Source organism: Chelatococcus asaccharovorans (genome assembly GCF_003201475.1).
In the GTDB taxonomy this organism is placed as follows: Bacteria; Pseudomonadota; Alphaproteobacteria; order Rhizobiales; family Beijerinckiaceae; genus Chelatococcus; species Chelatococcus asaccharovorans.
On the sequence record NZ_QJJK01000015.1, the window covers coordinates 57,433 to 113,645 of the forward strand.

Annotated in this window: 53 protein-coding genes and 1 pseudogene (1 of these 54 running past the window's edge); 30 read left to right on the top strand and 24 right to left on the bottom strand. The window is 64.0% G+C overall.

Annotation, left to right across the window (positions count from 1 at the left end):
• The first annotated feature begins 99 nt into the window (after positions 1–99).
• Both C7450_RS28245 and C7450_RS28250 read left to right on the top strand, forming a co-directional pair.
• A complete protein-coding gene (locus tag C7450_RS28245) occupies positions 100–1,101 on the top strand; it encodes a 4-hydroxyproline epimerase (RefSeq protein WP_110377837.1) in 1,002 nt (333 codons plus the stop codon).
• A gap of 81 nt (positions 1,102–1,182) precedes the next feature.
• Positions 1,183–1,860: a GntR family transcriptional regulator gene (locus C7450_RS28250; protein WP_110377838.1), complete on the top strand. Its 678-nt coding sequence runs from the start codon at positions 1,183–1,185 to the stop codon at positions 1,858–1,860.
• 11 nt (positions 1,861–1,871) lie between these two features.
• Here C7450_RS28250 and C7450_RS28255 read toward each other — a convergent pair whose 3' ends face one another.
• The 4 genes from C7450_RS28255 to C7450_RS28270 form a co-directional block, all read right to left on the bottom strand.
• Positions 1,872–2,369, bottom strand: coding sequence for a GAF domain-containing protein (locus C7450_RS28255; RefSeq protein WP_110377839.1), 498 nt, complete (start codon positions 2,367–2,369; stop codon positions 1,872–1,874).
• A 126-nt stretch (positions 2,370–2,495) separates the two neighbouring features.
• Positions 2,496–3,410 carry an allantoinase PuuE gene (gene puuE / locus C7450_RS28260; RefSeq protein WP_110377840.1) on the bottom strand — a complete coding sequence of 305 codons (915 nt, stop codon included), beginning with the start codon at positions 3,408–3,410 and terminating at the stop codon, positions 2,496–2,498.
• Entirely contained in the window at positions 3,403–4,662 is a 1,260-nt protein-coding gene (locus tag C7450_RS28265) for a Zn-dependent hydrolase (protein ID WP_110377841.1), read from the bottom strand. The genes puuE and C7450_RS28265 overlap by 8 nt, the downstream gene beginning before the upstream one ends.
• A gap of 6 nt (positions 4,663–4,668) precedes the next feature.
• The gene (locus C7450_RS28270; RefSeq protein ID WP_110377842.1) at positions 4,669–5,082 is read right to left on the bottom strand and encodes a DUF3830 family protein; all 414 of its coding nucleotides are present in this window, start codon (positions 5,080–5,082) and stop codon (positions 4,669–4,671) included.
• 194 nt (positions 5,083–5,276) lie between these two features.
• Here C7450_RS28270 and C7450_RS28275 point away from each other — a divergent pair, with 194 nt between their 5' ends.
• The 7 genes from C7450_RS28275 (at position 5,277) to C7450_RS28305 (ending at position 11,799) form a co-directional block, all read left to right on the top strand.
• Positions 5,277–6,479 (top strand): ABC transporter substrate-binding protein, encoded by a 1,203-nt coding sequence (locus tag C7450_RS28275; RefSeq protein ID WP_110377843.1) that lies wholly within the window; start codon positions 5,277–5,279, stop codon positions 6,477–6,479.
• A gap of 237 nt (positions 6,480–6,716) precedes the next feature.
• Positions 6,717–7,583: a branched-chain amino acid ABC transporter permease gene (locus C7450_RS28280; RefSeq protein ID WP_110377844.1), complete on the top strand. Its 867-nt coding sequence runs from the start codon at positions 6,717–6,719 to the stop codon at positions 7,581–7,583.
• Between the two features lie 4 nt (positions 7,584–7,587).
• Complete coding sequence (locus C7450_RS28285; protein ID WP_110377845.1) at positions 7,588–8,571, top strand: branched-chain amino acid ABC transporter permease; 984 nt, start codon at positions 7,588–7,590, stop codon at positions 8,569–8,571.
• Positions 8,568–9,347 (top strand): ABC transporter ATP-binding protein, encoded by a 780-nt coding sequence (locus C7450_RS28290; protein ID WP_110377846.1) that lies wholly within the window; start codon positions 8,568–8,570, stop codon positions 9,345–9,347. Before C7450_RS28285 ends, C7450_RS28290 begins: the two co-directional genes overlap by 4 nt.
• Positions 9,348–9,350: 3 nt before the next feature.
• Complete coding sequence (locus C7450_RS28295) at positions 9,351–10,073, top strand: ABC transporter ATP-binding protein (protein WP_110377847.1); 723 nt, start codon at positions 9,351–9,353, stop codon at positions 10,071–10,073.
• Entirely contained in the window at positions 10,074–10,799 is a 726-nt protein-coding gene (locus C7450_RS28300; RefSeq protein ID WP_110377848.1) for an aspartate/glutamate racemase family protein, read from the top strand.
• A 280-nt stretch (positions 10,800–11,079) separates the two neighbouring features.
• On the top strand, positions 11,080–11,799 hold the full coding sequence (locus C7450_RS28305) for a GntR family transcriptional regulator (protein WP_110377849.1): 720 nt from the start codon (positions 11,080–11,082) through the stop codon (positions 11,797–11,799).
• Between the two features lie 58 nt (positions 11,800–11,857).
• On the opposite strand, the gene C7450_RS28310 is transcribed toward C7450_RS28305, so the two are convergent.
• The 5 genes from C7450_RS28310 to C7450_RS28330 all read right to left on the bottom strand — a co-directional run bounded on the left by C7450_RS28310 (position 11,858) and on the right by C7450_RS28330 (position 16,727).
• Positions 11,858–12,622 carry an RraA family protein gene (locus tag C7450_RS28310; protein WP_110377850.1) on the bottom strand — a complete coding sequence of 255 codons (765 nt, stop codon included), beginning with the start codon at positions 12,620–12,622 and terminating at the stop codon, positions 11,858–11,860.
• Positions 12,623–12,647: 25 nt separating this feature from the next.
• Positions 12,648–13,838, bottom strand: coding sequence for an enolase C-terminal domain-like protein (locus C7450_RS28315; protein WP_110377851.1), 1,191 nt, complete (start codon positions 13,836–13,838; stop codon positions 12,648–12,650).
• Positions 13,839–13,916: 78 nt separating this feature from the next.
• Positions 13,917–14,819 (bottom strand): ABC transporter permease, encoded by a 903-nt coding sequence (locus C7450_RS28320; RefSeq protein ID WP_210206562.1) that lies wholly within the window; start codon positions 14,817–14,819, stop codon positions 13,917–13,919.
• Between the two features lie 225 nt (positions 14,820–15,044).
• On the bottom strand, positions 15,045–15,986 hold the full coding sequence (locus C7450_RS28325; RefSeq protein ID WP_110377852.1) for an ABC transporter permease: 942 nt from the start codon (positions 15,984–15,986) through the stop codon (positions 15,045–15,047).
• 3 nt (positions 15,987–15,989) lie between these two features.
• Entirely contained in the window at positions 15,990–16,727 is a 738-nt protein-coding gene (locus tag C7450_RS28330) for a FadR/GntR family transcriptional regulator (RefSeq protein WP_110377853.1), read from the bottom strand.
• Between the two features lie 276 nt (positions 16,728–17,003).
• On the opposite strand from C7450_RS28330, the gene C7450_RS28335 reads away from it, so the two are divergent.
• Together C7450_RS28335 and C7450_RS28340 are read left to right on the top strand one after the other, a co-directional pair.
• Positions 17,004–18,566: an ABC transporter substrate-binding protein gene (locus C7450_RS28335; RefSeq protein WP_110377854.1), complete on the top strand. Its 1,563-nt coding sequence runs from the start codon at positions 17,004–17,006 to the stop codon at positions 18,564–18,566.
• Between the two features lie 76 nt (positions 18,567–18,642).
• Complete coding sequence (locus C7450_RS28340; protein WP_110377855.1) at positions 18,643–19,341, top strand: RraA family protein; 699 nt, start codon at positions 18,643–18,645, stop codon at positions 19,339–19,341.
• 100 nt (positions 19,342–19,441) lie between these two features.
• On the opposite strand, the gene C7450_RS28345 is transcribed toward C7450_RS28340, so the two are convergent.
• Complete coding sequence (locus tag C7450_RS28345) at positions 19,442–20,146, bottom strand: glutathione S-transferase N-terminal domain-containing protein (protein WP_110377856.1); 705 nt, start codon at positions 20,144–20,146, stop codon at positions 19,442–19,444.
• A 220-nt stretch (positions 20,147–20,366) separates the two neighbouring features.
• On the opposite strand from C7450_RS28345, the gene C7450_RS28350 reads away from it, so the two are divergent.
• Positions 20,367–20,723, top strand: coding sequence for a DUF488 domain-containing protein (locus tag C7450_RS28350; RefSeq protein ID WP_110377857.1), 357 nt, complete (start codon positions 20,367–20,369; stop codon positions 20,721–20,723).
• Between the two features lie 118 nt (positions 20,724–20,841).
• Here the strand turns inward: C7450_RS28350 and C7450_RS28355 are convergent.
• Both C7450_RS28355 and C7450_RS28360 read right to left on the bottom strand, forming a co-directional pair.
• Positions 20,842–21,003 (bottom strand): annotated as a pseudogene (locus C7450_RS28355) (cupin domain-containing protein); the annotation flags it as partial.
• 30 nt (positions 21,004–21,033) lie between these two features.
• On the bottom strand, positions 21,034–21,519 hold the full coding sequence (locus C7450_RS28360) for an SRPBCC family protein (protein WP_110377858.1): 486 nt from the start codon (positions 21,517–21,519) through the stop codon (positions 21,034–21,036).
• A gap of 273 nt (positions 21,520–21,792) precedes the next feature.
• Between C7450_RS28360 and C7450_RS28365 the strand changes: the two genes are divergently transcribed.
• The gene (locus C7450_RS28365) at positions 21,793–22,464 is read left to right on the top strand and encodes an SDR family oxidoreductase (protein ID WP_110377859.1); all 672 of its coding nucleotides are present in this window, start codon (positions 21,793–21,795) and stop codon (positions 22,462–22,464) included.
• Between the two features lie 4 nt (positions 22,465–22,468).
• Positions 22,469–23,362, top strand: a complete 894-nt coding sequence (locus C7450_RS28370) for an SMP-30/gluconolactonase/LRE family protein (RefSeq protein ID WP_110377860.1) — start codon at positions 22,469–22,471, stop codon at positions 23,360–23,362.
• A gap of 2 nt (positions 23,363–23,364) precedes the next feature.
• Here the strand turns inward: C7450_RS28370 and C7450_RS28375 are convergent, their stop codons facing one another.
• The 4 genes from C7450_RS28375 to C7450_RS28390 all read right to left on the bottom strand — a co-directional run bounded on the left by C7450_RS28375 (position 23,365) and on the right by C7450_RS28390 (position 26,980).
• Positions 23,365–23,769 carry a carboxypeptidase-like regulatory domain-containing protein gene (locus C7450_RS28375; RefSeq protein WP_110377861.1) on the bottom strand — a complete coding sequence of 135 codons (405 nt, stop codon included), beginning with the start codon at positions 23,767–23,769 and terminating at the stop codon, positions 23,365–23,367.
• Between the two features lie 9 nt (positions 23,770–23,778).
• Positions 23,779–24,591, bottom strand: a complete 813-nt coding sequence (locus C7450_RS28380) for a carbohydrate ABC transporter permease (RefSeq protein WP_110377862.1) — start codon at positions 24,589–24,591, stop codon at positions 23,779–23,781.
• Positions 24,591–25,529, bottom strand: coding sequence for a carbohydrate ABC transporter permease (locus C7450_RS28385; protein ID WP_110377863.1), 939 nt, complete (start codon positions 25,527–25,529; stop codon positions 24,591–24,593). Before C7450_RS28385 ends, C7450_RS28380 begins: the two co-directional genes overlap by 1 nt.
• A 200-nt stretch (positions 25,530–25,729) precedes the next feature.
• On the bottom strand, positions 25,730–26,980 hold the full coding sequence (locus C7450_RS28390) for an ABC transporter substrate-binding protein (protein ID WP_110377864.1): 1,251 nt from the start codon (positions 26,978–26,980) through the stop codon (positions 25,730–25,732).
• 399 nt (positions 26,981–27,379) lie between these two features.
• On the opposite strand from C7450_RS28390, the gene araD reads away from it, so the two are divergent.
• Positions 27,380–29,122, top strand: coding sequence for an L-arabinonate dehydratase (gene araD, locus C7450_RS28395; RefSeq protein WP_110377865.1), 1,743 nt, complete (start codon positions 27,380–27,382; stop codon positions 29,120–29,122).
• 94 nt (positions 29,123–29,216) lie between these two features.
• Complete coding sequence (locus tag C7450_RS28400; protein ID WP_110377866.1) at positions 29,217–30,284, top strand: LacI family DNA-binding transcriptional regulator; 1,068 nt, start codon at positions 29,217–29,219, stop codon at positions 30,282–30,284.
• Positions 30,285–30,316: 32 nt separating this feature from the next.
• Here C7450_RS28400 and C7450_RS28405 read toward each other — a convergent pair whose 3' ends face one another.
• Positions 30,317–31,468, bottom strand: a complete 1,152-nt coding sequence (locus C7450_RS28405) for a mandelate racemase/muconate lactonizing enzyme family protein (RefSeq protein WP_245450174.1) — start codon at positions 31,466–31,468, stop codon at positions 30,317–30,319.
• A 115-nt stretch (positions 31,469–31,583) separates the two neighbouring features.
• Between C7450_RS28405 and C7450_RS28410 the strand changes: the two genes are divergently transcribed.
• The 5 genes from C7450_RS28410 to C7450_RS28430 all read left to right on the top strand — a co-directional run bounded on the left by C7450_RS28410 (position 31,584) and on the right by C7450_RS28430 (position 36,920).
• Positions 31,584–32,438, top strand: coding sequence for an IclR family transcriptional regulator (locus C7450_RS28410; RefSeq protein ID WP_170147489.1), 855 nt, complete (start codon positions 31,584–31,586; stop codon positions 32,436–32,438).
• A gap of 112 nt (positions 32,439–32,550) precedes the next feature.
• Positions 32,551–33,762, top strand: coding sequence for an amidohydrolase/deacetylase family metallohydrolase (locus C7450_RS28415; protein WP_210206563.1), 1,212 nt, complete (start codon positions 32,551–32,553; stop codon positions 33,760–33,762).
• A 142-nt stretch (positions 33,763–33,904) separates the two neighbouring features.
• On the top strand, positions 33,905–34,723 hold the full coding sequence (locus C7450_RS28420) for an HpcH/HpaI aldolase family protein (protein ID WP_170147490.1): 819 nt from the start codon (positions 33,905–33,907) through the stop codon (positions 34,721–34,723).
• A gap of 3 nt (positions 34,724–34,726) precedes the next feature.
• The gene (locus C7450_RS28425; protein ID WP_110377871.1) at positions 34,727–35,866 is read left to right on the top strand and encodes an ABC transporter ATP-binding protein; all 1,140 of its coding nucleotides are present in this window, start codon (positions 34,727–34,729) and stop codon (positions 35,864–35,866) included.
• Complete coding sequence (locus C7450_RS28430; protein WP_110377872.1) at positions 35,859–36,920, top strand: Gfo/Idh/MocA family protein; 1,062 nt, start codon at positions 35,859–35,861, stop codon at positions 36,918–36,920. The genes C7450_RS28425 and C7450_RS28430 overlap by 8 nt, the downstream gene beginning before the upstream one ends.
• A gap of 404 nt (positions 36,921–37,324) precedes the next feature.
• Here the strand turns inward: C7450_RS28430 and C7450_RS28435 are convergent, their stop codons facing one another.
• Both C7450_RS28435 and C7450_RS28440 read right to left on the bottom strand, forming a co-directional pair.
• Positions 37,325–38,266 (bottom strand): PfkB family carbohydrate kinase, encoded by a 942-nt coding sequence (locus C7450_RS28435; protein WP_110377873.1) that lies wholly within the window; start codon positions 38,264–38,266, stop codon positions 37,325–37,327.
• A gap of 167 nt (positions 38,267–38,433) precedes the next feature.
• On the bottom strand, positions 38,434–40,827 hold the full coding sequence (locus C7450_RS28440) for a transketolase (protein ID WP_110377874.1): 2,394 nt from the start codon (positions 40,825–40,827) through the stop codon (positions 38,434–38,436).
• A 133-nt stretch (positions 40,828–40,960) separates the two neighbouring features.
• Between C7450_RS28440 and C7450_RS28445 the strand changes: the two genes are divergently transcribed.
• Complete coding sequence (locus C7450_RS28445) at positions 40,961–41,425, top strand: Lrp/AsnC family transcriptional regulator (protein WP_110377875.1); 465 nt, start codon at positions 40,961–40,963, stop codon at positions 41,423–41,425.
• A 20-nt stretch (positions 41,426–41,445) separates the two neighbouring features.
• Here C7450_RS28445 and C7450_RS28450 read toward each other — a convergent pair whose 3' ends face one another.
• On the bottom strand, positions 41,446–42,282 hold the full coding sequence (locus C7450_RS28450) for an aldo/keto reductase (RefSeq protein WP_110377876.1): 837 nt from the start codon (positions 42,280–42,282) through the stop codon (positions 41,446–41,448).
• 839 nt (positions 42,283–43,121) lie between these two features.
• Between C7450_RS28450 and C7450_RS28455 the strand changes: the two genes are divergently transcribed.
• Positions 43,122–43,400, top strand: a complete 279-nt coding sequence (locus tag C7450_RS28455; protein WP_110377877.1) for a hypothetical protein — start codon at positions 43,122–43,124, stop codon at positions 43,398–43,400.
• Between the two features lie 74 nt (positions 43,401–43,474).
• On the opposite strand, the gene C7450_RS33725 is transcribed toward C7450_RS28455, so the two are convergent.
• Entirely contained in the window at positions 43,475–43,846 is a 372-nt protein-coding gene (locus C7450_RS33725) for a hypothetical protein (protein ID WP_146227576.1), read from the bottom strand.
• A 50-nt stretch (positions 43,847–43,896) separates the two neighbouring features.
• Here C7450_RS33725 and C7450_RS28465 point away from each other — a divergent pair, with 50 nt between their 5' ends.
• The 4 genes from C7450_RS28465 to C7450_RS28480 all read left to right on the top strand — a co-directional run bounded on the left by C7450_RS28465 (position 43,897) and on the right by C7450_RS28480 (position 49,363).
• Positions 43,897–44,484, top strand: coding sequence for a helix-turn-helix domain-containing protein (locus C7450_RS28465; protein WP_110377879.1), 588 nt, complete (start codon positions 43,897–43,899; stop codon positions 44,482–44,484).
• Between the two features lie 490 nt (positions 44,485–44,974).
• Complete coding sequence (locus tag C7450_RS28470; RefSeq protein ID WP_110377880.1) at positions 44,975–45,763, top strand: response regulator transcription factor; 789 nt, start codon at positions 44,975–44,977, stop codon at positions 45,761–45,763.
• A 46-nt stretch (positions 45,764–45,809) separates the two neighbouring features.
• Entirely contained in the window at positions 45,810–48,110 is a 2,301-nt protein-coding gene (locus tag C7450_RS28475) for a GumC family protein (RefSeq protein ID WP_110377881.1), read from the top strand.
• Positions 48,107–49,363 (top strand): polysaccharide biosynthesis/export family protein, encoded by a 1,257-nt coding sequence (locus C7450_RS28480; RefSeq protein ID WP_110377882.1) that lies wholly within the window; start codon positions 48,107–48,109, stop codon positions 49,361–49,363. Before C7450_RS28475 ends, C7450_RS28480 begins: the two co-directional genes overlap by 4 nt.
• Positions 49,364–49,538: 175 nt before the next feature.
• Here the strand turns inward: C7450_RS28480 and C7450_RS28485 are convergent, their stop codons facing one another.
• On the bottom strand, positions 49,539–50,621 hold the full coding sequence (locus C7450_RS28485; protein WP_110377883.1) for a GDP-L-fucose synthase family protein: 1,083 nt from the start codon (positions 50,619–50,621) through the stop codon (positions 49,539–49,541).
• Between the two features lie 460 nt (positions 50,622–51,081).
• Here C7450_RS28485 and C7450_RS28490 point away from each other — a divergent pair, with 460 nt between their 5' ends.
• Positions 51,082–52,131: a glycosyltransferase family A protein gene (locus C7450_RS28490; protein WP_110377884.1), complete on the top strand. Its 1,050-nt coding sequence runs from the start codon at positions 51,082–51,084 to the stop codon at positions 52,129–52,131.
• Here the strand turns inward: C7450_RS28490 and C7450_RS28495 are convergent.
• Both C7450_RS28495 and C7450_RS28500 read right to left on the bottom strand, forming a co-directional pair.
• Positions 52,088–52,942 carry a glycosyltransferase gene (locus C7450_RS28495; RefSeq protein WP_170147491.1) on the bottom strand — a complete coding sequence of 285 codons (855 nt, stop codon included), beginning with the start codon at positions 52,940–52,942 and terminating at the stop codon, positions 52,088–52,090. The genes C7450_RS28490 and C7450_RS28495 overlap by 44 nt on opposite strands.
• A complete protein-coding gene (locus tag C7450_RS28500) occupies positions 52,939–54,417 on the bottom strand; it encodes an oligosaccharide flippase family protein (RefSeq protein WP_110377886.1) in 1,479 nt (492 codons plus the stop codon). The genes C7450_RS28495 and C7450_RS28500 overlap by 4 nt, the downstream gene beginning before the upstream one ends.
• Positions 54,418–54,715: 298 nt before the next feature.
• Here C7450_RS28500 and C7450_RS28505 point away from each other — a divergent pair, with 298 nt between their 5' ends.
• Together C7450_RS28505 and C7450_RS28510 are read left to right on the top strand one after the other, a co-directional pair.
• Positions 54,716–55,849 (top strand): MraY family glycosyltransferase, encoded by a 1,134-nt coding sequence (locus C7450_RS28505; protein WP_110377887.1) that lies wholly within the window; start codon positions 54,716–54,718, stop codon positions 55,847–55,849.
• Positions 55,846–56,213, top strand: partial view of a glycosyltransferase family 4 protein gene (locus C7450_RS28510; protein WP_110377888.1) — the 5' end (the start) only. The gene runs 838 nt beyond the window's last position; the window shows 368 of its 1,206 coding nt (coding positions 1–368); its start codon is at positions 55,846–55,848; its stop codon lies off the right edge, out of view. Before C7450_RS28505 ends, C7450_RS28510 begins: the two co-directional genes overlap by 4 nt.

The window sequence follows — 56,213 nt, forward strand, 5'->3', positions numbered from 1 at the left end:
CCCTTCCCCGCGGGCCTTGCTGCCCTCGGCCGGGAATGACACCCTCCAAGGCTAATCCTAGTCTTCTAAGGGCATATTAGAACTAAACCGGAGGCCTTCATGGCGCGCCACAGCTTCTTCTGCATCGACGGTCATACCTGCGGCAATCCCGTGCGGCTCGTGTCGGGCGGCGGGCCGAACCTCAAGGGCGCGACGATGATCGAGAAGCGCGCCCATTTCCTGCGCGAGTACGACTGGATACGCACCGGCCTCATGTTCGAGCCGCGTGGGCACGACATGATGTCCGGCTCCATCCTCTACCCCCCGACGCGCGAGGACTGCGACGTCGCGATCCTCTTCATCGAGACGTCGGGATGCCTGCCGATGTGCGGGCATGGCACGATCGGCACGGTCACCATGGCGATCGAGCACGGGCTCGTCACGCCGCGAGAACCCGGCGTGCTGCGGCTCGATACGCCGGCCGGGCTGGTCGTGGCGGAGTATCGGCAGGAGGGCGCGCATGTCGAGGAGGTGCGGCTCACCAATGTGCCGGCCTTCCTGCATTCCCAGGGGCTCACGGCGGATTGCCCCGTTCTCGGCGAAATCACCGTCGATGTGGCGTATGGCGGCAATTTCTACGCGATCGTCGAGCCGCAGGCGCGCTATCGCGACATGGCGGATTTCACGGCCTTGGAGCTCGTCCAGATGAGCGGCGGGCTGCGCCGCTCGCTCAATGAGCGCTACAGCTTCACCCATCCCGAGAAGCCGGAAATCGGCGGCCTCAGCCACATCCTGTGGACGGGCGCGCCGACCCATCCTGAGGCGACCGCGCGCAATGCCGTGTTCTACGGCGACAAGGCGATCGACCGTTCGCCCTGCGGCACGGGCACCTCCGCGCGCATGGCGCATTGGGCGGCGACGGGACGGCTGCGGGAGGGGGAGGCGTTTGTCCATGAGAGCATCATCGGCTCGCTCTTCCATGGTCGCGTGGAACGCACGACGACGGTCGGCGGCAAGCCGGCGATCATTCCCTCCATCGCCGGATGGGCACGCACGACCGGCTACAACACCATCTTCATCGACGATCGGGACCCCTATGCCCATGGCTTTCAGGTCATCTGAAAGTCAGAAATGCGCTGGGCGGCGGCATGGACCATCGCGTGAGACAGAAGCGCCCATGGCTTCAATCCAGGTAATTCGCGTATGACGACCGGCTCCCCCCGCCCGGGCAAGGCCTTGCACCATCGCACGATGGCGCAGGGTGCGACCGATGAATTGCGCCGCCGCATCCTCGACGGCGAATTGCGCGCCGGCGAGCCATTGCGCCAGGCGGCGCTGGCGGAGGAGCTCGGTATCAGCCGCATTCCCTTGCGGGAAGCGCTGGTCCAGCTCGAGGCGGAAGGTCTCGTCCGGATCAATGCCCACAAGGGCGCGGTCGTGAGCGAACTGACGAGCGATGAGATCGACGAGTTGTTCGACCTGCGCGCGGCGATCGAGCCGATGCTGCTGAAGCGATCGGCGCCGAAGCTCACCCCGGAGGACTTTGCCCGCATGCGGGCTTTGCTCGACGAATACGACCGGGAGCTGGAAGACGCCAATGTGCGGCGCTGGGGCGAGCTCAACGCGAACTTCCATCGCCTGCTCTATCAGCACGCCGACAGGCCCCGGTCGATGACCCTTGCCTTCAACCTGCTGCAGGAATGCGATCGCCATACGCGGGTGCAACTCGCCCTGACAGGCGCCCGGGCCCGCGCGGAGGAGGAGCATCGCGAAATCCTGCGGCTCTGTGAAGAAGGGGAGTTCGCCGCCGCGGCGAAGCTCCTGAAGGCGCATATCCTGAACGTATCGGCGTCGCTCAACGCGTTGATCCGGCCGAAATAGCGGATCGTCTCCTACAGCCTGTCCGTGTCGCTGGCCGTGAGATAAATGGCGGCGAGCGCCTCGATGCCCGTTCGGTCGGCATCATCGAAACGGCCCGGGACGGGACTGTCGAGATCGATGACCCCGATGACCGTGCCGTTCTTGATCAACGGGACGACGAGTTCGGAGCGCGAGGCCGCGTCGCAGGCAATATGCCCGGGGAAGGCGTGGACGTCGTCAACGACGATGGACTGACGGCGCGCCACGGCGCTGCCGCAGACGCCGCGACCGACGGGAATGCGCACGCAGGCCGGCTTGCCCTGGAAGGGACCGAGCACGAGTTCGCCGCCCTTCAGCAGGTAGAACCCCGCCCAGTTGAGGCCCGGCATCATCTGGAAGAGAAGCGCCGATGTGTTGGCGGCATTGGCGATGGCATCCGTTTCGCCGGCGAGGAGCGCCTGCAGCTGCGCACCGAGCTCACGATAGAACGCAGCCTTGTCAGTGCTGTCCACCACGCGCGTCTCGAACATCGCTGCCTTCTCCCTCCGTTCGGCTCGTAGAGGAAGTGGCAGCACGGAGCGCCGGGCGCAAGGTCCAATCGTGGGGCCGCGCACAGTGGCGCCGGGATCGGACCTCGCTCCCCGCGACGGATTGCTCTATGCGCCCGGCGGGCGATGGGCGGCCCAGTGCCGGGCGATGTCGAGCCGGCGTGCCACCCACACACGCTCGTGGCCCTGGATGTAATCCAGGAAGCGGGCGAGGCCGGCAGCACGGCCGGGACGCCCGGCGACGCGACAATGCAGGCCGACCGACATCATCTTCGGGTGGGTCTCTCCTTCCGCATAGAGGACGTCGAAGCTGTCCTTGAGATAGCGGAAGAACGCCTCGCCCTCGGGAAAGCCCTGCGCGTTGATGAAGCGCATGTCGTTGGCATCGAGGGTATAGGGAATGATGAGATGCGCGCCCTGGGGCCCGGATTGCCAGTAGGGCAAGTCATCCGCGTAGGAATCGGAGGAATAGGCGAAGCCGCCTTCCTCCATCACCAGCTTCAGGCTGTTGACCGAGGTGCGCCCGGTGTACCAGCCGAGCGGGCGCTCGCCGGTCGCCTCCGTATGGATGCGGATGGCCTCATGCAACTGCGCGCGCTCCTCTGCCTCGGACATGTTCCGATATTCGATCCACTTCAGCGCGTGGCTGGCGATCTCCCAGCCGGATTCCTTCATGGCCGCGACCTGCTCGGGGCTGCGCATCAGCGCCGTCGCCACGCCGAAGACGGTCGCCGTCAGCCCGCGTTCGTCGAAGAGCCGGCGCAGGCGCCAGAAGCCGGCACGCGCGCCATATTCGAACATGCTCTCCACGTTCATGTGGCGCTGTCCCGGCCAGGGCTGGGCGCCGAGCACGTCCGTCAGGAAGGCCTCCGATGCCGGATCACCGTGCAGGATGGAGTTCTCGCCGCCCTCCTCATAGTTCACGACGAACTGGACGGCGACGCGCGCCTCCCCCGGCCATCGGACGGCCGGAGGCGTGCGGCCATAGCCGACGAGATCGCGGGGATAGGGAACGTCAGTCATGGTGGGAAACTCCGGCAAGGGCGAGGACGCTGTGCAAGAGGACATTCGCGCCGGCAGCGCAGTCTTTGAGTGTAGCACTCTCTGCTTCGTTGTGGCTGATGCCGTCCTTGCACGGCACGAAGATCATGGCGGTGGGCACGGCTGACGCGACGGCGCAGGCATCATGGCCGGCGCCCGACGTCATCTCCCGATAGGGCAACCCGCGTGCGGCTGCCGCCTGGGCGATCGTGGCTGCGACGTCCGGCGAGAAGGACAAAGGCTCCATGCTCCAGATCGGATCGAGCGTGACGGTGACGTCGCGCGCCGCGGCGATGCGCTCGGCCTCCGCGCGCATCTCGGCGCGCATGCGGCCGAAGTGATCCGGGTCCGGATGGCGGAACTCCAGGCTGAAGCGAACCTCGCCGGGTACGGTATTGCGGGACCCGGGGCTGACCTCAGCCATGCCGATGGTGCCGACCCCGTCCGGGGCATGGGCGCGGGCGATGCGCTCGGCCGCGAGCGCGAGCTCCGCGAAGGCCATCAGCGCATCGCGGCGCAGGGTCATCGGCGTGGTGCCGGCGTGGCTTTCGCGGCCGCTCACCATGCCGTTGTACCATTGCTGGCCCTTGGCGGCCGTGACCACCCCGATGGTCAGGTTCTCCGCCTCGAGAAGCGGACCCTGCTCGATATGCAGTTCCACCATGGCCGCAAAACGCCGGGCGCCGGGCACTTCCGTGCCGGCATAGCCGATGGCGGACAGGGCCTCGCCGACGGTGACACCTTCCGCATCGCGGCAGGCGAGTGCGGCCTCCAGCGCGACATGGCCGACATAGACTTCAGAGCCGAGTTCCCCGGGCGCGAAGCGCGCACCTTCCTCATTGGTCCAGTTGACGAGGCAGAGCGGCGCCTCCGTCGCGATGCCGGCCTCGTCCAGGGTCTCCAGAACCTCCAGACCCGCCAGCACTCCGAGGATGCCGTCGAACTTGCCGCCTGTCGGCTGGGTATCGAGATGCGATCCCATGGCGACTGCCGCGCGGCCAGGATCGCGGCCCGGCCGCTGGATATAGATGTTGCCGATCCGGTCGATGCCGACCTCATAGCCGGAGGCCTGCGCCCGCGCGACCAGCCAGTCGCGGACACGCCTGTCCTCCTCCGACAGGGTCAGGCGGCGCACACCACCCTTGAGGGTGCCACCGAACGCCGCTGTCGTCATGATATTCGACCAGAGCCGCTCGGCATTGATCGCGAGATTGGCTGTTGAGGCATCGGGCATGATCGGTCACAGACGCTCGAAGAGGATATCCTGGGCGCCTTCCCACAAGGTGCGCTTGCCAAGCGCCACGAGGTTCTCCTGCCCCTTGGTAATCGTCATGAAATGGTTGCCGGCGAGTTGCCCCATCTTGCTCGCGAAGCGCACGCCGCCATAGGCGAGCAGCATTTCCGTCTCGCTATAGCCGCCGGGATAGAAAATGAACTGGCCAGGCGCGGGATAACTTGTGGCATTCTCGAAGGTCAGCCCAAAATCCTGCTCGCCGAGGGGGATCCAGCAGCCTTCGCCGCTCCAGCGGACATGAATGATCCTCTCCTTATACGGCAGGAGGTTGCGAAAGATCTCACAAGTTTTGGGGGCTGCCTGTTCTTCGAGCACCGCCTCGAACGCGTAAGGTCCTGCAGTAATTTTGATTTTCGTCATCGATCCCTCAGACTGCCTCCAGCGGCATCAGTCGCTGTCAATTTACATCCAATAGTAAAGGCTATTGTATACGAGTTCCCCTTGCAATGTGAACAATCATCCGCTTTCATAGTAGCAGACTGGCGGCATCCGCGGGGGGCGTGACACATCAGCGCCCCGGACGAAAGCGGAGCGACAGAGGGGAGAACCGAACGATGATCACGAAGCGCACATCATTGAAGATCGTGGCTCTTGGAGCCGTCTCTGCCGCTGCATTGGCGATGGGCGGGCTGGCGCCCGCCTTTGCGCAGACCAAGGAGCTCAAGATCGGCTTTGTCGGGGTGACGAGTGGCCCGGCGGCGGCCTGGGGAACGTCCAACGTACGCTCCATGCAGACGCGCGCGGACTGGCTGAACGAGCAGGGTGGCGTCAAGATCGGCAATGACACCTATAAGATCACGGTCGTGACCTTCGACGATCAGAAGGATCCGCGGCGTGCCATCGCCGGCATGGAAAAGATGGCGCAGGAAGGTATTCGCTATGTCGTCGGCCCGAATGTCGATGACGGCGCGGCTGCGGTACGCCCTGTCGCTGAATCGAAGGGTATTATTTATTTCCCCTATGCCTTCCCGAAATCCTTGTATGAGAAGCCGGCGTCCAATGCCGTGCTCGGCATGGTGGCGAACTACCAGTCCGCGCCGGAGATCTACAAGTTTCTGAAGGAAAAGAAGGGCGTGAAGAAGATCGCCTTCGTCGCGGCCAACGAGTCCGACCCGCTGAGCCAGCGTGACGGCGGCGTCGCGGCGGCCAAGGCGCTTGGTCTCGAAGTCGTGGCGGCCAACGACACCTATCAGAACGATACGCGCGATTTCACGCCCGTGCTGACGCCGATCGTCCGCCTGAAGCCCGACCTTCTCGTCCTGTCGGGTGTCGCGCCGGGGAACGCGCCGCTCCTGATCCGCGCGGCCCGTGAGCTCGGCTACCAGGGATTGATCTCCGCGGAAACGGCACAGGACGCCACCGTGCTGCAGGAGGGGGCCGGGGCGCTCGCCAACGGCTTCATCTCGGTCGGCGGTGCCTCGACGCCGGAAATCCGCTCCAAGACCATGGATGAATTCATCCAGCGCTACACGAAGAAATTCGGCGAATACAACGACGAATCCAACACCAAGGTCTATGCACTCGATTACATCATCGAGACACTGAAGGCCAATCCGGCGGCCATCGACAATGTCGAGGAATACAAGAAGACGATGGATACCTTCACTGCGCCCAACCCCTATGTGAAGGAAGGCCATCCCCTGAAATATGTCGGTACGACGTCCTTCGGCCAGAAACGTCAGGTCTCCGTGCCGATGGTGGTCACGGAATTCAAGGACGGGAAATTCGAGACCCTGTTCGTCGGCTCGGTCGACTAGTGGAGCGAATTTGACATTTGAGTCCCGCCTGACATCAAGCTCCAGATCAAATGTCAAATTCAAAAGCTCCACTAGAACCAATCGCTTGTTAGTGGTTCTCTTGACTCCGACATTTGCTCCGAGGCCGGTATCAGGCGGATGCAAATGTCGGAGCAGAACCACTAGCGCGGCGCCGTCACTGTATCTGCGGGACCTGGGGGATATCCTCAGGTCCTGCGCGCCTCGGGGATACGCCGTATGGAACAGGTTGTCGTCAACGGGCTCTATCTCGGTGCCCAATACGCGCTGATTGCGCTGGGTCTGACCCTTATCTTCGCATTGATGAATGTTTTGAACTTCGCCCATGGGCAGATGTATGTGCTCGGCGGGTTCGTCACCTATACGATCTACGGGCAGATGAAGCTGCCGTTTGTGCTCGCCTTGGTCTGTTCCGGGCTGACATTGGCCGTCGTCGGCGCCTTCTGCGAGAAATTCCTGTTCCGCCCCGTGATCCGCCGCAGCAAACGCGACGAGAGCACCATGTTGCTCGCGGCGGCCATCGCCTTTCTGCTCGATGCGGTGATTCTTCTTCTCTTCGGCGAGAAACAGCGCGGTGTGCCCAAGATCATCAACGGTGTCTTCCTGTCGGATACGATCGTCATGCCCTATGACCGTATCGTCGTGGGCGTCGTTGCCATCGTGATGATCGCGACCTTCGTGCTCTACATGCAATACAGCAAGACGGGCAGGGCCATGCGCGCGCTCGCGCAGGACCGCGTGGCGGCGCAGCTGATGGGCGTGAACGTCGAGCGCTACTCGATGATCGGCTTCGCGCTGGGCGCCATGCTCGCGGGGGTCGTCGGCGGCTTGCTCGTGACGATCACGGGCATCAGTTCGGGCATCGGCGGACCGATCTCCATCAAGGCCTTCATGATGGTGATGATCGGCGGGGCCGGCGTTGTCGGCGGCGCCATCGCCGGCGGTTTCATCCTCGGCATGATGGAATCCGTGGGCCTGACGGTGCTGCGTGAGTTCGGCGATATCACCTATCTCGTCATCTTCGTATGTCTGATGGTATTTCTCAGTATTCGCCCGAACGGGCTCATGGGCAAGCCGTGGGGTTGATGACATGATGAAAGCACGGAATGCCATCGCCCTTGCCGCTTCGCTTGTTTTACTTCTGGTGGCTATCCCGTTCGGGATCCAGGCGTCAGGACGGGCGGATCTTTATTATACGCTGACATCGGTCGCCTTGCTCAGCATCATCAGCGCCGGTGTCTGGCTCACCTTCTATATCGGCCGCATCAATATCGGCCAGGGCGCCTACGCGCTCATGGGGGGCTATGTGTCGGCCGTGCTGGTGACGCGCTACGGCTTTTCCTTCTGGTTGACGCTGCCGCTGGCGGGGCTCTTCTGCGCCGCTGCAAGCGTCTTGATCGGCTTGCCGATCTTGCGGCTCCGCGGCGTCTATTTCGCCATGGTGACGCTCGTCCTCACGGAAGTCGCCCGGCTCTTGGCGCTCGCCTTGCCCATCACCAACGGCGCCAAGGGCATTGTCAGCATCCCGCTGCCCGGTGCCGTGCGCATCTTCGGGCTGACGCTGATCCCGGATTTCGCGACGCTGGAGAACCCCAGGCTCGCCTTCTATATCATGGCGGTTATCGCCATGGTGCTGTGCTTCGTGGGGATGTACCGGCTCGTCAATTCGCGCATCGGCCATCTCTGCCAGTCGCTGCAGCAGAACGAGGAGCTGGCGTCGTCGATCGGTGTCGATATCGCGCGGCTTAGGGTCATCGCCTACGCGATATCCTCCTTCCTCGGTGGGTTCGGCGGGGCGATCTTCGCATCGATTACCCAATCCATCTATCCCTCCAGCTTCACGGTCGCGGATTCGGTCAACTTCATGCTGAATTGTTTCCTCGGCGGTCTCAGCTACGTCTTTGGTCCCATACTCGGAACCTTCGTGCTCTATTTCGGCTGGGATATTCTCTACAGCTTCGGCGATTTCCAGCTGTTGATCTTCTCGATCATCCTGATCGCCTTGATGCTCGTCCTGCCGAATGGCCTCTTCAGCCTGCGCCTCTCGCGCAGCCGCGGGGAGGTGACGCAATGAGCGATATCCTTGCGGTATCGTCCCTCACCAAGCGCTATGGTGGGCTTGTGGCGGTCAAGGACGTGTCCTTCTCCGTGCGGGAGAAGGAGATCCTGTCGGTCATCGGCCCCAACGGGGCCGGCAAGTCGACGCTGTTCAAGCTCATTTCGTCCTTCGTCACGCCGACCTCCGGCGAGGTGCGCTTCCGGGGAGAGCGCATCTCGGGCCTCGCGCCACATCAGGCGGCGCGCAAGGGCGTGGTGCGCACCTTCCAGGAAACGACGATCTTCAAAGCGATGACGGTGCGGGACAATGTCATCGCCGCCCATCACCTGCGTTCGCGGGCGAGCCTTGCCGGCTTCTTCTTCGGCACGCGCCTGGCCCGACAGGACGAGGAGGAGTTCGGTCGCTCGGCGGACGAAATCCTGACCTTTCTCGGGTTGTCGGCCATGCGCAGCGAGATCGCCAGCAACCTGCCCCATGGGCATCTGCGGGCGCTCGGCATCGCGATCGGCCTTGCGACCAATCCGGCTGTCATCCTGCTCGACGAGCCGTTCGCGGGCATGAACCATGAAGAGACGCAGCGCGCCGTCGAAATCGTTCGCGGGGTGCGCGAGCGCGGCGTCACCGTGCTCCTCGTCGAACACGACATGCCGGCCGTCATGACGATATCGGATCGGATCGTGGTTCTCAATTTCGGCCAGAAGATCGCCGAGGGGACGCCGCAGGAGATCAAGGACAATCCCGCGGTCATCGAAGCCTATCTCGGTGTCGAAGATGAATCGATTGGACTTTGACCGATGGGTAATCTTCTGAGCCTCAAGGACGTGCAGCTCTATTACGACCACGTCTATGCCTTGAAAGGCGTGTCGATCGACGTCAACGAGGGCGAGACGGTCGCGTTGATCGGCGCGAATGGTGCCGGCAAGTCGTCCATCCTGCGCGCGATCACCGGTTTGAAGGGAATCCGGTCCGGCTCCATCCGCTACGACGGCCAGAGCATCGACAAGGCCGGGCCGGATGTGATCGTGCGGATGGGGATCTCGATGGTGCCTGAAGGGCGGCGCGTGTTCCCGCTGATGAGCGTGCGCGACAACCTCCTGATGGGTGCCTTCACGCGAACCGACAAGGCCGAGATCCGGCAATCGCTGGAGATGGTGCTCGCCCGTTTTCCGCGGCTCAAGGAACGCTATACCCAGGCGGCCGGAACCATGAGCGGTGGCGAGCAGCAGATGCTGGTCATCGGCCGCGCGCTGATGGCCCGTCCGCGCTTGCTGCTGCTGGATGAGCCCTCGCTCGGCATCGCGCCGAAGCTCGTGCAGGACATCGCCCGCTCGATCGTGGCGATCAATCGGGAGGACAAGGTCAGCGTACTCCTGGTGGAGCAGAACTCACGCATGGCGCTCCGCATCTCGCAGCGGGCCTATGCCATCGCGACCGGCAAGGTGGCGCTGAGCGGGAACTCGGCTGAACTCCTCGAGGACAGCCGGGTGAAGGATTTGTATCTCGGTGGAGAAGTTTAAGTGCGTATTCTGGTGGTCAATCCCAATACAACGGCTTCCATGACAGACAAGATCGCGGCCGCATGCATGCGTGTCGCCGCTCCGGGTACGGAGATCGTCGCGGTCAATCCTCTCGATGGGCCGCCGAGCATCGAGGGCTATTTCGATGAGGTCTTTGCCGTTCCAGGGTTGATCGCGGAGATGCGCAAGGCGCCTGACATGGATGCCTATGTCATAGCCTGTTTCGACGACACGGGTCTCGATGCCGCACGCTGCATCACCGATGCGCCCGTTATCGGGATCGGCGAGGCCGCCTTTCATATGGCGAGTCTCGTCGCAGGGCGCTTTGGCGTCGTCACGACGCTCGCGCGCTCCGTGCCGGCGATCGAGCATAATCTTGGCAAATACGGATTGGCGACACGCTGCGCCCGCGTGCGCGCCTCTGAGGTCCCTGTGCTGGAGCTCGAACGCCCGGGGTCGCAAGCCTATCACGCGATCTCCGCGGAAATTGCGCGTGCCATTGCCGACGATCATGCGGAGGCTATCGTATTGGGATGCGCCGGCATGACGGATCTCGCTGATCGCCTGTCGTCTGAGCACGGCTTGCCGGTGCTCGACGGCGTGGCCTGCGCGGTGAAACTTACGGAGGGGCTCGTCAGCCTGGGGGCCAGGACCTCCAAGCTGGGGGGGTATGCGTCACCGCGCAGCAAATCCTTCGCGGGCCTGTTCGCGCCGGCATCTCCGTGAGCTTCGGTATCGAGGAGGCGAGGCGAGACGGCCTGTCAGCGTGACAGGCGATCAAATCCGCGACCGTACTGAGAATTGACGCCGCACAGGCGGCTGTGGCAATGGGTGCAGCTTGTGGAAAGCGCTATTCCTATCGGAATATGTGGCTTGCCCGGACCAGTATCGTGAACGCATGCGAGGATGGGGAGAGATACGCGCGCGTTGAACGTCCGATCCGGGGAGGCACCGGAAGGTTGTGTATGTGTGTGCAACCGAACGGCGGGTTTCCGGAACTTGGTCCATGGATCACACGCGTGAGACGTCGTTGAAACAAGACAGCGAGCGCACCGCCGGCTGGCATCCCATCTACGATAGCCTGCGCGAGGCGATTATCAGCCACCGTCTGTCGCCCGGTACAAAGCTGCCGGAGGATGAGCTTGCGTCGATCTATTCGGTCAGCCGCACGATCGTGCGGGCGGCCCTTCAGGCCCTGGCGCATGATCGTCTGGTGCAGTTGAAGCCCAACCGCGGGGCCTTCATCGCCGAGCCTTCCAAGAAGGAGGCGCGCGAGGTCTTCGAGGCGCGCGCGCTGATCGAGCCGAAGGTCGCGGGCCTGGCCGCCGCGGCCGCCAAGCCCGCCGATATCGTGCGCCTGCGCCACCATCTCGAGCTGGAGCATGAGGCGCTGCATGCCGGACGGGACGCGGATGCCATCGCCCTGTCTGCGCGTTTCCATGTCGATATCGCGGAAATCGCCGATCATTCGATCCTGACCGGCTTCGTGCGGGATCTCGTGTCGCGGTCGTCCCTCATTATCGCGCTCTACTGGCGTCGCCGGGATACGACCTGCGAGCGCCATGCGCATCAAGCTTTGTGCGATGCCCTCGCCAAGGGCGCGGAGAGCGACGCGGCGGCCCTCATGAAGAGCCACATCGTCGATCTGCTCTCGGGGCTGGATCTCGCCCGCGAGAAAAAGGAGGCGTCCCGGCTGGCCGACGTTCTCACTGCCGACAAGCCTTGAGGCCTCCCCGGCGCAGGCGCAAGCCCGCGTCGGAGATATCGTCACAGCAACCAGACGATCAGAAATAGCCGCCCTTGTCGGTGATCGACTGGATGCTCTCGCCGTCGGCGACCCAGCCGAAGATCTTCTTCTCATTGGTCAGGACTTCCTCGGCGCGCAGCAGAATGGCGACCGCGAGTTTGCGCGGCACGACGATGACGCCGTCGATGTCGCCGACAACGATATCGCCAGGCCTGATCCAGGCCGTGCCGATCCGGATGGGGATCTGGTAATGGGAGATCAGGCAGCGGCCAAGGGAGCCATTCGGGCTGCGATAGCGATAGTAAATCGGAAAATCCTTCTCGAGGATCTGGTGGGTGTCGCGAATGCCGCCGTCTATGACCGCCGCCCGGATGCCCTTGCCGATGGCGGTCGCCGTCATCACGCCGCCCCAGGCGGTCGCCTCGAGATCGCCGGATGTATCCCAGACCACGAAGCTGCCGGCGGCCATCGCATCCAGCATGCCGGTGCGGAAGGTCAATTCGCCGGAAACCCTGGTGCTCGGCGCGCTTTTGACGGTGAAGGCAAAGCCGGCCACGGTCTTCTCCGGCCGCAGGGGCACCAGCGCGCCCGGCAGCGCCTGGTCCATCAGGCAATGCTCGCGCAAGACGTCGCTGATCGCGCCCGTATAGAGCTGCTCATAGCGCGCCAGCAGCTCGTCGTCAGGGATCGAGAGCGGCGGGATGTCGACGACTTCACGCTCGTGGATCAGGCGCTCCAGGTTCATCATGGCGGCCTCGCGCTGGAGGGCACCGGTATCGGCTTTGACCGCTGAGGTCGACATTGTGGGTCTCTCCTTGTGGAATGTCTTACAGGCCGCCGACAACCGGGTACCAATCCGGCCGGTAAGGGTCCTGATGGAAGCGGGCGTAGTAATCGCCCTTCTCTTCGTAGAAAGCGGCGTAGTGGCGCATCTTGTCTTCATCGAGCGTCACGCCGAGGCCCGGCCCCGTGGGCACGCGGATCGCGCCGCCTTCGTAACGCATCAACCCACCTTCGATGATATCGTCGGTGAGATAGTGATAATGGGCATCGCCTGCGAAGCTCATTTCCGGGATCGTCGCGGCGGTATGCAGCATGGCGGCCAGTTCAATGCCGAATTCGGCCCCGGAATGCATGGCGACACCGAGACCAAACGTGCGGCAGACCGCGGCGAGATCTTTCACGCCGCGCGGCCCCTCCCAATAGTGAATATCCGTCAGGACGATATCGACGGCGCCCAGGCGAATGGCCGGGCCGAGATCATCGAACTTGGCCGGATACATGTTCGTGGCGATGGGAATGCGCACCGCCTTGCGCACCGCCGCGTTGCCTTCAAGCCCCCATGACGGGTCCTCCAGATATTCCAGCCCGACGGCCTCCAGCCGCTGGCCGATGCGGATGGCGGTCGGCACGGACCAGACGCCGTTGGGATCGATGCGCAGGCCGAAGTCCGGGCCCATGCGCTCGCGGCAGAGTTCGACGGCGCGCGCCTCGACCTCCGGCGCCAGGACACCCGCCTTGAGCTTCATGGCGGTGACGCCGAGCGTCTCGTGGAGCTCCTGGCAGAGATCCGCCATGTCTTCCGGGTGCTCGTCATGGCCGCCGCCGGGGCGATCGTAGCGCCAGAAGAGATAGGCGATCATGGCGATGCGATCGCGCACCGGCCCGCCCAAGAGGTCGCAGAGCGGCCGTCCCAGCGCCTTGCCCTGGATGTCGAGGCAGGCCATCTCGATCGCGGCGTAGAGCCGCGCGTTGGAGAGATAGTAGATCGCCCGCAGCGTCTTCAGCTTGATCACTTCGAGATGGAACGGATCCATGCCGATGATGCGCGGCTTCAGCTTCATCAGGGCGCCACGCTGGTCACCGCCGCCGACTTCCCCGAGGCCGACGATCCCCTCATCGGTGATGAGCTCCAGCACCGTGCGCATGAGATAGCCGGGATGAACACCCGTGTTATGGCGCAGTTGCGCGTTGAGCGGGATCGCCACGCAGCGCACCTTCATGTCGATGATCTTCATGGAATTGGAAACCTCAAGAATTGGGCCGCCGTCCGACACCAGCCGCGCGGCGGCCGCTGAGCCCGCTGGCTGGCCCGCCTATTCGCGGCGCCCGCCGAGCCGGGCGTCGAGTGCGTCGCGGACGGCGTCGCCGAGAAAGTTGAACGCAAGTACGGTGATGAAGATGGCGAGGCCGGGAAAGAAACTCATCCACCAGGACTGGTAGAACTGGATGCCCGTTGCGACCATGTAGCCCCAGCTGGGGGTCGGCGGCTGCACGCCGAGGCCGAGGAAGGAGAGCGCGCTTTCCGTGATCAGCGCCTGCGAGGCGGAGAGCGAGCCGTAGACAATGACGTTGCCCGACACGTTCGGCCAGACATGGCGCAGGAGGATGCGCAGGTTGCTGACACCGACGGATTCAGCGGCCTTGATATAGTCGATCTCGCGCATGGCGAGGACTTCGCTGCGCACCAGCCGCGCAAAGCCGGGGGTCTTGGTGATGGCGATCGCCAGCATGGCGTTCATGAGATCGGGGCCGAGCACGGCGACGATCGCAAGGGCCAGGACGAGCAGCGGAAAGGCGAGGAAGGCATCCATGATACGCATGATGAGCGCGTCCCAGGCACCGCCGAGCCAGCCGGAAATGAGGCCGAGCAGAGAGCCGGCGGCCAGCGCGATGCCGACAGCCAGCACGACGACCTCGAGCGATACGGACGCGCCATAGAGGACGCGCGAGAGCACGTCGCGGCCGATCTCGTCAGTACCGAACCAATGGGCCGCGCTGGGCGGCTCCATGAACGCATCCGGATTGATGTCGAGGGGCGAATAAGGCGAGATCCACGGCGCCAATAGCCCGAGGGTTGCGATGACGACCAGTACAGTGACGCCAAACGCCCCCTGCCACGATGTGAGGACGCGCCTGAGAAAGATCGCGCTGGGCGACCGCGATGGGCGCGCGCGCTGCGCGGAGGGGATATCGGCCATGGCGCTCACATGGGTCACGTTGGCACCTCTGTTTGCTGCATCTTCGCGGATGCCCGAAGCATGTCCGCTTCCTCCGGCATCGCGGAAACGCAAGATCCGCCGGGTAGCGAGCCGTTCCAGGCGAACCGCTGCGCGCGGTTCCTGATAGTCCACGAGGGCCGGCGGAAGGCCGGGAGCGTTCCTGAGGCGACCGCGCCTCGAAAATCGCGCTCCGGCACAATGTCTGGCCGTGACGTGAAGGCTCTATACCTGAACTCTGGGGTCTAGGATGCGATAGATGAAGTCAGTGAAGAGATTGACGGCGAAAACCGCGACGACGATGAACAGGATGGCACCCTGTATGACAGGAAAGTCCCGCTGGAAGATGCCATCGACCAGCATGCGGCCGAGACCCGGCAGCGCGAAGACGGTCTCTGTCACCACCGCGCCGCCAAGCAGGGCACCGATCTGCAGGCCGATGACCGTGATGACCGGGATCAGCGCGTTGCGCAGGCCGTGCCTGAGGACCACGATGAGTTCGCTGAGGCCTTTGGCGCGCGCCGTGCGGATATAGTCGAGTGAGAGGATCTGCAGCATCGAGGCGCGTGTTTGCCGCATGACGAGCGCCGCAAACGCCGTGCCGATGGTCAGGGCCGGCAGGATCATGAGCCTCAGATTCTGGGCTGGATCTTCGGTGAACCGGGCATAGCCGGAGGCCGGTAACCAGCCGAGCTTGAGGGAGAACAGCATGATCAGAAGTATCCCCATCCAGAAATAGGGAATAGCCACAGATGACATGGCCAGGAAACTCGTCATGACGTCGATGACGGTGCCGCGAAAGCGCGCGGCGACGATCCCGGCTGGCACGCCGATGGCGACAGCGATGAGGATGGACAGGAAAGCCAGTTCGAGCGTCACGGGTATACGCGCGCTGAGCATCGCACCCACATCCTCACGGGTGCGCAACGAGCGGCCGAAGTCGCCCTGGACGACGCGGCCGAGCCATGTTGCGTAGCGCACGGGGGCGGGCTGATCGAGCCCATATTCCACGCGCACCGCGGCGCGCTGGTCCGCCGTTGCCTGCTCGCCGAGAATGGTCACGGTCGGGTCGCCGGGCAGGAGGTTCGTCAATGCGAAGACGATCACCGTGACGAAAAAGGCCACCGGCAACATCTGTACCAGCTTGCGTGAGAAATAGCTGACCATGGCTCAGAACCGGTCAAGACGGCGGTGATCGCGCGCGATCTCGGCGACCACGGCGTCGGTGAAGGCGAAATGCGTGATCATGGCGGCGCGGGCCGCCGCAGGATCCTTCGCTTTCAGGGCGTCGACGATAACCTTGTGACGGGCATAGGTCGCTTCCGGGTCGCGCAGGTCGCGCTGCAGGCCGAGCGCCCGCTGCGTGAAGCGGATCGTGTCGCCGAGCGCTTCCATGAAATGCTCAAACAGCGTGTTGTCGGAACACCGGGCCAGAGCGACGTGAAAAGCAAAATCAGCCTGAAGCCATTGCTCGAGGCTCCCGTTTATATTGCGCTTCATCTTGTCGAGTGCGATTTCGACCTGCTCGATCTGGAACGGCGTTGCCCGCTCTGCCGCGAGCGCCGCGATTTCCGTTTCGACGGCACGCCGAAGCTCGATCGCCTCGCGCAGTCCATTGTCGATAGTGCGCACGGCCAGCCGCAGGAACTGGTCCAGCGGCGCAACGGTCAGCCCCTGGATGGTCGTCGGCTTGCCTTGCTGGATCTGGACGATGCCGAGCGCGGCGAGCCGTCCCAATGCCTCCCGCACGACGGGCTTCGAGACATTGAGCTGGCGCGCAAGATCGGCCTCGGAGGGCAGGGAGTCGCCTGGGCGAAACACTTTCTGGCTCACCCGGTCGATGACGAACTGGGTGACCGTTTCGGTCAGGCGCTGCTTGTCGCTTGTTGTCGTGGGCGTTTCCAACATGCCTAACAGATATCTTATTAGTGAGACGTGGTCAATCGCGGACCTATCTGATAGGTCGAAAATCCTGCCGCGATGTCGCGGCTCCTGTCGGGCTTTTCAAGTTATTGTTTAATAATATAAAATGACAGATCCGGGGCTTTCTCGCCCTGTCCGAGACGAATGATGTCGGGCAGAAAGTGGTGCCAGAAGCCTATTGCGCGGTGGAAAACATATCTGATATGTAGGTCCCAATGAGGCGTCGCGGATGCCGCGCGCGCCCGTTGGAGGAGACCTTTCATGTCCATCATTTCTCGTCGCGGATTGCTGATCGGCGCCTCGGGCGCGGGACTGGTTGCGGGCTTATCCGGCTTTCCGGCCTTTGCGCAGGGCGCTCCTGTTCGCGGAGGCACCATCACGGCTTCCATGGACCTCCAGCCCAAGAGCCTCGACCCCATCATGGGGGACGCGCCGACCTCGGATCGTTATGCATTGATCCAGCTCTTTGAGGGTCTGCTCAAATTCGACGAACGGGGTAACCTGCAGCCGTCGCTGGCCACGAGTTGGGAGTGGTCGGGCGACAAGAAGTCGATCGTATTCAAGCTACGCCCCGATGTCGTTTTTCACGACGGAGAGCCTTTCAATGCAGATGCCGTCGTCGCGAATATTTCCCGCGTCATAGCGCCAGGCTCGACCGCACCACGCACACCCGATTTTGCCGATATCGCGGGGGCCGAGGCGATCGATCCCACGACGGTTCGCGTCAATCTCAAGAAGGCTTCCGGTGCAGCCCTTGCATCTCTGGCTGTTGAAGCGGGCATGATGTGCTCGCCTGCAGCCTTGAAGAGGCTCGGACAGGACTTCGGCCGCCAACCGGTCGGCACCGGACCCTACAAATTTGCGGAATGGGTCGGCGGCAGCCATATGCGCTTCGTGCGCAACGAACGCTACTGGCGGGACGGCGCCGACGGAAAGAAGCTTCCCTATTCCGATGCAGTGGTGCTGCGCATCATACCGACGACGGCCGTCAAGATGGTCGAGGTCAAGTCGGGCGGCGTACAACTCGTCGATGGCGTCACACCGCGTGATTTCGAGGAAGTGCAGGCCAATCCGGAGCTAAAGCTTGTTGCGGTGCCGCCTGGAATAGCCCAGTGGATGACCTTCAACGTCACCAAGGGAATATTTACAAATCCGGCGCTGCGGGCCGCCGTCAACCATGGCGTCGACCGCAATGTCTTGATGAAGGGAATCACCCGTGGCTTCGGCGCCGTGACCCCGACCTGGGTGCCGCCGACGGACTGGGCTTTCGACGCGAGCGTTCCCGCCCCGACCCTCAACCCCGCCAAGGTCCAGGAGCTTCTCAAGGAGGGCGGGCAGCCGAACGGCTTCAACGCCAAGCTGTCGATCATTCAGCGTGATCCCGATACCCAGGTGGCGCAGATCGTCCAGGCACAGCTCAAGCCGTTCAAGATCAACCTCGAGATCGAGATCCTTGAGCGCCAGGCGTGGGTGCCGAAGGTGCTGGATCACCAGCACGAGATCGCCATCGGCCGCGTGAATGTGCCGCGTGCCGATCCCGACCAGGTCTTCGGGCCGTTCTTCGGCCGCGCGGCGGCCCAGAACTGGTCCGGCATCAATGACGAGGACGTCTTCAGGCTGGTCGACCAGGGGCGCGAGGAGACCGATCAGGCCAAGCGCAAAGCCATCTACAAGGAGTTGCAGACGGTCCTGAACGCCAACAATTACTATTCCTGGCTGTTTTTCCGGGAAGCGCGCCATGTTGCACGCAAGCAACTTCAGAATATTGTCCTGGACTCCGGCGGGGCCTGGCAACTGGCCGAAGCGTGGATTGCCAAGGGCTGATTGGATCACCAAAAGTTGATCCCAATATATCGAAGATGACGTCGAGCAGTTCAACGGTCAGAGACGAGTGATATCGATGACGTTTAATGTGTTGCCCGGTGCGCCGGATATGCTCGATATCATCGAGCGCTACAAGCGACTTTATACAGGGCTCGTCTATGACATCATGGATGAGATGGGCCTGCCCAATCAGTCGCTTGCCACGGATATCAGGCCGCTCCGGGATGACATGGTCATCGCCGGACCGGCGTTCACCGTGCAGGGTATTTCCGACCCGACCGGTGATCCCGGGCTTCGCGAACGTCGCATCAAGATGTTCGGTGATATGCGCCATCCCTGCATCGATGTCCGCGATTGCGGCTTCGATGCCAGGGTCGCGCATTATGGGGAGATGAATGCGGTGCTCGGTCGCGCGAAGGGCGTGGTCGGGGCCGTCATCGACGGCGGCATTCGCGACAGCGGGCTGATCCTCAAGATGGATTTCCCCTGTTTTCGCCGCTACCACTCGCCGGTCGAGGCGGTCGCCCGCTGGAGCTACTATCGGTGGCAGCAGCCGATCACGCTGCGCGGCAATCTGAGCGCGACCGTCACCGTCAACCCGGGTGACTTCATGTTCGGCGATATCGACGGAGTGCTCGTTGTTCCCAAGGAGCGGACCGTCGATGTGCTGCGGCTCGCGGAGGAGCATGCCGCGACGGAGACCCGTGCCCGCGCCGACTTCGCCGATCCGGCGAATGATGCCGAGGAGGTCTACGGGCGCTACAAGAAGCTGTGAGCCCTCCCGGGATCATTCAAAAGCGAGAATCCCGGATGGCGACATCCGGGATTCCGGCCGTTATGCCAGCGCGGCACGTGAGCCTTTCGCACCTGCGATCTCAAGGACGCGGCGGAATCTCCAGACCGCGCTGGACCGCCGGCCGGGCCAGGCCACGCTCAAGCCATTGCGGGACGTTCTTGAGGCTCGCGTAATCGACGAGCTCGCCTGCGCCGTAGAAGCCGATGAGATTGCGCACCCAGCCGAGAAGCGAGATATCGGCAATGGTGTAGTCGCTTCCCATGATCCACTCACGGCCGGCGAGACGGGTCTCCAGGACGCCGAGCAAGCGCTTCGATTCCGCGCGATAGCGCTCGAGCGGACGCTTATCCTCGATTTCGCGGCCGGCAAATTTGTGGAAATAGCCGAGCTGGCCGAACATCGGCCCGACCGCGGCCATCTGGAAGAAAACCCACTGGATGGTTTCGTAGCGTGCGGCCGCTTCCGCCGGCAGAAAGCGGCCGGTCTTTTCCGCGAGATAGAGAAGAATAGCGCCGGATTCGAACAATCCGAGCGGCTTGCCGCCCGGCCCGTCGGGATCGATGATCGCCGGGATCTTGCCGTTCGGATTGAGCGACAGGAATTCGGGCGTCCATGTCTCGTTCTGGCCGATATTGATGGTATGCGGCTCATAGGGCAGTCCCGTTTCCTCCAGCATGATCGAGACCTTGACGCCATTGGGCGTCGGCAGGGAATAGAGCTGGATGCGATCGGGATGCTGCGCAGGCCAGCGCGCGGTGATGGGGAACGTCGACAGGTCGGGCATGAAGCGGTTCCTCGGTGCCAAATGAGAGGACAAGCGCCGCGTGGCGGCGTAATCCTCGAAGGTGATTCTCGTCCGGCAGTTTTGCGCCGCAGGATGGCGCGAGCAACCGTGCTGGAGACATGCCGCTGTTGTCCGTTATGCTTGGGGTAGAAGCCACCGCAGGCTTAGATGGAAGCGACCGCGCCGAAATGCCAAAGGACCAAAGTATCAGGGGGGTGCAATGACCGCTATCATGACCAAGAGAATTTATGATGCGCCGGCCGCCTCCGACGGCGCGCGGGTGCTCGTGGATCGCTTATGGCCACGCGGTGTCCGCCGCGATGCGGCTGATCTGACCGGATGGTTTCGTGATATCGCGCCAAGCAACGCGCTGCGCGCGGTATTCCATCACAAGCCAGAACTCTGGGACGCGTTCTGCGAGCGCTATGCTCAGGAACTCGATGCGCATCCCGAGGCTTTGAAACCCTTGGAGGACCTCATTGCGAAAGGGCCTGTCACGCTGCTCTATGCCGCGCGGGAGACAACTTACAACAATGCGGTCGCCTTGAAGAGCTATCTCGAAAAGCGGCTGGGCTGAGCCCGGACGACGGCCCCATTGCCGACGATGCGGCGGGGAATGCAAGGCCGATTGGCACCGACATCCACGGCCATGCGTTCACCATGCGCCATGGACCACGCGGACGAGACGGGGCCGGTCAGCCGACGATCACGTCGATCTTACGGACGGTCTTCACCGTCCTCCACGTGCCGGCGAAGCCCGGCTTCATCACGAAGCTGTCGCCGGCACGAGAGGCGAGGGGCTCCTTGCCGTCTTCGGCGATCTCGATGGCCCCTTCGAGAATAGGGCAGAATTCATAGGCCCGGCAGGCGAATGCGGCAGGCCCGCCTCATAGCCGCGCGGCAACCTCTTCCAGCTGGTCCGTGCAGCGGCCCCAGCCTTCGTGGAAACCCATGCCTTCATGGGTTTCGCGATCTTCGGCCGTCCAGTGGCGGACACGCGCTGTATAGCGCGTCTTGCCCGGATCGTTCGCCTCGTCCTCGAAGGTCAGGATGATCGTGATGAAGGGCTTCTCGGAAGGAACCCAAGCTTCGCTGTAAGCATCCGTCAGGACGAGCCGTTCGTTCTCGACGACTTCAAGATAGATGCCGCGATTGGGATAATCTTCGCCGTCCGGGCTGCGCATGACGATGAAATTCGATCCGCCGGGACGGACGTCGAGTTCGGCTTCGCTGACGCTCCACGGGCGAGGCGCGAACCACTGCTTCAGAAGCGCGGGATCGGTCCAGGCACGAAACACAGCGTGGCGGGGGGCCGCGATCGTCCGCGTCAGGGATAGTTCATGTGCAGCGGGTGTCGTTGCTGTCGGTGTCATGGGGCTGTTTCCTCGCAAGATCTACAGTTGTCCGTGGCAGACTGCACGTTGCGTTTCATACTGTAAACGCTATCATCGATTCGGCATCCAGCACCCGTCACGCTATTTGCGTCGCGATGCTGCGATTTTCGAATTTTCTTATAGGCCCCATACGGGCACTTTCTTTTCCTGGCAGAGTTCTGGTCTCACCTCCATCTGAGCTGGCCACGCAACTGAAACAGGCGGCACCAACGGGCCAGGTGCAACACGTTCTCACAGCTTCTGGGTCTTCCTATGGCAATGATCGTCATCACAGGCTGCGACACCGGCCTAGGCCTCGAATTCGCAAGGCAATATGCGGCGGACGGACATCGTGTCCATGCCACCTGTCTTGATCTGCGCAATGCGGACGAGGCGCGGGCGATCCCCGGTGACATCACGGTATCGAAGCTCGACGTCACCGATCACGCGGCAATCGAAGCCTTCGCAGAAGGGCTCGCCGGCGCTCCCGTCGACATCCTTTTGAACAATGCGGGCATTGGCCGGCCGCATCCGCCATTCGGACAGACGGACTATGCGAACTGGCGGCGGATCCTCGAGACGAACCTGATCGGTCCCATGAAACTGGCGGAATGCCTCGTCGAAAATGTGGCAGCCAGCGAACTCAAGACCATGGCCTTCGTATCGAGCCGCATGGGATCGATTGCGCTCAACAACTCCGGAGGCTCCTATGCCTATCGGTCAAGCAAAGCCGGGCTCAACATGGTGGTCAAGTCACTTGCGGTAGACCTCGCGCCGCGCCATGTCAGCGTGATCGCGCTGCATCCGGGCTGGGCTGCGACCGAACCCGGCGGGCGCGTCCCCGTCGCCGAGAGCGTAGCGGGCATGCGTGGCGTGTTGCATCGCGCCGGCCGGCACCACACGGGGATCTTCCAGACCTATCACGACCAGCCGCTGCCGTGGTAAAATTATGAATTGCACACCCGATATCGAAGTCGTCGTCGATAACCGCAACCAGCTTGGCGAATGTCCGTGTTGGCATCCGGAGGAGCAGGCGCTCTATTGGGTGGATGCCTTGCGTCCGGCCTTGCACAGGATGGGTGCGGATGGCGAGATCGCCTCCTGGCAGATGCCGGCGGTGATCGGCTCCTTCGGCTTCCGCGACAAGGGCGGCATTGTCGCGGCTCTGCAGACCGGCTTCGCGCTGGTCGAGCTCGTGGACGACCGCGGCACGAGCTTCGTGAAGCGCCTTATGGATCCCGAGCCGGAGCGCCCCCTGAACATCCTCAATGACGGCAAATGCGACAGGCGCGGGCGCTTCTGGTGCGGCTCGCGCGATGCTGATCTCGCCCATCCCACCGGCTCGCTCTATCGCCTGGATGACAGCGCGCATGTCACCTTGATGGATCGCGGCTTCATCGTCTCCAATGGCATCGCCTTTTCGCCGGACGATCGCACCCTATACTTTGCGGACAGCCGTGCTGAGTCTGTCTTTGCCTATGATTTCGACCTTGATGCCGGCGCGATTTCCAATCGCCGCCTGTTTTTCTCGACCCGCGACATCCCCGGCCGCTGTGACGGCGCAACGGTCGACAGCGAAGGTTTCTACTGGTGCGCGCTCGTCCATGGCGGGCAGATTGCGCGGGTGGATCCGAAGGGCCGCTTCGACCGCCTTATCGATGTCCCCGTGAAGCATCCGACCATGTGCACGTTTGGCGGACCTGCGCTTGATATTCTCTACGTGACGAGCGCGGCATCGATGGTTCCCGAAGCCGAACGCGCGAGCGTCGACCATGCCGGCGCGGTCTTTGCGCTGCACGGCCTCGGTGTTCGCGGCCTCCCCGAGCCGAAATTCGCCGGTTGATTTCAAGCGCCGCCGGACAGCACGAACGGCTCTTGAATGCGCGTGTCCTGGGATTGGAAGAACAGCCGGATCGGCCGGCGCTGGGATGAGCCCACGCCCGGCTTCGTCGCGCTGACCTGGATATGGTGCGAAGGATTGTCGGTAAAGGTGAAGCGACCGTCCGGGCCGCTTGTCGTGCGGCCCTTTTCGCTGAAGGTCGTGAAATTGAAGGTCCACAGCGTCACGTCGGCGCCAGCGACGGGATTGCCGGCGGCATCCACGACGGTGCCTTCCACCAGACCGCTGTTATGTGTGTTCGCGTAGAGGTCCCACGCACCGGCGATGAGCAGGATGATGAGCGGCGTCATCACGAAGCGGTTGACGAGCCATTTGCGCCAGGGGGGGCTTTGATAATCTTCATCGTCCACGATGCGGCCTCATCCTTTGGTGGCGCCAGATGTGAGCCCCTGGATGAACTCCTTCTGCGCCAGGAGGAAAAGCAGGATGCCGGGTGCGAGAACCATGACGCAGAACGCGTAAAGCGCGCCGGTGGTGTCCTCCTGGTAGGACAGGAAGCGCGAGAGCCCAAGCGGCAGGGTCTGCATGTCGGCCGATCGCGTCATGATCAACGGCCAGAGGAAGTTGTTCCATGACCAGATGAACGACAGAATGATATTGGTCGCCATGGCGGATTTGGCAAGCGGCATCATCACTTTCCAGATGATCCGCCACTCGGACAGGCCGTCGATCTTTGCCGCATCGATCAAGGACTTCGGCACTGCATCGAAACTCGCCTTGAAAACGAAAATGCAGATGATCGTCGAGAACTGCGGCAAGGCGAGGCCGAGATAGGAATCGAGCAGGCCGAGCTTGCCGGTGATGAGATAGGCCGGAATGATGGTGGCCTGGAACGGCACCATCATGCAGGACAGAAACAGCATCAGCACGAGGTTCTTGCCGCGGAAGCCACGCGTCAGCGCATAGCCGGCCATCGCATTGAAGATGACATTGGCGGCGATCGTCAGGACGGAGACGATGACGCTGTTGAGGAAATAACGCGCGAAGGGAATCGCATACCAGACATCCACATAATAGAAGAGATGCGGATTGCGCGGGATGATGTTCGGCGGGTAGGTGAAGATGTTCTCGCCCGACACGGATGTCTTGAGCACCCAGTAGAACGGCACGAGCATGATGAAGCTCGCGACGAGCAGGATGAGATGGATCGGCCAGCGCGGGTAGTGACGCATCAGTCCCTCTCCACGGCGCCGGCGTTGCCGCCCGAGAAACGGTTGGCCGCCCAGGCTATTGTGATCAACATGATGAAGAACACCACGGTGACGGCCGCGGCATAGTCGAAGCGCGTCTGCACGAAGCCGAGCTTGTAGATATAGGTCACGAGAATTTCCGTCGCGCGGCCCGGCCCGCCGCCGGTCATCACATAGACCAGATCGAAGCTCGTGACGGAATTGAGCATACCGATGACGAAGCACAGGAAGATCGAGGGTTTCAGCAGCGGCAGGGTGATGCGCAGGAAACGGCGAAAGGCATTGGCGCCGTCGATCTCCGCCGCCTCGTAGAGATTGCCCGGGATATTCTGAAGTCCCGTCAGCAGAATGATCATGTAGAACCCCAGCATCTGCCAGATATTGGCTGCGATGACCGAAGGCAGCGCCCAGGTGAAGGAATTGAGAAACTGGATCGGCGAATCGACGAGATGAAGGGAGCGCGCGACATAGTTGATCAGCCCGACGCGTTCGTCGAACATCCATCGCCAGATGATCGCAACGGCGACCGTCATCAGCGGATAGGAGAGGAAGATCGCGGTTCTATAGACGTCCCGGCCGCGGATGTCGGCATTGACGAGAAGCGCCAGCGCCAGGGCGATCGCGATCCCGATAGGCGCCGACCCGATGATGTAGAGCGTGTTCCAGAGCGATTGCCAGAACACCTCGTCCGTCAGCATCTCGTCGTAATTGTCGAAGCCGATCCAGACGGCCGGGCGCAAGGGCGACCAGGCCTGAAAGGACAGAATGACGTTCCAGGCGAGCGGGAGAATGCGATAAAGCAGAAAAATCAATAACGACGGGGCGAGAAAGCACCAGATCAGCACCGCCTGCCGCGTCGTCTTTCGGGCTATGAAGGAAGAGCGGTGACGTCGTCCCGCTTCGACAGTCGCCGTAACCATTATATCCTTCCGCGCATCGGCGCATTTTCGAGCGAAGGGAAAACCGGTTCGCGTGCAGAAAATGCGCGAAAACAATGACCTGAAGCATGTCCGGTGAACCGGAGTTCACGGGGACATGCTCTCGGTTACTCCGGCAGAACGCCTCAGCGTGTGGCTCCCCCAGGCCGGCAAGGGAGCCGCGCCGTGGGGCGCGCCACCTTTCAAGAGCGCCGCATGACGCGCGTGACGGCGCGCTCGGCATCGGCCAGGGCCGTCTTCGAATCCTTGCGGCCGAGCACCGCATTCTGGATTTCCGGCCAGAACGCATCCTTGACCTGCGCATCATTGGGCAGAGGCCAGTTGCCGGTCATCTTGTCCGTATGCTCGATCTGCGTCTGCAGGACGGCGTGGGCCAGCGGGTCCTCGGTCTTCATCTTGGCGAGGACCGTATTGTCCGCCTCGACGTTGCCGGTGAGAATGCGCCGGCTCAGGGCGAATTTCGTCGCCCATTTGTTGCCCGTCATATGCTTGATGAGGGCCCAGGCGACTTCCGGGTTCTTCGAGGACTTCGAGATGACGAAAGCGTGGTTGGTCGGGGTGGACCAGTTGCCCGGCGCCTGCGTTGCACCGAGCGTGTCCGGGTTGACCCAGGGGCCCTGGCCCTTGACAAAGAAATACGAGGCCGAATGCGCCTGGAGCATGCCGACATTGCCCGAGGCAAAGGCGCCGTTCGGTTCCACCCAGCGCCCTGTCCAGGCGATCTTGTTAATGCCGCCCGAGGCGGTCGCCTTGGCGAGCTTGTCGAGCACCGCGGCGGTTTCGGGCGTATTGAAGGCGGGTGTGCGCATGTCCGGCTTCAGGAGCTCCACGCCGTTCATCCGCATCAGCGGCCAGTAGAGCCAGTCGAAATTGAGGGTCAGGAAGCCGGTCTTCTCGCCCTTCGCCATGGCCTGCGAGAAATTGATGATCTCATCGAAGGATTTGGGCGGTCCGGACAAACCCGCTTCCTTGAACATTGTCTTGTTGTAATAGAGCAGCGTCTTGGCGACATAGAACGGAATGGCGAACTGCTTTTTATCATAGACGAACCCCGAGAGATAATCGGGGTTGTAGAGCTTCGCGACGGCGGGCTCCTTCTCGAGCATGGGCGACATATCGAGCAGCGCGCCGTTGGCCGCCCATTCCACCCAGATCATGCCCTGCAGGTCGATGATATCGGGCGCGGTTCCCGCGACCAGCTGCGTCTGGTAGAACGCCGGTAATTCCGGCCCCTTCTTGTCCAGCCATTCGATCTCGACGCCCGGATTATCCTTGGTGAAATCGGCGAACAGTTCTTTGAAGTAGGCTTCCTGGTCCGCGATATTCCAGGTCAGCATACTGATTTTCTTGTTGGACTGGGCTCTGAGATAGGCGGGAGCGGCGAGTACGCCCGCCATCGCCAGTCCGCCCTTGATCACTGTCCTGCGGTCCATTCCATCCTCCCTCGTGCTTCTTCGCTGTCCGCCACCCGCGCCGGCGTCATGCACCTTCACAGCGCGCGATGCCGTCTGGCCTCCCGGCGCGATGCAGACGATTCATGCATTCCACGGCATATGCCGGAACTTCCTTCCATCCCCTCGCAAGAGTGCGCGGCTCATTGTTATGGATTGCCAACGCCCATTCTTGAGATGATGATAGCGCTTGCAGAGATGCGGTCAAGCGGTCAGCTGGCACGCGCCGAGGAGATGCAGGAAAATTATTATTCTCAGAAAGTTAGATGATATTGAGGACGAAGGCGCGCGCCTCTGGCGGGCGTCTTGCAAGCGATTTCATCTGGTGCAACTCCCGGCCGGATTGCGGCGGGGGCAGGCGCTGATGTGCGGAGTGAACAGATGAGCGAAAATGAGCGTCCGCCGCGGCGCGAACCCGGTGAGTTGCGCAGCGCCCGCTGGTATTCCGCGGGCGGCATGCGCGCCTTCGCCCATCGCCAGCGCATGCAGCAGATGGGCTTCCGGCGCGATGAGTTCATGGGGCGTCCCGTCATCGCCATCGTCAATACCTGGAGCGACCTCAGTCCCTGCCACGCGCATCTGCGTGAGCGCGCCGAAGCCGTGAAGCGGGGCATCCTGCGGGCTGGCGGCTTTCCGGTCGAACTGCCGGCCATGTCGCTCGGCGAGGTGATGGTGAAGCCGACGACCATGCTCTATCGCAATTTTCTGGCGATGGAGGTGGAGGAGCTCCTGCGCCAGCACCCCATCGACGGGGCGGTGCTGCTCGGCGGGTGCGACAAGACCACCCCCGGCCTCGTCATGGGCGCCATCAGCATGAATATCCCGGCGATCTACTGCCCGGCGGGGCCGATGCTGAACGGGCGCTGGCGCGGCACCAAGGTCGGCGCGGGCACGCACACCCGCAAGTATTGGGACGACTATCGCGCCGGCCACCTCAGCGAGGCTGAGATGGTCGAGATCGAAGGCATTTCGACGCGCTCGCCCGGCACCTGCAATACGATGGGCACGGCATCCACCATGACCTCGATCGCCGACGCCCTCGGCTTGATGCTGCCGGGTGCATCGAGCATTCCGGCGATGGATGCCGCGCATCCGCGCATGGCGTCGGCCTGCGGCGAACGTATCGTCGAGATGGTGTGGAGCGACGTGAAACCGCTCGATATTCTCACGGCGGGGTCGGTGCGCAACGCGCTGCACGTCGATGCGGCGCTGGGCGGCTCGACGAACGCGGCCGTGCATCTCGTCGCGATCGCCCGGCGCGCGGGGCTTGCCATCTCGCTCGAGGATTTCGATGAGGCAGCCCGCCAGACGCCGGTTCTGGCCAATATCTTCCCGGCGGGCGATGCCCTGATGGAGGACTTCTTCTTCGCCGGCGGGCTCACAGGCCTGATGTCGCGGATCGCGGACCGGCTCGATCTCGACGCCATGACGGTTGCCGGCCTTTCCTGGCGCGAGGTTCTGGCGAAGGCGCGGGTGGATGACGACACCGTCATTCGTCCGCTCGACAGGCCGGTCGTGGATCGGCCTGCGATCGCCGTGCTGCGCGGCAATCTCGCGCCGGACGGCGCGGTCATCAAACCGTCGGCGGCGAGCGACCATCTGCTCACCCATCGCGGCCGCGCGGTGGTCTTCGACAGCCACGCTGAACTCAATGCCCGCATCGACGATCCGGATCTTGCCATCGACGAGACCAGCGTGCTCGTCCTGCGCGGGGCGGGCCCGGTCGGCGCGCCGGGCATGCCGGAATGGGGAGCGCTGCCCTTGCCGAAGCGCCTGCTCGACCGCGGCATCCGCGACCTGGTGCGCATTTCCGACGCGCGCATGAGCGGGACGCATTATGGCACCTGCGTGCTCCATGTCGCGCCGGAGTCCCACGTGGGCGGGCCGCTCGCCCTGGTGCAGACGGGTGACGAGATCCTGCTCGACGTGCCCAACCGCCGGCTCGAGTTGCTCGTCAGCGACGAGGAGCTTGCCCGGCGGCGGGCCGGCTGGCAGCCACCGCCACAACGGTTCAGCCGCGGTTATGGGGTGATTGTGGAAAGGCACATCACGCAGGCCGACAAGGGCTGCGATTTCGATTTTCTCGAGGCCGGGGCGGCTATACCTGAGCCGGAGATTTTCTGATCCCGGCGCGATTCGCTGCGAAGGCGTGTCGGTGCCCGGTAGGTCGCGTGGCAAATCTGGATCCGAATGTCCGGATCCGAAGAAGTGGGAGAGCATGGCCAAGGTCCCGCCGGACGATCTGCTGCAGACTGTCCTTCGTTCCGCGCCCCGCGAGCGGCTCGGCACGACGCGTTCCCGCATGGAGGATGTCGCGCGGCTCGCGGGCGTCTCGACCGCGACGGTCTCGCGTGCGCTGCGCCAGCCCGACAGGGTTTCGCCTGCCGTCCGGGCGCGGGTGGACGAGGCCGTCGAGCGCCTGTCGTATCGGCGCAATCTCATGGCCGGTGCCCTGGCAAGCGCCCGCAGCATGACCATCGGCGTCATCATCCCCTCGATGATCAACTCGTTCTTCTCGGCCACCGTCGAGGCCATGGAAGAGGGGTTGGAGGGGAGCGGCTATCAACTGCTGATCGGCAACAGTCGCCATTCCATGGAGATCGAAGAACGGCTCGTTGCCTCCGTGATGGCGTGGTCTCCCGCCGCGATCGTGCTCACAGGCCGCCGCCACAGCCGCGAGACCATCAGGATGGCGCTCGACGCCGATATTCCGATCGTCGAGATGTGGGAACTCTCCGATCACCCCATCGACACCATCGTCGGCTTTTCGCAGCGCGCCGCGGGCAGGATCGTGGTGCGCCATTTCGCCGAGCGCGGCGCACGCAAGCTCGGCTTCATCGGTGCGATGCTCGATCGCGACTATCGTGCCGTGGATCGCTATGCGGGCTTTGTCGAGGCCGCTGCCGAGGCGGGCTTTGCGCCGCCGGTCGAATATCGCTTCGAGAAAAGGGCAAGTGCGATCGGCGGCAGCGAGGCGCTCAGGGCCCTGATGGCGCAGCACCCGGATGTGGACGCGGTGTTCTGCACCAACGACATTCTCGCGTTGGGGGGATTGTTCGAGGCGCAGCGCCAGGGTTGGTCCGTGCCTGGCCGCCTGCGGATCTGCGGCTTCGGCGATCTCGAATTTGCCGCGGCAAGCGAGCCCGCGCTCACCACGGTGCGCCCGCCGCGCGGCGCGATCGGCACGAAAGTCGCTGAGGTTCTGCTGTCCCGCCTGGGGGGAAAACCCGCGGGGCAGACCATCTTCGATCTCGGTTTCGAGCTCGTCGCGCGTGGCTCGACCTGACGCGCCTTCGCCTCGCTTACCGGGGAGCGAAGTTAGCCTTCGTTGAGTTGCGCCAGCGCCTCCACATCTGGACGGAGGCCAAGACCCGGGGCATCGCCCAGTAGAACGCACCCATCGGCAAGCGGCATCAGCCCTGCGATGAGCCTGTCGCGCCAGGGGTTCGGATTGGTGTCGATTTCGAGGAGCCCGTCCCCCCCGGCCGCGGCGAGAAGATGCGCCGATGCCAGAAGCCCGACGCCGCCGCCGAGATAATGCGGACAATAGGTGAGGCCGGCCGCGCGCGCCCTGCGGGCCACATCGAGGCAGCCGGAGAGCCCGCCCCATTTTGCCGCGTCGGGTTGAATGAAACGCAGGGCGCGGCTGTCGATCGCGGCTGCGAATTCGGCTGTCGCGTTCATGTTCTCGCCGGCCGCGAGGGGAATGGGGGTGGCCTCGGCCACCGCCTGCCATTCCGCCTCCGGCCTGTCGGCGGCAAGCGGTTCTTCCAGCCAGGCCAGGTCATAGGCCGCGAAGGCCCGGCCGAGCCGGATCGCCTCCGCGCACGCCCAGCCCTGGTTGGCGTCGATCATCAATGTCGCCCCGTCGCCGATCGCCATGCGGATCGCGTCGAGCGCGCGGCGATCGACCGCCTCGCCGAAACCGACCTTGAGCTTGAAGGCGCGATGGCCCCGCGCCTGCTCGGCCGCTGCAATCGCCGCAGGCTGTTCGGGACCGATGCCGCTGGCATAGGCGCGTACCTGCCGTGCGCAAGGGCCCTCGAGCCCGTAGGCCTCCCGGAGAAAGGCGTGCAGCGGCAAGCCTGCCCGGCGGGCGCCAAGATCATGGCAGGCCATGTCGAAGCCCGCTGCAACCTGGCGCAGCGGTCCCCACTCGCCGGATTGGAGCGCCAGGATGTGCAGGGCCTGCATCAGCCGCGCGAATATCGTGCTGACCGGAAGGGGAGACAGCCGCTGGAGCAGCGGCCCCACCGTTGCCAAGGCCAGCCGCGCGCGGTGCTCGGCGCCAACGGACGGAAAGTTGCACCAGACCTCGCCAAGGCCGCGATGGCCCTCGCGATCGCGGACCTCGATAAATACGGCCGGCCGGTCGGTCATGATGCCGAAGGAGGTGCGCACCGGCGTCTCGATCGGCGCCCGCAGGGCGATGGCCTTGATCTCCGTGATGGCGACGATATCCACACTCACCCTGTAGCCCTTCGTCCAATTGCGAGCTGTTGATTCATGGAGGTGTTGCGATAGATGAAATTCTGTTTCAGAATATGGCAATATAAAACAAATGTGGCCCTCGGAGCCAGTGGTCTTGACCAACCTCATTCCTGAAAGCGATGCATTGGAGCGCATGGGCTCGGCCGACAGCGCAGGGCCGGATGCGGCAGGGGCTCCCTCCTCCGTGCGCGTGATCGACCGGACCATGAGTATCTTACGGGTGCTCGCCGATAGCGCGGATTCAATGACCTTGACGGAACTCAGCCAGCGGGTCGATCTTCACAAGTCGACGGTGTTGCGTTTTCTCAAGACGTTGGAGAAGGGTGGCTTCGTCGCCAGCGGCCAGAACGGCAAGGGCTGGCGGCCGGGTCCCGTCTTCCTGGACATCCGGTCGCGCAGCATAGCCAGGCATGATCTGGCGGGGCTGGCGCGCCCGTTGATGGAAGAGGCATGCAGCCAGACCGGCGAGACCATCCAGCTCGCCATTCTTCCCGACACGAGCATCGTCTATCTCGCGAAGGTCGAGCCACTCGATCCACCGCTCAGGATCAACACGCAGATCGGCGCGCGTAGGCCGATCCATTGCACGGCCCTTGGCAAGGCAATCGCGGCTTATCGCGATCCGGCCGAAGTGGACGCCATTCTCAAGGAGGCGGGCATGCCGGCCTTCACCGCCCGGACGCTCACCAGCGCCGAGGCCTTGCATCAGGCCCTCGCCAAGGTCCGCGCCGACGGCTTTGCGGTGGACGATCGCGAATACAACGATCTCGTGTCCTGTGTGGCGGCGCCGATCCGCAATGGCGAGGGCACAGTGGTCGCCGCGCTCAGCATTTCCAGTCTCGGGCAAACGGCAAGTGCCCCGCGCTTTCCCGAATTGATCGCCGTCGCGCGGGATACGGCGGCGCGCATCGGTGAATTGCTGGGATGGCATAGCCAGACGCCGCGGTGATGATAAGCTTTGCGAAGGCTGAGCGCCCGCCGTGCGCTTGGACTGCGCGCGATAGCCTCCGCCGCAGCGGGCATGGGACGCTTTGCTCCGGCAAATGATCGGGAGAGATGGTGTGGTCGAGACTTCCAGCGCAGGTATGCCGCGTCAAGCCGAGGGAGAGGGGCGGTTCGACCGTGTCCTCAAGGGCGGGCGCGTCATCGATCCGCGCAACGGCATCGATGCCGTCATGGACATCGGTATCCGGGACGGCCGGATCGCCGCGGTTGCGGCGGGGCTTGAGGCCGGCTCTGCCCCGGTCGACGATATGGCGGGCCATATCGTGGCGCCGGGGCTGATCGATATCCACACGCATGTCTACCACAAGGCGACGTCGCTGAGCGTGGATCCTGACCCGGTGGCGCGGCGCTCTGCGGTGACAACACTGGTCGACGCCGGCAGCGCGGGCGCGGGCAACCTCGACGGTCTCAAGGATTTCGTCGCCGCGCGCTCGGCCTTCAACCTGCTCGCCTATGTCAATATTTCCTTCCCCGGCATCTTCGCCTTCGACAAGGCCTTCTCGGTTGGCGAGGCCACGGTGCGCGACCTCCTCAATGTCGAGCGCTGCGTGGAAGCCGTGGAGGCCCATCGGGATTTCGTCGTCGGCATCAAGGTGCGCATCGGCGACAAGACGTCGGGCGATGTCGGCCTTGAGGCGCTCGACCGGGCGATCGCCGCCGCCGAGCGCACGGGGCTGCCGGTGATGACGCATATCGGCGGGCCACCGCCATCCTACGAGGACGTCCTCGCGCGCATGCGGCCGGGGGACATCCTCACCCATTGCTTCCGCCCTGCGCCTAACGCGCCGGTGGATGGGGAGAGGCTCGTGCTCCCCGCACTGCGTGAGGCGCGCGAACGCGGTGTGCTGTTCGACATCGGCCATGGGATGGGCGCTTTCGGCTTCGACAGCGCCGAGGCGGCGCTTGCCGACGGCTTCCCGCCCGACATGATTTCCAGCGATGTCCACGTCATGTCCATCAAAGGACCGGCTTATGATCTTCTGCACACCATGAGCAAATTGATGTGCTGTGGGGTCGGCGTCACCGATGCCATTGCCATGGTGACCGATGCGCCGGCCAAAGCCACGAACCGTGAGCACATCGGCCATCTCGGCGTGGGCGCCGCCGCCGACATCAGCGTGCTGGATCTCGTGGAGGTCGCCGTGCCCTTCGTCGATGTCATCGGCCATCGGCGTGAGGGCATGCGACTGCTGAAGCCTCACGCCCTCTATGTGGCGGGCAAGCCGGAAGCGGTTGCGGCGCGGCCCTTCGAGCCGGATGGGACGTGAACGGTCGTTAAGTAAAAGTTTCATCAGTTGGCACTCTGTGCCTACTGGTGGAATTTTAGTTGCAAATCGGAAGGGGGATCGTATCGTCTGACGCGAGCGCGTCATGGTGCGCCATGGGAATGATTGCAGGGAGAATAGGCTGATGTCGGTTGCCGGTGCGCTGGAGTCTGATGCGTTTCCCGCCAATCCCTTCCGCAACGCGCTCTCGCGTGGCGGCCCGCTGATCGGCGTATGGTCCATGCTGAATTCCGTCGATGCGACGGAGGCGCTCTGCTGGGCGGGCTATGACTGGATCCTCATCGACGGCGAGCATGCACCGGTGTCGCTCCACGACGCGATGACCCATTGCCGGACGGTGGCCGGCACGCCGACGATCCCGATCGTCCGGCTCCTGTGGAACGATCCGCTCCTGCTCAAGAGCCATCTCGACGCCGGCATCGGTACGATCATGCTGCCCTATGTGCAGAGCGCCGACGAGGCGCGCCAGGCCGTCAAGGCCATGCGCTACCCGCCGCGCGGCGCGCGCGGCATCGCCGCCATGCACCGCGGCAGCCGCTATTCGCGCATCAAGGACTATGCGAAACGCGCCGACGAGACGCTGTTCCTCATCGTCCAGATCGAGACGAAAGAGGCGCTGGACAATTGCGAGGCGATCGCGGCCGTGGACGGCGTCGATGCCGTGTTCTTCGGGCCGGGCGATCTCGCGGCGAGCATGGGCCTGACCGGCCAGGCCTCGCATCCCGATGTCACAGCCGCCATCGAGGAGGGCCTGAGGCGATGTCGTCCGTCGGGCAAGGCCGTAGGCGTACTCGCGCCGAACGACGCGATCGCCGAGCGGCATATCCGTTCCGGGTTTGATTTCGTCTCGGTCGCGAATGATTTGGGTATGCTCGTGCAACGGGCCGATCAAGCTGCGGCACATTTCCGCGAGATCGTTGCCGGAGCGAACGGGAGGGGCTGAGCGATGGCAACTGTCGAGTTTGTCAAGCTCGTCAAGCGATACGGTGCCATCGAGGTCGTCCACGCCATCGATCTCGCGATCAATGACGGCGAATTCATCGTGCTTGTCGGCCCGTCCGGCTGTGGCAAGTCGACCTCGCTGAGGATGCTGGCCGGCCTCGAGGATATCTCGGCGGGAGAAATCCGCATCGACGGCCGGGTCGTCAACGAGGTTGAGCCGCGCGATCGCGACATCGCCATGGTGTTCCAGGACTACGCGCTCTACCCGCATATGAGCGTCTACGAGAACATGGCCTTCTCGCTGCAATATCGAAAAGTGCCGAAGCGCGAGATCGACAAGCGGGTGCGGGAGGCCGCGTCGGTGCTGGGGCTCGATCCCTATCTCAACCGCCGGCCGAAGCAGCTCTCAGGCGGGCAGCGCCAGCGCGTGGCGATGGGGCGGGCCATCGTGCGCAAGCCGCAGGTCTTCCTGTTCGACGAGCCCTTGTCGAATCTCGACGCGAAGCTGCGCGGCTCCATGCGCATCGAGATGAAGAAGCTGCACCAGCGCCTCGGCGTGACGACCGTCTATGTCACGCATGACCAGGTGGAGGCGATGACGCTCGCGGATCGGGTCGTCGTGATGAACGGCGGCCATATCGAGCAGATCGGCACGCCCGATGAGGTCTACCACGCCCCCGCCAGCCTGTTCGTGGCCGGCTTCATCGGCGCGCCGACCATGAATCTCATTCCCGCGCGGGTTGAGGCCGGTGGCTTGAAGTTGGATGGCACCGAGGCCGCCGTTCCCTTGAATGCGGATCTCGATGAAGGCGCGCGCGTGGTGTTCGGCCTGCGCCCGGAGGATGTCGAGGTGGTGGAGGAGGGGACGCCGCCGCCCGGCTTTGTCGATCTCGCCGCTGTCGTCGAGGTGGTGGAGCCGCTCGGCGCCGATACGCTGGTCTTTACCAGTCTTGGAACTCATGCGGTCGCCTCGCGCGTGCGGCCGGAGGTGCGCCCGGCGCCCGGCGAGACGGTCAAGCTTCGCTGCAATCTCAGCCGCATGCATCTCTTCGACGCGGACACGGGGCGCGCCATAGGGGCTCCGCACACCCGCGCCGACAAGGGGCTGGCCGGTGGAGCCGCCAGGGGAGTGGTCCATGCCTGACGCGGTATCAAGTCCGCAAGCGATGAGCGGATCGCGCAGCCGTGTGGCGCTCGCCGGCTTCGGCGCCTGGGGGCAGATGCACGCGCGGGCACTGGCGGCCATCCCGGAGGCCGAACTCGTGGCGATCTATTGTCATGGCGACACCTCGGCCGCCGCCGCGGCCGCGCTCGCGCCGGGCGTTCCCGTCTTTCGCCGCTACGATGACGTTCTCGCCTTGGACGCATTGGATGTCGTCAACATCGCGGTTCCGAACGATCGGCATGCGGCCTTTGCCATGGCCGCGCTGAAGGCGGGGCATCATGTCTTTCTGGAAAAGCCCCTCGGCCTGTCGCTTGATGAATGCGACGCGGTACTCGCCGCGGCACACGCTGCGGGCAGGATGGTCGCCGTCAACCACGAACTGCGCGTCTCCCACCAGTGGGGCGAGGTGCGCGAGACCATTGCGGCGGGCGATATCGGCCAGGTGACGCACCAGCATTTTTCGCTGTTTCGCCATGCCTTTCGGCCGGGATCCGGTGGCTGGCGGCGCGATCCCGCCCGCGTCGGCTCCTGGATCCTCGAGGAGCTCGTCCATTTCGTCGATCTCGTGCTGTGGTACGCGCGGGAGAACGGGCCGCCTGTCCGCCTTCTCGCCCAGTCCACGTCGCCATCCGGCCTGTCGGATACCGTGTCCGTCCTGATGACATGGGCCGACGGCTCGACGGCGCTCGTGACGCAATGTCTGGCGGGTTTTCAGCACCACACGCTGCTTGAGATCGCAGGGACGGCCGGCGCCCTCCGCACCTGGTGGGCCGGCGCCTATGATCGTACGGCCCATCCGAGCTTCGCCCTCGATGTGCAGCGGCGCGGCGCAAGCGAGGTCGAGACGATCGCCATTCCGCAATCCGGCGAGATCTTCGAGCTGGAGGAGAACATGCGCCGGGCCCTGCGCGGATTTCACACCGGCGACCTCGTGATGCCCGCCCACGATGCGCGCGCAGCCGTTGGGCTGTGTCTGGCGATCGAGCAGAGTATCCGCGAGGGCGGCGCGGTTGAGTTGAGCGGATATATTTGAGATGAGGGCGCGGCGCGCCTCATCTGTCATAAAATCAGTCGCGGTGCGCCATGTTCCGTTATTCTGAACCGCCGCGCTGATCCCTCCCCTTCAGGGGAGGGTGGCGCCGCAGGCGCCGGGTGGGGGCCGGGATGACCTGAGCTGAGCCGGAAGACGGATAGTAACAGCTGCATGCCAGCGCGCATCGCTCGCGCCTCTGTGCCCCACCCGACCTCGCTGGCGCGAGGCCACCCTCCCCTGAAGGGGAGGGATCAGCGTCGGCGGTTCCCCACCGCGCCATCCCCGGCGTCGCGTAGCAACGGCTAGAGCATTTTCGAGCGAAGTGGACACCGGTTCGCGTGAAGAAAATGCGCTAAAACAAAGACATGGAGCATTTTCGCGATTCGGAGAAACGCGAAAATGCTCTAGCCTGACTGCGCGGCCTCGAAAGCCAGGCATTCGCTGAGGCTTGGAATACCGGCGCGGGTGCCCGGCCGCGTGCATTTCAGGGCCGCCGCTGCGGCGGCGAAGGCGAAGGCCGCGCGGGGCCCAAGCCCGGCGCCGATGGCCAGCGCATAGGCGCCATGGAAGGTGTCTCCCGCGCCGTTGGTATTGACGGCGACGACGGGGAAGGCCGGCTGATGGTAGAGGCGCCCGTCCTCCAGCCATGTCACCCCCTCTTCGCCGCGCGTCACCGCGACGATCCGGCAACCGAAGGCAGCGGCGTGGGCGAGCCCGTCTTCGATGCCGAGCCCGTTGAATTGCGCCAGCCCGTTCTCGGAGAAGATCGCATGGTTGGTCAGCGGCAGGAGATGCTGGAAGGCATCGGTCTCGGTGACGTCGCCGTCGAGCACGGTCGGCACGCCCGCCGCGCGCGCGGCCCGGAACAGCGCGAGCGCGCCGGTCGGCCAGCGCGGGTCGACGAGGACGGCGGAGGCCTCGGATACCTGATTGAGCGGGAGCCAGTCGGCCTCGTCCGGCAGATCGCCGCGGAAATTGACGAGCTGCCGCTCGCCTTGCCCGTCGATGATGATGGCGGACAGCGACGACTGCGCGCCGTCGATGAGGGCGAGGCCGCTTGCATCGACCCCTTCCGCGACGAGCTCGCGCTTCATCGCCTCGCCGGCGAGATCCCGGCCGGCACGTCCCCAGAAGGCCGCCTGCCCGCCGAGACGCGCGACGGCGACGGCTGCCGTCGCCGCCATGCCGCCACCGACGACGTGATAGCCACGCGCCGGGATTTTCTGGTTGCCGCGCGTGAGGAGGCTGTCGACCTGCCAGGTCTGGTCGAGCGCACAATGGCCGAGGCAGATGACGCGCGTCTGCGCGGCACGCGCGGTGAGGTCAGCGGAGGTTAATTCGGACATCGGGACGGCAGGGCTGGAGGGATAACGCCCGCGAAGGGCATTCCTCCATAGATGAAGTCCGGCTTGAAGGGAATTATCCGCTTCGCTGCAAGCCGGTGAATTGGCTGGTCTATTCCTGCGCAGGCACGCTCGCACCGGCGGGAAGGCCCTGCGCAGGAGCTGCGCTGTCAGGCAGAGCGCAAATGGCGGATCGGGCGGCCGGGAACGAGCGCCGCCGCTGCCTGGACGATGGCGTCGGTGTCGATCCCGTGGTGCCGGTAGAGATCGGCGACGGTGCCGGTCTGCCCGAAATGCTCGACGCCCAGCGCGCGCGTGCGGTGGCCATGGACGGAGCCGAGCCAGGCGAGCGTCGCGGGATGGCCGTCGAGCACCGTCACCAGTCCGCAGTGGGACGGCACTTCGGCGAGGAGGCGCTCCACATGGCTGCGGGCATGGACGAGGCCACGCTCGCGGGCGCGGCTCGCGGCCGTCCAGCCCGCGTTGAGGCGGTCTGACGATGTGATGGCGAGCAGCCCGATGTCGCGCCGGTCTTCGCCCATCAGTCCGACGGCGGCGATCGCCTCCGGGGCGACGGCGCCGGTATAGGCGACGACCACCTGGGCGTTCGGGCCGGGCCTGCGCAGCCAATAGGCGCCGTTGATGATGTCCTCGGCCAGGGCCGGTGTCATCGGGCGTTGCGGCTGCTCGATGCTGCGGGTGGAGAGGCGCAGATAGACCGAGCCACCGACCGCGTCGCGCAGCCATGTGGTCTCATCCGGCTCCGCCTCGCCGGAGCGCTGCAGATAGGCGAAGGACCAGTTGAGGATGGTCGCGAGTTCGTCCACGAAGGCCGGCTCGAAACTGGCGAGCCCGTCCTGCGCCATGCCGATGAGCGGCGTCGCGATCGACTGATGCGCGCCACCTTCGGGCGCGAGCGTCACGCCGGACGGGGTTGCCGCCACGATGAAGCGCGCATCCTGGTAGCAGGCATAGTTGAGGGCATCGAGCCCGCGCTCGATGAAGGGATCATAGAGCGTGCCGATCGGCAGCAGCCTCTCCCCGAAGATGGAATGGGACAGGCCGAGCGCCGAGAGCATGATGAACAGGTTCATCTCGGCGATGCCGAGCTCCATATGCTGGCCGCTCGGCGAGAAATTCCAGTTGAAGGTCGAGGGAATACGCTCGGCCTTGAAGGTGTCCGCCATCTCTTCGCGCGCAAAGAGCCCGCGCCGGTTCACCCAGGCGCCGAGATTGGTCGACACGGTGACATCCGGGGACGTCGTGACGATGCGGCGGGCAAGCTCTGTGTCGCCCTTGGCGATCTCGTGCAGGATCAGGCCGAAGCCCTGCTGGGTCGACATGGCTGGCTGGGCCGGGACGGTGAGCGCCGCCGGCACATCCACCTCGGGGGCCTGGTAGCGGCGGCGGCCCTTGGCGGCGAAGGGGACCGCGGCAAGGTAGCTCTTCAAGGTCTTTGCCGGCAGGCTGAGGCCCTCGAAGGGCTCCCATTCATGGCCCTCCCGGACGTTCATCGCCTGCCGCAGCGTCTCCACCTGCGTCGGTGTCATGAGGCCGGCGTGGTTGTCCTTGTGGCCGGCGAGCGGCAAGCCGAAGCCCTTGATGGTATAGGCGATGAAGCACACCGGCCGGTCATGGCGGCGCGCGTCCTCGAAGGCGGCGAGCAGCGAGGGCAGATCATGCCCGCCGAGATTGGCCATGAGAGCCGCCAGCTCCGCATCGCTGCGGCGATCGATCAGCCGCGAGACCTCGCCCTGGTCGCCGAGGTCGTCCGTCAGGCGCTTGCGCCAGGCCGCGCCGCCCTGGAAGGTGAGGGCGGAATAGAGCTGGTTGGGGCAGTCGTCGATCCAGCGGCGCAGGGCCTCGCCGCCCGGTTCGGCGAAGGCTTCCTGTTGCAGCGTGCCGTATTTCAGGATGACGACGTCCCAGCCGAAATTGCGGAAGATCGCCTCGAAACGCGACCACAGCCCCTCACGCACCACGGCATCGAGGCTCTGCCGGTTATAGTCGACAATCCACCAGGTATTGCGCAGGCCGTGCTTCCAGCCCTCCAGGAGGGCCTCGAAGATATTGCCTTCGTCCATTTCGGCGTCGCCGACGAGCGCGACCATGCGGCCCTCGGGCACTGCCGTGCCCCAGCCCTTGGCGCGGACATAGTCCTGCACCAGCGAGGAAAACAGCGTCTGCGCCACACCGAGGCCGACCGAGCCGGTCGAGAAATCCACGTCGTCCGCGTCCTTGGTGCGCGAGGGGTAGGACTGCACGCCCTTGTAGCCGCGGAAATTCTCGAGCTTCTCCCGGGTCTGGTTGCCGAGGAGATACTGGATGGCGTGGAAAATGGGGCTCGCATGCGGCTTGACCGCGACCCGGTCCTCGGGCTGCAGCACGGCGCCATAGAGCGCCGTCATGATCGTGGCCAGCGATGCGGACGATGCCTGATGGCCGCCCACTTTCAGGCCGTCCGTGTTCGGCCGCAGGTGGTTGGCATTGTGGATCGTCCATGTGGCAAGCCACAGGATCTTGCGTTCGAGCTCGGCGAGGACGGGCAGGCGGGCATCGGTCATGAAAGTCACCCTGTAGGAACTCCGATCATGATAGCTCGCCAGGATTATCAAAAGTAGCCAATCTTGCTTGTCATGCGCAGCGATTCTGGCGATATCAGCCAATATGATTTGAGAATAGGTGGAAATCTGCCAAATGCGCGCATTGGACGATATCGACAGGAAGATCATTGCCGCCGTGCAGAGCGACGGCCGCATGACGACCCACGAGCTCGCCGAGCGGGTGGGCCTGTCACCGTCCCCCTGCGCCAGGCGGCTGCGCCTGCTCGAGGACGCGGGCGTCATCAAGGGCTACACGGCCATCATCGACCAGACCAAGGTTGGGCTGCCGGTGAGTGCCTTCGCCTCGATCAAGCTGGAGCGCCAGCGCGAGGAGGACCTGGACCGTTTCGCCAAGGCGGTGGCGCTGTGGCCGGAGGTGGCCGACTGCTACCTCATGACCGGCCAGCGCGACTATCTCCTGCGCATCGTCGTCAAGGACCTGAAAGCCTATGAGCAATTCCTGAAGGACAAGCTCACCCGGCTCGACGGGGTGGCCTCCATCGAGACGAGCTTCGCACTTGGCCAGGTCAAGCGGTCGGAGGCCTTGCCGCTCCGCTGAGACTTCAGCGGCGGGGCGCGTCAGATCATCGCCAGGGGCCGCTTGCGGCGCGGCGGCGGAAAGGCGGCATCGATCGCAGCCAGGTCCTCCGGCGTGAGCTGGAGCGCTGCGGCGCGGGCGTTGGCTTCCACATGCGCCTTGCGGCTCGCCTTGGGGATCGCGATCAAGGCGGGATGGCGCAGCGCCCAGGCGAGCACCACCTGCGCCGGGGTGGCGTCGTGGCGGGCGGCGATCGCGATCAGGGGCTTTGCTTGCAGAAGCTCGCCGCCCTGGCCGAGAGGCGAATAGGCCATGACGGCGATGCCCTGCGCGGCCTGCCAGGGCAGAAGGTCGAATTCGATGCCGCGATAGTCCGGGTTGTAGAGCACCTGGTTGACGGTGCAGGCGCCGGAAGGCGCGATCTCCAGCAATTCCTCCATGTCGGCCACATCGAAATTCGATACGCCCCAGTGGCGGATCTTGCCGGCCTCTTTCAGCGCCTCGAAGGCCGCCACCGTCTCAGCCAGCGGAATGCTCCCGCGCCAATGCAACAGGTAGAGATCGATGACATCGGTGCCGAGCCGCCTGAGGCTGGCCTCGCAGGCGGCCGGCGTGCCGGTGCGCGAGGCGTGGTTGGGCAGGACCTTGCTGACGAGGAACACCTCCTGGCGCCGGCCCTTGATGGCCTCCCCGACGAGTTCCTCGGCCGCGCCGTCGCCATACATTTCCGCGGTGTCGATCAGCGTCAGGCCGAGATCGATGCCGGCGATCAGCGCGTTGGTCTCGGCCTGGCGCTCGCCGCGGCGCTCGCCCATCATCCACGTGCCCTGTCCGAGGACGGGTACATCATTGCCATCGATCAAGCCGATCCGTCGCATCACGTCGTCCTCACCACAGCTGCATCCCTCTTTTGCAAAAAATCCCCGGGAGCCTGATCACGGTTATTGCATAATGCAACTGGCAAGCGACAGAGCGACCGCGCAATCGCAGGTGAGAGCCGATTTTTCCGCATCAAGGTCCGGCCCGCTGCTACTCCGAACCCGGCAATTGTGCCAAAATGAATGCTCCATTTTGGCGCATGTCTCAGAATGAAACTTATGGCCGCGCGCTTCGGGCGATGGTCTGCTGCGCGGGACGTCTCAAGACGCGAGCTGGATCCGGAATGCGTGGCACGGATTCTCCACGATCAATCGGCCCGACCGAGGATGGTCCGTGTCGGTCGCTAGCGGTATATCAATGCCATTACAGGCCCGGTGGGCAAAACCTCCGTTGGCATCTTGATCCCGTCATACGAATTTTTGGATTGATTTTACAGGTATTTAGGGATGATATTGTGGCAATGTAATGCCGAGCTTAAGTTGTTTCTCCTGTGGTCGATAGATCGGCTTTCGATGCCGTGCAAATCGAGCCACGCAAGTCGAGGGACAGGCCCTGCGGACATCTGCTTATTGTTGCATGGATAGGCACATCTTTATTGGCACGGACTTCGCAGGTTTGTCTCATGGCGGGGGGGCGACAAGGCGGAAGGCCCGCAGTTCCGTCGCCCGCAACGGGGCGTGTTTGGACACGCGGGGATGTAGCTCGAGTCGGGTGAACGCCATCGGCGGCGGCAGGTCAAAATCGATCCGCCGTTCGATGCATCCTGGCGGTCTGGACGGCCGCCGCATGTGGTGCGACCGGCCTCGCCATTGCTTGTGCATTGCGACGGGGGGCGAGCATGCGCGACCTGACACAGGCCGAGATAACTGTTCTGATCCATCTGCATGACGATGATACCGCGGAAGCGCTGGGACATCGCATTGGGGTCTCCTGGCCGCGTGGCAACTGGGTAACGACGGCGCTGCGCAGGTTGGCACGCAAGGGACTGGTTACACGTATCCTAAAGGGCGAGGGGAAAGCCGAGGTGGAAACCTTTCGGGTGACCCTCATTGGTCGCGGGGCGCTTACTAAAGTTGTACAGCGCCACGAGGCAGACGATCCCGGTATTGCCAGATAAAACTACTCCCGAAATCCCAGCGTCAGGTGCGTATGATAGTACCCATCCAGATTTATGCGATCGAGTGGCCGGCTCTACCGTTTACCGCTTCTGCCGCAACCTGTTTTGCTGGTGCCATAGGGATCAATTTGGGTGGACTGCGCGTGAATTTCCACTGCCCTGTATTTTCTATCCATCACCGTGAACATGAACGCCATGTGCACCAGGACGAAATAGAGCAAGGCAGTGACGGCGGCGAGATAGCCGTAAAAGAAAGGTCCGTCCTTCGATAACGATCGGAAAACAATCGGATAATTCTCGTTAACCATATTTTGATGCTTGCAGGGTTTGGGGGAATTGCCTCTGATTTCCTCAGGTTGCGCGTTTTCAGTGTCTGATGACGCTGTTTTCAGCAATAAATACTGGTATTCGCTTTCTCGTCTGAATGTGAAGTCAAGCGTTCTCATTCGTTCTAATATACAGTTTACTGGATGGTTTATTGTGGTAATGTGACGGAATGTTTCAAGGTGGCGGGAATGAGGGGAAAGGGTGTCTCGAAATTTCGTATTCGCGCAAGCTTGTTCTGCATTGTGAGTATTTGCCGGAGGCACGCATGCGGCAAATGGGACTGATTTTGAAGGACGAAGACAGGCGGCATCTGCGTGAAATCGTCGAGCAGGGCGATCCCTCTGCGACGATTGTTCTGCGAGCCCAGATCATGCTCGGCAGTGAAGGGAAGTCTCGCCGCGACGTTGCGCGTGAGCTGGCCGTCTCGACCCAGACGATCGCGAAATGGCAGCGGCGTTATGAGGTGGAGGGTATCAATGGGCTCTATGATCGCCCGCGTTCAGGAAAGCCGAGGCGTTTCGCCCGTGACGAGCTGATCGCATTGATTAACGAGACCTTGTCGAAGAAGTGTCCGGGCCGGCTCGCGTGGAGCGTTCGGGCTGTCGCGAAGGAAACGGGCCTTTCGCCAGCGATGGTGGGCCGCGCCTGGCGCGACCTTGCGAGAGAGCGGCGCGTCCAGGCACGTGATGGGTTGGCCGATTTGCCATCGGCTCCCGCTGTGACGCCGGAGCCCGCCGGGGCCGCGGTGCATCTATAGTCGGTACGCCAGCGCGTGGGGCTGGCTGGCGTTTCCGGGGCGATATGCAATCTACCGCGATGCCGATGCGGCATCGGGACGAAAGGCCTGGCTTGGCTTTCGGATAGGCCCCATGCTTCGATAAGGTGATGGAACGGCGGCCTCTATTGGGGAGCCGGGAAGGCTGTCGGTCTGGCACGGCGCTTCTTGGGCGTCGGGCCCCACTGCCGATCGCGACAGGCCTGGAATGACACCCGACGGTATTCCTTCGGAATTGCGCAAGAGGATTGATCTGCAGGGTTTTCGCTTGTTGGAGAAAGCGAAAACGCTTCGGTGCACGCAGTTGACGGCAGGGGTTCGCCAGGGGAAGCAAATATACATAATAAATATGACGTATATGTAAATTCTATAAACGCATATTCTAATCTGAGGAGGCGGAGAAGCGAGGTGAGAAATGATTGGTGCGAGGATTTCGCCCGATAATTTCTAGAGTGAAGAGGGGAACGTCATCATGACATCTGAAATCTTATCGCCGGTAGTCCATGGGGCCGGTCCTCTGGCAGGGGGCTTCTCGCCGACCGGGCTGGATAAAGTGAACACGATGGATGCTATACTCCCCGCGTCGCTGTCGATGCGACCGTCAACGACGACGATCATCATCATCGAGCCGCGGACGCTGATCCGCGATTGTCTCCTCCAGAGCCTCAAGGCCCTTACCAATGGCGATACGGTCCTCGCTTTTGCGACCGTCGAGGATTGGCGGGTAGCCGATCCTCATCCCGCTCCAAATACAATCATTCTGCTCTGCCCGGCCGGCCGGAAGGCCAAGGACATAGACGGAAAGGGAGGCGTATTCCCTGAGGATTGCAAGCATATGCCAGTTGTTCTGCTCTCCGATATCGAAGAAGCGGAGCAGATACTTGATGCGCTGGATCAGGGTGCGCGGGGCTATATTCCCACAAGTATGTCGCTCGACGTTGCGGTCGAGGCTCTGCATCTCGTCCAGGCAGGCGGGATCTTCGTGCCGGCCAGCAGCCTCATCTCCTCGCGTCGCTCCATCGAGGAACACGCCCAGACGACAAAGAACAACGGCAACAGCCTGTTCACCGTGCGGCAGGCGGCGGTCGTCGGCGCCCTGCGGCAAGGCAAGGCGAACAAGCGCATCGCTTACGAGCTCAACATGCAGGAAAGTACAGTCAAGGTGCATGTCCGCAATATCATGCGTAAGTTGAAAGCCAAGAACAGAACTGAAGTCGCCGTATTGACCCACGAACTGTTTCTCAAGAGAGGGGATAGCTGACAGGCGCGGACTGCTTATTTCACAGGCAACTTGGGGGATATGAGCGATGATTGTGGGTCCTGCATCGTTCCGCCAGCCCAGCAATCACTTGCATGACTGGCGCGGCCTTCTCCAGCGACGTTGGCTCATCGTCATCTCCGCCCTGGCCCTGGGACTGGCGCTGGCCATCCTGATCCTGAACCTGACACCGGCGCGATATACGGCGGAGGCCAGTCTTGTCCTTGAGGCCCGCAAGGTCCAGGTCATCCTGCAGGATGCCGTCGTTTCACGCCTGCCGCAGGACAGCCCGGTGCTGCGCACGGAACTCGACGTCATCAGTTCACGCTCGCTCGCCGAAAAAGCCCTGGAGAAACTTGGGGGAGCGAAGTCCGGTGAAGATGCCTCTCCGGCAGCGGCGGCGCCGCCTCTGGCTTTGTCAAGTCTGTCGCAATATTGGCCATGGTCGCGAGCGCACGCACCCGAGACTCTCGCGGAGAGCAGTGTTCGATCGGAAGTCGACAGGCTTTTGAACGGTTTGCGCGTCAGCAACGATGGCCGCTCTTACACGATCTTCATTGCCTATACCGACAGAGATCCGGTTTATGCCGCCCAAGTGGCAAATGCCTTCGCTGATTCCTATCTCGACCAGCAGACGGGCCTGCAAGCGGGCGCCACGCGCCAGGCCAGCGCGTGGCTCGGCAAGAAGCTCGATGACTTGCGGTCCACATTGCAGAGTTCCGAAATGGCCGTTGAAGATTTGCGCAGCAAGTCCGGTCTGGTGGAATCCAATGGCACGCCGCTGCAGGTCCAGCGCCTCGACGCGCTCAACCGCGAACTGGTGATCGCTCGCGCCAGCCGCGCGGGCGCCGAAGCGCGGCTGGCGACCGCCCGCCAGTTGGCGCAGGACGATACCGGCACCGGCGCCGCGACCTTTCCCGAGGTGTTGAATTCGCCGGTGATCCAGCTGCTGCGCAAGGATCAGGCGCAGTTCAGCCGCGAGCTCATGAGCCTCGAGAGTGCCGGCGCTTCGAAGAGCGCTCAGATACCGGCGCTCAAGTCGCAGCTGGAGGCCCTGCAGCGGCAGATTGCGACCGAAACCGAACGGGTCCTGCTCAGCCTCGCCAATGAGGTGGATGTCGCGCGCCGCAAGGAGGAGGCCCTGGCGTCGGAATTCGGCGCCTTGCAGGCCAGCAATGCCGCGTCGAGCGATGCGCTGATCCATGTGAAGCAGCTGGAACGGGAGGCAGAGGCCAACCGCGCCGTCTACGAGAGCTTCCTCAACCGCTACAAACAGACTTTGGAGCAAGAGGGACTGGCGACGCCGGAGGCGCGCCTCGTCTCACGGGCCGAGCCGCCGCGCCGGCCCTCGACCGCGCGGCTGCCGATGCTGGTGTTCGGCCTGGTCGGCGGGTTCGGCGTCGGTCTGGCGCTGGCGATGATGATGGAGCATCTCGACGATCGCGTGCGGGACGCGGCTCGGCTTGAGGACGGAACGGGGGCCAAGATACTCGGCCAGATTCCTCTTGTGCCGGCGATGCTTCGGGCTGGCGCGGCGGTGTCCCCCGTTATGCGGCCCGGATCGGCCTATAGCAGGGCTTTTTCCAAGTTGCAGGCGACCCTGGGGCTGGCTCCGCAAACCGGAAGCGCAAAGGTCATCATGGCAACATCGGCCGCGGCGGGCGATGGCAAGACCACCACCTGCGTGTCGCTTGCCCGGTCGATGGCCCGCGGCGGCGAGAAGGTCGTCGTGCTCGACGCGGATTGGCATCGCCCGGCGGTCGCTGCCCTGCTGCGAGGTGGCCTGGCGCCCGGTCTGGCGGATGTGGTGCGGGGCAGCGCAACTCTCGCAGAAAGCTTGCAGGTCGATCGCCAGTCCGGCGTCCATTTCATAGCCCCTGGCTTGACCGAGGGCCTGCCTCATTCGGTCCTGGGCTCCGAGGCGGTTGGCGCCGCAATCGCCCAGTTAAGGCAGCGCTACGACATCGTGCTCATCGATACGCCCCCGGTTCTGAGCTCGGCGGAGACGGCCCTCCTCAGCCGCTTTGCGGATGCCACGCTGTTCGTCGTCCGGTGGGGGGCGACGTCAACGCGCGATGTGGTTGCAGGCTTGCGCGAGCTGAGCCTGTGCGGCCTCGATCGCGTCAATCTCGTGCTCAACGGCGTTGATCCGCGTCTGCTGCCCCAGTACGGGAGCGAGGGAGCCACTGAGGATGGCGGTGGCGTGGTGGGCCTGGGGACGCGCCATGATAGCCGCCTGCGTTCCGGATCGACCGCGCGGCCTCCCGCGGCAGCAGCCCGCAGCGCCGCCGTCGCGCAGGCCATGGTCCAGGTGGGGAGTGAAAGGTCTTTGGGGAGCGAAAGGTCATGATGAAGCGGTTCGCCTGGCTCACGGCCGTGGGCATCACGAGCGTCTGCCTGCACGCTGCCGTCCCGGCCCGTGCTGCCGGTGATGGCGCGTATCGGGCGGGCGTGGGGGACACGCTCAACGTGGTTGTCTATGGAGAGGACAAGCTCTCCGGGCGCTTTCGGGTCAGTCCGGCAGGCACGATCAGCTATCCCCTGCTGGGCGAGATCGCCGTTGCCGATCTGTCGACGCTGCAGATCGGCCGGACTATTGCCGCGGCGCTTGCCGAGCGCATTCCGTCGAGCGGGCTGCCAAGCGTGGAAATCGTCGAATACGCACCTGTCTTCGTGCTCGGCAATGTCGACAAGCCCGGACCCTATCAATACCGGCCGGGCATGACGGTGCTGGAGCTCGTAGCGCTTGGCGGTGGCGAGAAGCGCGCCGCCAACAGCGAGACGGTGATGCTGCAGATCATCTCGGCCGAGCAGGAACTCGTCGATCTCAGGATCGCCCGTTGGTCGGAGATGATCCGCAAGGCGCGCGTCCGCGCGGAGATCGCAGGCCGGGACTTCGATGGCCGGGAAGCGATTGCAGGCGGGGACCTCGTTGCCGCAAGCATAAGGCAGGCAGCGATCGACAACGAGGTGTCGCTGTTCCGCGTGCGGCGCACGATTCTTGCCGAGCAGAACAAGGCGCTCGCGGCGCAGCGCGCGAGCTATGACCAGGAGATCACGTCGCTCGAAGAGGGCATCAAGCTGCACGACGAGGAATTGCGCCTCCTGGAGGAAGAGGTCAGGACGCAGCAAAGCCTGTACGACAAAGGGCTTGCCGTTCAGCCGCGGCTTCTCGCCGTGAAACGCGAGCTGTCCGCCACGCGCCGCAACGCGCTGGAGTTGCGTTCCTATCTGGCAAGGGCGCACCAGCGTCAGCTCGAGGTGGATCAGAAGATCGGCGAATTGCGCGATCAATGGGTGCGCGACAATGCGACGACGCTCGCGGAGCTCGACATCAGCACCGCGCGACGTGACGAAAGGATCGGCGCGCTCGTGGCGACCCTCGGCGAATTGCGCGGACGGGCGAGCAGCATGCGGGCGGAGGAAAGGCGAACGACAGACTATACTGTCACACGCCAGGAAGAGGGGCGCTATGTCACGCGGCCTGTCGGCGAACTCGATGCCATCGCGCCGCGCGATATCCTGCGCATCGACGCCGCCGGTCCGGCCCGCGCCAGTGGAGGGGCGGGCGTGTCTCCGGCGCGGGATGTCGCGGCGCGATGAGGCCGCGCCGGTGCCGGGCCTCGATGGTCAGGCCTCAAGCTGAGGGGAAGGGGGCGGCGGCAAGCCAGCTCCCCGACAGGGATGGGCTCGGCCGTAGCAACGGTCGGGCCCATCTCGCAGGTCCATCTCGCAGGTCCATGTTGCAGGATCATGTGGCAGGCTGCTCTTGGGTCGCTCACCGCAGGGTGGCGTGCTCCCGTCCTGCGGACTGCGACGGCAGGCTGAAGGCGAGGCTGTCGGCGCCGGCACGCCAATGGCTGTAGGCATCGGCGAGCCCGGCGCGCAGGCCGATGCGTGGCGTCCAGCCGAGACGCCTGAGGCGCGTGGTATCGAGCAGCTTGCGCGGGGCACCATCCGGCTTTGATGCATCGAAGGCGAAGGAGCCCTCATAGCCGATGACCTCGGCAATGGTCTCCGCAAGTTGCCGAATGGTCACTTCCACGCCGGAGCCGACGTTGATGGGTTCCGGCGCTTCGTAAGCTTTCAGCAGGAAGATGCATGCATCGGCGAGATCGTCGACATGCAGAAACTCCCGTCGCGGCGCACCCGAGCCCCAGATCTCGACGACGCTTCGTCCCGCTTCTTCAGCCTCATGGATCTTGCGCATCAGGGCCGGAATGACATGCGAGCGCGTCAGGTCAAAGTTGTCGTTCGGCCCGTAGAGATTGGTCGGCATGGCGGTGATGAAGCGGCAGCCATGTTCGCGGGCGTAGGCCTCGGCGAGCTTCAGCCCGGCGATCTTGGCAATGGCATAGGCTTCGTTCGTGGGTTCGAGCGCTCCGGTGAGCAGCGCGCTTTCGTCGATCGGTTGGGCGGCCAGCTTCGGATAGATGCAGCTCGACCCGAGATAAAGCAGTTTGGCGACGCCGGCACGGCGGGCGGCCGATATGATATTCGCGCCGATCATGAGGTTATCGTAGAGAAACTCGGCGGGAAACGTCGCATTCGCCACGATGCCGCCGACACGCGCCGCTGCCACAAGGACGATGTCGGGCCGCGCGCCCAGCATCCAGGTCTCCACATCGGCCTGCCGCGTGAGGTCGAGCTCGGTGCGGTCGGCGGTCAGGATTGTGCAGTCCTCGCGCGCGAGCCGTCGCATCAGGGCGGAGCCGACCATGCCGCGATGGCCCGCGACGAAGATGCGCCGCCCCGCCAAGGCGCGGAGATCGCCCTTGGGGTTTGCGAGATCGCTCTTGGGGTTTCCGAGATCGCCCTGCGTCTCGCGTGTCGGAAAGCCGTCTGCTGCTGCTGCGGTCATCGCGCGTTGCCTCCCTGGGCACGGCATCAAAGCTCAAGAGCAAATCCCAAATCCGGCTTGGATTGAGTCAGCCGATGCTATCCAAGCCGGTGAATTTGCTCGTTTATTGTGGGAGTGGGAGCCTCTCCGCAAAAGACGGACTTGCTCCAAGCGGTGCGTGGCTACCAATGATTGCCGGCAATCGTCCTGCACAGTCTACGGCGCGGCGCGCGGCGCTTCACCTTGCCCGAAGGTGGAAACAGCCTTCCGGCCAATTGCCATTCCTTCCGCCAAGGGAAGGGCGCAGGGGCAGGCTTTCGCAGGACGCGGGCTTCCCGTAGCGCCGAAAGGCGGTATCCGCGTGAGACGCCGGCTCTCCGAAAGACCAACTCGGACGAAATCGCCGGCCGGCCGATGATGATGCGGGCGTCGCGGCGCCACAGGTGCGGACTGTTCAACGAGGCGTGAGGAGAAACCGGCCATGTCGATCGTCGATGTCATCGTGCCCTGCTACCGCTACGGCCGCTTTCTGGAGCGCTGTGTCGCGAGCATTCTTGATCAGGGACTGGACGATATTCGCATCCTCATCATTGACGACGCCTCCCCGGACGACAGCGCAGCCGCGGCGGCGGCGATCGCCCGGCGCGACCGGCGCGTTTCCGTCATCGTCCATTCGGTCAACCAGGGCCATATCGCCACCTATAACGAGGGCATCGATTGGGTCGAGGCGCCCTATATGCTGCTCGTCAGCGCTGATGATCTTGTGGCCCCCGGCGCGCTGAAACGCGCGATTGCCGTGATGGAGGCATCGCCCGCCGTGGTCCTGACCTTTGGCGGCTGGGCCGAACTCGACACGGGTGTCGACCACCGCCCGCTGTGGTCGGCGCTCGAGGCGCAAATGCTTCACAGGGTGCCGGGCTGGCGCGTGGAGCCCGGCGCGCGTTTCATCCGGAGAACCTGCTCCACAGCCATCAATCCGATCGTAACGGCAACCGCTATCGTACGCAGCGCGGCGCAGAAGGCGGCAGGGCCCTATCGGGACGCGCTGACGCATGCCGGCGACATGGAAATGTGGCTGCGCCTGGCGATGCTCGGAGATGTGGCGGAAACCCACGCCATTCAGGGCATTCGCGGCGTCCATGGCGCGAACATGTCGTTGCATGCCGACGATATCCTTTTGCGCGATTGCCAACAGCGTGAACTGGCCTTCGAGACCTTCTTCTCCGGACCGGGAGCGGCCCTTCCGGATGCTTCGCGTCTGCGGGCATTGGCCTTGCGCAGGCTCGCGGAGCAGGCGTTCTGGACGGGCCAGGCGCAGCGCTGGCGCGGGAATCCGGCAAGTGGCCGTGACCTCGTGCGCTTTGCCTGCCGGCTCCGGCCCTCGCTGCTGGTGGCGCCACCCGTCGGGCATTTCCTGCACGCGCCGCGAGCTGGCCGGCGGCTGGCGGCTCTTCTCGGCGATACAGGATGGGCGCGGGCGCTGCCGTTCAGAACGGCGGCAAAAGCCGGGCGCTCGCCTTCGCCGCCATGAGCCGCAGGCGGCCGATGCCACGCCGGAAGTTGCGATGCAGTGCCGCGGGGCTGTCGCGGTAGGCGACGAGGCTTTGGTCCAGATTGACGAAGCGATAGTACCCGGCACGCATCATCCGGATCCAGAGATCATAGTCCTCCGGCAGGCCGCGCATCGCGCGATATCCGCCGACGGCCTGGAGGCTGTCGCGGTTCAGCAGCACACCGGTGTGATTCATGAACCAGTAGCCCGGCGACCGCACGACGTGGTTCCGGGTGACCCTGCTCGGGTGACGGGTGGTGAAGTGACTCTCGCCGAAAGCCGTGAACTGACAGCCGAGCACATCGGGCGTGGGTCGCGCGTCAAGGTGATCACAATAGGCCGCTACGAGGCCGGGATGAGCCACGTCATCGGAATCGAGCTTGAGCGCGAAGGGCGTGGGACAGGCGTCGAGCGCACGGTTCATTGTTGGCCCGAGTGAAAGGTTGCGTGGATTGCGCAGCACATGGATGAGCGGACTGTCGGCGATCGCGGCGAGATAGGCTTGTGTGTCCGGGCGGTCGCTGCCGTCGTCGATGACGAGGATGTAGGCTGGCCGCCAGATCTGCGCGAGGAGTGAGTCCAGCGCGACATGCAGCATGGACGGGTCGGTATTATACACGGGCACGATGGCCGTGATCGCGCCGGCGACCGGCCGGCCCGCCACCGCCGTCTCGGTCTTGCGGAGATAGTCGCCCACGCTTTCCACCAGGGGGCGCCCTTCCGGAAAATGCGCGAGCTGGCGTGTCCGATCGATGGTGATCGTCGGGAAGGGTTCGACGAGGGCTGTCACACGACACCTCCACGGAAGCGAAGCGCCAGGCGTGTGCGCAGGGTGCCGATCACGCTGCGCGGAGCTGGCAACAGGTCGAGCAGCGGGTGCCGTGTGGCCGCCAACGCGGCCAGCCATCCGAGACCGCTGCCGACGATGGCGCAGGCCAGAGCGAGGGCGCCGGGGTATGGTGTGAAGCCATTGGCAAGCGCGAGGGCGAGGGGGGCCGCACCGGCGCCAGCCGTCACGATGGCGCTGCAACCAAGCCGCGCGACGAGCCCCCGCCAGGAAAAGGGCATATGCCGGCGGATCACGATGAAGCTGACGGCCATCTGCAGCGGCCCGGTGACGAAGAGGCTCGCCGCGACCGCCTCGAGGCTGTGGAACGCCGCCACAGTGACGATGAGCGCCGACGGCGGCAAGACGATGAGGCTCGTCGTCAAGGTGTCCTTGACGCGGCCGAGGGCGACCAGGACGGGATAGGTGAGGAAGGCCGCGAACAGCGAGAGCGAACCGAGCGCCAGCAGCCGGACGACTGGAGCGGCGCCCATCCACGCCGGCCCGAGCACGATCGCGACGACGGGTTCAGCCAGGATGGCGAGCCCCAAGAGGAACGGCCATTGCACGGCCGTGGCCAGCGCTATGCCATGGAGATAGGCGGTGCCGAGCTCCCCTCCGGCGCGCACTTCCCGCGCAAAGGCCGGTAACAGCACGGGTTGAAGCGCCGAGAGGAGGGAGCGTTCCGGCATCTGCACCAGCATCGCGGCGCGGCTGAAGAGGCCGACGGCATCAAAGCCGAGGATGCGCGCCAGTACGAGCTGCGGCCAGGCCAGATACAGATTGTTGAGGAGTGCCGTCGCACTGGCATAGCCCCCGAAGGCAAAGACGTGCCGCCAATCCGCGAGGCCCGGCCGGAACGTCGTCATCGCAGGCCGGCAAGCCAGCGCTGCCGCCAGCGTGGCGGCGGCCCCTGCGACATAGGCCAGGGGAAGGCTGCGATAGCCCAGGCCGGCGATGGCGAGGCTGACCGCCGCCGCGCCGTTCACGCATCCCCCGACCGTGTTGACGAGCGCGATCCTGTCGAAGGCCATCTCGCGGCGCAGAAGCGACAGGATAGGGTTGATGAAGGCGCCCAGCATGAAGCCCGCTGTCGCGATCCGCAGGACGACAGCCAGCCGTGCGTCGCCGTAGAAGGCGGCGATGGGATCCGCCGTCGAAAGGACGAGGCCGATAATGAATGCGGAGAACGCAAAGGTGACGGTGAATGTGGTCCTCACCCCGTCCGCCGTGATCGAATGCGCCTGGATCAGATAGGAGCTCGCGCCGAAATCGCGCAGGATCTCGCCGAGCAGGATGACGGTGCCGCCGATCACAAAGACACCGATCTCGTCGGGGCTCACAAGCCGGGCGAGCGCCGCCGTCACCGCCAGGTTGATGAGGCTGCCGGCATAGCGTTCGACGAACGAGAAGGCGAAGGAGCGGCGCAGCCCTATCATCGACCACCTCAGGACAAGACGTGGTCTTGGAGCCTACGCCAAGTCCAAGGCGCACTGCCCTCATCCGAAGGTGGAGGCCAGGCTACGAAAAAGGGGGGATGGATGATGGCGGGTGTGAGGGTGGACGATGCCCTTTGGCGAGCCTTTACCTCCGACGACCGCCGTGCCTGCCCGCCCCGTCACCTGAAATCCTGAATCGCCGCCGAGGAGGCGATGGGTAACACTGGATGAGCGCCAAAACGGTGCGATCCATGTTGCCCCCGGATAGGCCTGGAGCAATCGGGCTGCGGAGTTCGATATGCCGCTGCACGCCACCCATCTGATGAACGCCTTCCTCCTGGCGATCGTCCTGATCCTGCTGCTCAAGCAAGTCTCAGCGCCGCTCGGATTGATCGACAGGCCGGACAGCCGCAAGCGGCATGACGGTATCGTACCCGTCATCGGCGGCATCGCCATGTTCCTGGCATTCCTGCTCACCGCCTGCCTGGTGGACGGCCTCCTCGAAACGTACTGGCCGCTTCTGACCGGGCTTGCGATCCTCGTCGGCCTCGGCGTCATCGATGATCGCTACAACCTGCGTGCACCATTGCGGCTTGCGGTGCAGATCGCCGCCGCCATCGTCATCGTGGCGCCCGGCAATCATCTCATCACCGATTTGGGCGATGTCATCGGCTCTGGCGCAGTCGCCGGTCAAGGGGGGGCAAGCACGCTGGAACTCGGCATTTTCGCCATGCCCTTCACCCTTATTTTCATCGTCGGCCTGATCAATGCCCTTAACATGATCGACGGGCTCGACGGCCTGGCTGGCGGTGTCGCGGCGTCGGCCTTCTTCTGGCTCGCGGTCGCTGGATATCTCTCCAATAGCGGAAGCATCGCCCTGCCGCTCCTGCTGCTATGCGTGACGGCCGGGTTCCTCATGTTCAACATGCGCCATCCCTGGCAGGCGCGGGCGCGGGTCTTCATGGGCGATGCCGGCTCGACGATGCTCGGCGCGAGCATTGCCTTTCTGACGATCGACGCTGCCACGGGCCCGGCCCGTCTGGTGCCGCTGCCGGCGTGGCTCTGGCTCTGTGCTTTGCCGGCTATTGATACGCTGAGCTTGATCGTTCGACGCCTCATGATCGGCCAGAGCCCGATGGCGAGTGACCGCCGCCATCTCCACCATCTTCTGCTGGAGGCCGGACTGTCGGTACGCGCGGCAACGACCGCCATCCTCATGGTTTCGTTCCTGCTCGGTGGCATCGGGGTTCTCGGCGCCTGGCTCGGCGTTCCCACCCATGTGATGGTTCTCGGCCTCGTGCTGGTGGCGGGCCTGCATGGGGTTTTCGTCGGTCATCAGGAGCACCGGGCAGCGCGGCGCAGCTCCGGCGCGGTCACCCCGGCCGCGGATCCCGTGATATCACCGCCGCCCGTGCGAAAGCGCCTGTCATGAAGCTCGCCTATTTCGGCTTTCCGCATCGCGGTGGCACTTTCACGGTCTATCGGCTTCTGCGCGAAGGGCTCGCGCCACTCGGCACGGAACTTGTGTGGATCGGGGCCGGGGAGGCGGCGCACAAGGCATGGCGCGATCCCGATTTTGCGGCTGAGCATGCGCATGGCTTCGTCACCGGCACGCCCGGCGACGGCGAGGAGGCCAAGGCGCGCGCGCTCGTCAACGCCCTGGAAGCTGGCGGCTTCGACGGCGTGATCGTCAGCGTGCTGGCCGACAGGGCGCAGACCAATGCGGTGCGCTATCTCGCGAAGCCCATCCTGCGCATCATGATCGTTCATAATATAACCCCTGCAACCTATGCCGC

What these genes read in the sequence shown, in the direction of transcription:
- C7450_RS28485 (WP_110377883.1), bottom strand. Translation starts at nt 50,621, where the DNA reads ATGACCGCAGCAGCAGCAGACGGCTTTCCGACACGCGAGACGCAGGGC.
- C7450_RS28280 (WP_110377844.1), top strand. Translation starts at nt 6,717, where the DNA reads ATGGAACAGGTTGTCGTCAACGGGCTCTATCTCGGTGCCCAATACGCG.
- C7450_RS28505 (WP_110377887.1), top strand. Translation starts at nt 54,716, where the DNA reads ATGCCGCTGCACGCCACCCATCTGATGAACGCCTTCCTCCTGGCGATC.
- C7450_RS28475 (WP_110377881.1), top strand. Translation starts at nt 45,810, where the DNA reads ATGATTGTGGGTCCTGCATCGTTCCGCCAGCCCAGCAATCACTTGCAT.
- C7450_RS28345 (WP_110377856.1), bottom strand. Translation starts at nt 20,146, where the DNA reads ATGCCCGACCTGTCGACGTTCCCCATCACCGCGCGCTGGCCTGCGCAG.
- C7450_RS28270 (WP_110377842.1), bottom strand. Translation starts at nt 5,082, where the DNA reads ATGACGAAAATCAAAATTACTGCAGGACCTTACGCGTTCGAGGCGGTG.
- araD (WP_110377865.1), top strand. Translation starts at nt 27,380, where the DNA reads ATGAGCGAAAATGAGCGTCCGCCGCGGCGCGAACCCGGTGAGTTGCGC.
- C7450_RS28245 (WP_110377837.1), top strand. Translation starts at nt 100, where the DNA reads ATGGCGCGCCACAGCTTCTTCTGCATCGACGGTCATACCTGCGGCAAT.
- C7450_RS28500 (WP_110377886.1), bottom strand. Translation starts at nt 54,417, where the DNA reads ATGATAGGGCTGCGCCGCTCCTTCGCCTTCTCGTTCGTCGAACGCTAT.
- C7450_RS28445 (WP_110377875.1), top strand. Translation starts at nt 40,961, where the DNA reads ATGCGCGCATTGGACGATATCGACAGGAAGATCATTGCCGCCGTGCAG.
- C7450_RS28465 (WP_110377879.1), top strand. Translation starts at nt 43,897, where the DNA reads ATGTTTCAAGGTGGCGGGAATGAGGGGAAAGGGTGTCTCGAAATTTCG.
- C7450_RS28290 (WP_110377846.1), top strand. Translation starts at nt 8,568, where the DNA reads ATGAGCGATATCCTTGCGGTATCGTCCCTCACCAAGCGCTATGGTGGG.
- C7450_RS28480 (WP_110377882.1), top strand. Translation starts at nt 48,107, where the DNA reads ATGATGAAGCGGTTCGCCTGGCTCACGGCCGTGGGCATCACGAGCGTC.
- C7450_RS33725 (WP_146227576.1), bottom strand. Translation starts at nt 43,846, where the DNA reads ATGAGAACGCTTGACTTCACATTCAGACGAGAAAGCGAATACCAGTAT.
- C7450_RS28385 (WP_110377863.1), bottom strand. Translation starts at nt 25,529, where the DNA reads ATGGTTACGGCGACTGTCGAAGCGGGACGACGTCACCGCTCTTCCTTC.
- C7450_RS28330 (WP_110377853.1), bottom strand. Translation starts at nt 16,727, where the DNA reads ATGTTGGAAACGCCCACGACAACAAGCGACAAGCAGCGCCTGACCGAA.
- C7450_RS28340 (WP_110377855.1), top strand. Translation starts at nt 18,643, where the DNA reads ATGACGTTTAATGTGTTGCCCGGTGCGCCGGATATGCTCGATATCATC.
- C7450_RS28370 (WP_110377860.1), top strand. Translation starts at nt 22,469, where the DNA reads ATGAATTGCACACCCGATATCGAAGTCGTCGTCGATAACCGCAACCAG.
- C7450_RS28360 (WP_110377858.1), bottom strand. Translation starts at nt 21,519, where the DNA reads ATGACACCGACAGCAACGACACCCGCTGCACATGAACTATCCCTGACG.
- C7450_RS28275 (WP_110377843.1), top strand. Translation starts at nt 5,277, where the DNA reads ATGATCACGAAGCGCACATCATTGAAGATCGTGGCTCTTGGAGCCGTC.
- C7450_RS28400 (WP_110377866.1), top strand. Translation starts at nt 29,217, where the DNA reads ATGGCCAAGGTCCCGCCGGACGATCTGCTGCAGACTGTCCTTCGTTCC.
- C7450_RS28250 (WP_110377838.1), top strand. Translation starts at nt 1,183, where the DNA reads ATGACGACCGGCTCCCCCCGCCCGGGCAAGGCCTTGCACCATCGCACG.
- C7450_RS28335 (WP_110377854.1), top strand. Translation starts at nt 17,004, where the DNA reads ATGTCCATCATTTCTCGTCGCGGATTGCTGATCGGCGCCTCGGGCGCG.
- C7450_RS28310 (WP_110377850.1), bottom strand. Translation starts at nt 12,622, where the DNA reads ATGTCGACCTCAGCGGTCAAAGCCGATACCGGTGCCCTCCAGCGCGAG.
- C7450_RS28305 (WP_110377849.1), top strand. Translation starts at nt 11,080, where the DNA reads ATGGATCACACGCGTGAGACGTCGTTGAAACAAGACAGCGAGCGCACC.
- C7450_RS28490 (WP_110377884.1), top strand. Translation starts at nt 51,082, where the DNA reads ATGTCGATCGTCGATGTCATCGTGCCCTGCTACCGCTACGGCCGCTTT.
- C7450_RS28315 (WP_110377851.1), bottom strand. Translation starts at nt 13,838, where the DNA reads ATGAAGATCATCGACATGAAGGTGCGCTGCGTGGCGATCCCGCTCAAC.
- C7450_RS28435 (WP_110377873.1), bottom strand. Translation starts at nt 38,266, where the DNA reads ATGTCCGAATTAACCTCCGCTGACCTCACCGCGCGTGCCGCGCAGACG.
- C7450_RS28470 (WP_110377880.1), top strand. Translation starts at nt 44,975, where the DNA reads ATGACATCTGAAATCTTATCGCCGGTAGTCCATGGGGCCGGTCCTCTG.
- C7450_RS28325 (WP_110377852.1), bottom strand. Translation starts at nt 15,986, where the DNA reads ATGGTCAGCTATTTCTCACGCAAGCTGGTACAGATGTTGCCGGTGGCC.
- C7450_RS28255 (WP_110377839.1), bottom strand. Translation starts at nt 2,369, where the DNA reads ATGTTCGAGACGCGCGTGGTGGACAGCACTGACAAGGCTGCGTTCTAT.
- C7450_RS28455 (WP_110377877.1), top strand. Translation starts at nt 43,122, where the DNA reads ATGCGCGACCTGACACAGGCCGAGATAACTGTTCTGATCCATCTGCAT.
- puuE (WP_110377840.1), bottom strand. Translation starts at nt 3,410, where the DNA reads ATGACTGACGTTCCCTATCCCCGCGATCTCGTCGGCTATGGCCGCACG.
- C7450_RS28265 (WP_110377841.1), bottom strand. Translation starts at nt 4,662, where the DNA reads ATGCCCGATGCCTCAACAGCCAATCTCGCGATCAATGCCGAGCGGCTC.
- C7450_RS28425 (WP_110377871.1), top strand. Translation starts at nt 34,727, where the DNA reads ATGGCAACTGTCGAGTTTGTCAAGCTCGTCAAGCGATACGGTGCCATC.
- C7450_RS28285 (WP_110377845.1), top strand. Translation starts at nt 7,588, where the DNA reads ATGATGAAAGCACGGAATGCCATCGCCCTTGCCGCTTCGCTTGTTTTA.
- C7450_RS28350 (WP_110377857.1), top strand. Translation starts at nt 20,367, where the DNA reads ATGACCGCTATCATGACCAAGAGAATTTATGATGCGCCGGCCGCCTCC.
- C7450_RS28450 (WP_110377876.1), bottom strand. Translation starts at nt 42,282, where the DNA reads ATGCGACGGATCGGCTTGATCGATGGCAATGATGTACCCGTCCTCGGA.
- C7450_RS28365 (WP_110377859.1), top strand. Translation starts at nt 21,793, where the DNA reads ATGGCAATGATCGTCATCACAGGCTGCGACACCGGCCTAGGCCTCGAA.
- C7450_RS28390 (WP_110377864.1), bottom strand. Translation starts at nt 26,980, where the DNA reads ATGGACCGCAGGACAGTGATCAAGGGCGGACTGGCGATGGCGGGCGTA.
- C7450_RS28430 (WP_110377872.1), top strand. Translation starts at nt 35,859, where the DNA reads ATGCCTGACGCGGTATCAAGTCCGCAAGCGATGAGCGGATCGCGCAGC.
- C7450_RS28380 (WP_110377862.1), bottom strand. Translation starts at nt 24,591, where the DNA reads ATGCGTCACTACCCGCGCTGGCCGATCCATCTCATCCTGCTCGTCGCG.
- C7450_RS28440 (WP_110377874.1), bottom strand. Translation starts at nt 40,827, where the DNA reads ATGACCGATGCCCGCCTGCCCGTCCTCGCCGAGCTCGAACGCAAGATC.
- C7450_RS28295 (WP_110377847.1), top strand. Translation starts at nt 9,351, where the DNA reads ATGGGTAATCTTCTGAGCCTCAAGGACGTGCAGCTCTATTACGACCAC.
- C7450_RS28420 (WP_170147490.1), top strand. Translation starts at nt 33,905, where the DNA reads ATGTCGGTTGCCGGTGCGCTGGAGTCTGATGCGTTTCCCGCCAATCCC.